Source organism: Streptomyces sp. DF42, from assembly GCF_058267695.1.
This window is the reverse complement of record NZ_CM177859.1, coordinates 1-56871: the sequence shown is the minus strand read 5'-3', so window position 1 is coordinate 56871 and position 56871 is coordinate 1. Positions and strand designations below refer to the sequence as shown.

Genomic DNA, 56871 nt, shown 5'->3' with positions numbered 1-56871 from the left:
CGCGAGTCAGGCCACGGATAGGTCCAGGGAGCGGACGGCATCGCCGTCGTAGTGGCCTTGGGAATACGGATTCGCGCTGCCGTAGGTGTCGTCGTCGGTCACGGTGGCCTGATCTTATGCCGCGAGTGTCTCGGGGCGTTCGAGGAGTTCGCCGCGTTCGAAGTGGGTTCCGGCCCTCACCAGGGCGACAAGGTGGGGTGCGTTGACGGCCCGCCATCGTGCCTGGGCGGCCGCGGCGCTTGGACATGGGGGTGCCTCAACCGATCTGGTCCGGCGCCGTGCCAAACCCTCGGGTTACGGTGGACGGCGGCTCAACCAGGAGGCGATGGCGATGGCGAACACAGCACAGGCAATAACTGCGCCCGAGTGGGTCCTGAAGTTCTTGGACGCCATCGACACACTTGAGTTCGGGGAGGGTTTCGCGCCGCTGACCGAGGACACCGACATGTTCTTCGGCACCGCACACATCCACGGCGTCGAGGCCATCAAGGCGTTCTTCGTCAAGATCGACGAGCCGTTGATCATCACCCATGAGGTCCTGGAGTTCTGGATCGCGGGCGACGGCGTCCGCCTCCTGCGCGGAGAAGCGACCATGGCCAAGAAGAGCGAACCGGAGCACGCGGTGCGCGCTCCGTTTGTGCACATCTTCTACCTCGCCGACGAGGAGCCAGTCCGCGTCCGTGAACTGCGCATCACCGCGGGCCCGCTGCAGACCGACACGGTGATGTAGCTCCTCGTGGCGCCAGGACCGGCCCGGGTGACAGCCCCGTGTGGCTCGGCCTGCGCATCCGGCGGCCGCGGCCCGGGGTCGGCCCTGACCGTGTGCGCGGCGGCAAGCTGTACTCCACCCATGCCAATCCGCCCACCTGCAGCGCCACGTCGCCTGAGACCGCAGGCGACGTGGACCCGCTCGCCCGATACGGGGGCCAGGTCTTCCGAGACAGGACAGCCGCCCCAACAAGGTGGTGCTCGATTGTGGGCGGGGTGTCGTGATCTTGGTACCGGCGGTCATTGCCTTTCAGCGGGCTGGCTTGTGAGCGATGGGATGCGCTCCACGATGATTGGGCGCATGATGACCGCGTGGATGACTGGCTGCGTGCCCGGAACGGTTGGACGATCCTCCTGATGTTCTGGGGGCTCACGCTGACGGGCGGGTTGCTCGGGGAAGTAACATCACGGATGTTCTTCGAGTCCCACCCCGTGTCTGTCATCTCGAACCTGCCTTGGCTGGTGGGCGGTTCGCTGTTTGTGGCCCTTAGCGGCACCGTTGGTGCTCTGCGGCGTCGGCGGCGGCAAGGCTGACGAGCATCGGTAGTGCCGGTTCCGGCAGTCGGGGATGTGGAGAAGGCCGCGCGAGTGGGTGTTGTTGTGACGCAATACCTGGCCCGCGCGGCCTTGCCCCATCGTATCTCCACTGGTCTCCAATGCCGTCGACTCGGCGCGCAGATCGCCGAGTTGGCCGACGGGTGGAGGGCTTCGGAAGAGGGGCCACTGCACGACCGCCGGGTCCACGACCGCCGGCGCGCGGCTGGAGCAGGGCCCCGTCCCCAATTGGTGTTCACCGACCGCGTGATCGCTGCTTTGGTCGTCCTCCGCTGCCAACTCCCACACGCGGCGCTGGCCGTGCTCTACGGCGTGGACCGCTGGACGATCACCCGGGCCGTCCGCGAGGTCCGCCCGCTGCTGGCTGCCCGTGGCTTCGCCGTGCCAGGCCGTCCCGATCTGCGGCTTCGCACGCCGGCGGATGTCTTCGCCCATGCGGCGGCTGAGGGCGTCGAGCTACGTCGGGACGGTACGGAGGTCCGGGTGCGTCGTCCGCGGGGGAGCAAGCCCGGCCGCCGCGCGTTCGTCTCGGGGAAGATGCGGCAGAGCACCAAGGAGACCACCGTCGTCACCGACGAGAAGGGCCGCACCTTGTGGGCCGGGGCGTTCCGGCCCGGTCGCATGCACGACCAGACGGCTGTGAAGACCGAGGGGATCTGTGAACTGTTCGAGCGGTACCCGCAGGTCAAGGCCAAGGTCGATGCGGGCTACCGGGGACTGGCCAAGCAGTTCCCCGACCAGGTCCAGGCCCCACTGCTCAAGCCGAGGAAGGACGCGCCGCCAGAAGACGTCGCAGCCTGGGACACGGCCCGCCATCAGCAGTCATCGGAGCGAATCTGCGTCGAGCACGCCAACGCCGAACATAAGCGGTGGCGGCCCCTCCAGCGGTACATCGGCCGCCGTGAGTACTTCGCCGAGAGCTACTCCGCCGTGGCCAGCCCGGTCTCCGACCGCGCGCCGAGAGGTGATCACCCACCAGTCAACCCGCCGGGCCGGCACGGCGCGACCTCAATCGAACACCACGTTGTAAGCGAAACGGTCACCCGCTCAGACGGCTGGGCACGCGACAACGGGACTCGTTTGACGACGGCTTCGGGAATCACGCGTGGTACGGCCCTTTGATCAATGTCGAGGGGTTCGGGAGTCGCACGGCCGTTGTTACGCCTGTGCGGAACGCGGTCTCGCGCTCGCGGTGATCGTGGGGAGAAACACCGGCGCCCAGGCTGAGGACCTTGGCTGGGAGCGACGCGCATGGTGAGACTGGCAGCCAGCGTCGGGCGCCGGGACAAGTGCCGGCCCGCCAGCCGGTAAAGGAGTTCACATGCATCTGGACAAGCGTGCGCCGGCTGTCATCTTCGTGGCCACCGCGGCCTTCTCTGCCCTCGGAGCGCAGGCCATGGCCGCCCCCATGCCATGGGAGACCAGCAAGACTCCCAACGCCGTCACCCATCACACCTCCACGGCGGCCGGCGGCACCGTCACCGTGCTGTGCGCCGCGGGCTGCTACCAGTAGGCGGCTGCACCCCAGCGCCCATGTCCGCTTCGACGTGCGGGTGACTCCCGAAGTCAAAAGTCGGCGATGCCTTCTACATCGCCGTGCTGGTCGCGGTGGGCGAGAAAGCGAAGCGGTCCGTTTGTGTGGGCTGACGCCCGGCGTCCCGGAAACCGGCCCGGTCGAAAGCGCGCACGGAAGACCTCATCCGGACCGCTCGTCGGCTGCCGCACCGGAATCGGTCAAGAAGGCCTGAGCGCCGATACGGCGGTGACGGTCACGGTGTCGTCGCACTCGGCGAACTGCCCGTCGTCCAGGGCCACCTGGTGCGCCCCGGACCCCGGCAGCCGGACGACCATGGTGGGATACACCACGGGCGCCGAACCGGACACGCAGTACCCGTCGCCCTCTCCCTGCACCTGCACGAACGTCAGCTTCACCCACGCCTTGCCGCCGGGGGTCACCTTCACAGGTGCCGCGGCTCCGGTCGGCTTGACGGCGAGCGGCACGTTCATCTCGGGAGAGCCGTTCCCGGCGCCGGCCACCGTGGGGTGCCCCTTGAGGACGCACGTCCGTGCCGACACGTTGGTGAACTCGACGACGGCCGCCCCGGTCCCTGTACCGGCCGGCCGTACGTCGGCCTGACGGGCGGTCGCCTTCAGACTGCCCGCGGAACAGGTCGCCGCCGAACCGCCCGGAGCGGGTGCGGAGGCGGAGGGCGTGGAGGAACCGGAGGCGGAGGGCGTGGAGGAACCGGAGGCGGAGCTGCCGGGTTTCGGGGCGCCGGGCGTGGAGGAGGAGGCCGTTGAGCTGACGGCCCCGGACGGGGTGACGCCGCCGTCTGCGGTGTCCGCGCCGCCCCCACCGGGCTGGCATCCCGCCACCGCCAGCGCCGCCGAAGCCACGACGACCGCCACCGCCGAACCGCGCATTCCGTTCACGTACCGCATGCTGTCCCCCGAGTCCCAGTTGTCCGGAGCACGGCTCCCCGCCGCCCTCGTCGAACCAGACAGAACCGTGGAGCCGGCAGTTCTCCCGCACTCCGACCTGTGACCCACCGGTGACGAAATCCGGCCACAACCACCGTGTCAACGCCCCGGACAGGCCAGCAGCCGCCCCCGACCAGAGCCCGGCGCCGGGGCGGGGAGCGGTCAAAGGGCCGTGCCGGCAGCCGTCCCGTTCGAAGGGCGGCCCGTACGGCTCGATGAGATCGCAGTTACAGGCGCCGCCCTCGTGCAACTCCTTGGCGCACAACCTCGTGGAAGGCGGCGTCTTCCTCGGCGTAGCGCACCGGGTCGTCCAGTGCCTCCCGTAGCGCGGTGACCTGCTCCTCGAGTCCGGCGAGTTCGAGGTCGGTGATGCGGCCGGCCGCGTCGGCGGCCATCTCGGCCTCCAGGGCGATCCGTACACTGACCAGCTGGTCGAGGATCGTCAGCGTCCGGTCGTGACGGACCTGGGCCTCCAGGACGACAGGGTCTAGAAGATTCCACTCCTGCGGCTCGCGCACCCGTGTGCCGCGCCCGGGCGCGGCCCTGACCAGCCCTTTTTCTTCGAGTACCTTCACCGACTCGCGCACGACGGTCCGACTGACGCCGAACTCCTCGCACAGCACCGCCTCGATGGGCAGCGCGGACTCCGGCGGATAGGCCCCGCCCACGATCCGGTCGACGAGATAGGTCACCACGGTGTCGCTGAGCCGGCCGGTCTGCCGTCGGGGAACGGCTCCCAGCGACCCCTCCGAGGGCTCAGGCGCCAGTCGTTGACGACTGGCCGGGGTACGGGGCACGTGCGGCTCCTTGTGGTCAGTAAATGCCACAGCATACATCTTGCGGATTATGTCATTCATATGATGAAGTTCGTCCGCCCCGGCGAAACGCCGGTGAAACACGGCCGAAGTCCACCGGATCGCGACCGAGATGGGACCAGGCACGGTGCGCATCACCGAAGGAGCCCTCGTGCTTTCACTCCGAAGAAAGATCCCATCACGCGGCCCCCGGCCGCGGATACGCGCCGCGGCCGCGGCGACGGCGCTCGTCGGCGCCCTGCTCTCCGCAGTCACGTCCGCCGGAACGGCGCAGGCGGCGACCATGACGACGCTCTACGCGGCGCCGAACGGCACGGGCACCGCCTGTTCTGCCAGCCAGCCGTGCTCCCTCACCCAGGCCAAGGCCAATGTGCAGGCCATCAACGGCTCCATGACGGGCGACATCACTGTCGTGCTCGCCGATGGCACCTACCGGCTGACGGCTCCGCTGACCTTCGCCTCCGCCGACTCCGGTACCGGCGGCCACACGGTGAACTGGAAAGCCGCGCTGGGCGCGCACCCCGTCATCACCGGAGCGCAAAAGGCCACCGGCTGGACCCTGCAGGACTCGGCGAAGAACATCTGGAAGGCCGACGTCGGGACCGGGTTCGACACCCGGCAGCTGTACGTCGATGGCGTCTTGGCGCAGCGGGCCCGCTCCACGGTCAACCGCTCGGACCTGACCGTGACCACGAGCGGCTACACGTTCACCAACAGCGCGCTGAGCTACCTCAACAGCCTTGCGAACCCCGGCCGGACCGAGATCCACAGCATCGCGTCCTGGACCGACCGCTACTCCCCGGTGTCCGGCATCAGCAACGGCACCATCACCATGACCCAGCCCGCATGGACCAACAACACCTTCGGCTGGGACACCCTGGAGCGCCCGCTCCGGTCCGGCCCGCTCTACATCGAGAACGCCTATGAGTTCCTCGACACCGCCGGCGAGTGGTACCTCGACACCAACACCGGCACCCTGTACTACAAGCCGCTGCCGGGGCAGAGCATGAGCACCGCGGACGTCGAGGTGCCGAAGCTGCAGTCGCTCATCGACGTCGGGGGAAGCTATGCCTCCCCCGCTACCCACATCACCTTCGCCGGGCTGCAGTTCTCGGGCACCAGCTGGCTGGGCCCGAGCGGCAGCAACGGCTACGCCGCCCAGCAGACCGGGACCTACCTGGCCGGCACCTGGTCCGCCCCGTCGGACCGGCTGACCTCCTGCAGTGCAGGCTGTAAATTGTTCGAGGCGACCCGCCCGCACTGGAACCAGATGCCGGCCGCCGTCCAGGTCTCGGCCGCCGACCACATCACCTTCACCGGCAACCGGTTCACCAACCTCGGGCAACTCGCCCTCGGCATCGGCCAGGACGCCAACGCGCACGCCACCGGCGTCGGACTCGGTGCCGACACCATCACCGCGACCGGGAACGTCTTCGCCCAGGACGCGGGCGGCGGCATCGTCGTCGGCGGTGTCCAGGCGGACGCGCACCACCCCAGCGACAGCCGGATGACCAACAACAACATCACCCTGAGCGACAACGTCATCCACGACGTGGCGATCGACTACCGGGACATGACGGGCCTCCTGGTCACCTACGTCAACGGCGCGAGCGTCTCGCACAACGAGGTGTACAACGTGCCCTACTCCGCCATCAACATCGGCTACGGCTGGGGTACCAACGACCCGGGCGGCAGCCCGGAATACGCGAACCGCGGCCTGTACGACTACCAGCCCGTCTACTCGACGCCCACCACGGCCCAGAACAACACCGTCACGGGCAACTACATCCACGACATCATGCAGCAGATGGCCGACGGCGGCTGCGTGTACACCCTGTCGGCCTCGCCCGGCAGCACCATCACGGGGAACTACTGCCTCAACACCAACAGGTACTACGGCCTCTACCACGACGAGGGCTCCCGGAACTTCACCAACACCAACAACGTCGTGCGCAACACCGGCCAGTGGCTCTTCGTCCACAACGGCTCAACCCACAAAACCGGCGCCCTGACCGCCACCGACAACTGGACGGACATCGACAACGCCAACATCAGCACCAACGACGGCTTTGGTGACACCGTCAGCGGCACGGTGACCGTCGCCAACGGTGTCTGGCCGTCGGGTGCGCAGACGGTCATGAACGCGGCCGGTCTGGAACCCGCGTACCAGTACCTCAAGTCCCCGGTGACCGCTCCCTACTCCACCTTCGCGGTGAACTCGCCGGCCACCTTCAGCCAGGCGAACGGCCAGTTCGCGATCACCGAAGCCGGGACCGACGTCTGGGGTGCCGGCGGACAGCACGACGACCAGTACGGGGCCGTCTACCAGAGCCAAGCGTTCACCAACGGCACCACCGTGACCACCAAGGTGAGCCAGTTGGACAACACCAACCCCTGGGCAAAAGCGGGCATCATGGTGCGCAACAGCATCGACGGTGCCGGCACCTCAGCGGGGTACGCGGTCATGGCCGTGACGCCCAGCAACGGAGTCGTTCTCGAATACGACTCCAACGGCGACGGATACCTCGACTCCGAGAAGAAGACCACGGGCATCAAGGCCCCCGTCTGGCTGCGGCTCACCCGCACGGGCACCCAGGTCAGCGGGTACTACTCCACCAACGGGACCACCTTCACCCAGGTCGGCACGGCGGTGAACCTGTCCGGGGCCAACACGACCGAGGACGCGGGCGTCTTCCACACCTCCCACAACGTCAACGTCCCGGGCACGGCCACCTTCGGCAACCTGAGCATCACCACGCCCCCGTTCGCCGGATACGCGAACATCCCGGCCATCCTCGACCAGCACCAGAGCCAGATCGCGATCACCGGCACCGGGGCCGACGTCTGGGGTGGTACGCCGCAGCACGACGACGAGTACGGGGCCGTCTACCAGAGCCAGTCGTTCAGCAGCGGCACCACCGCGACCGTCAAGGTGGACCAATTGGACAACACCAACCCCTGGGCGAAGACCGGGATCATGGTCCGCAACGACATGACGGCCCCGGGCAGTTCAGCGGGGTACGCGGTCCTGGCTGTGACGCCGAGCAACGGAGTCCTGCTCGAATACGACTCCAACGGCGACGGATACCTCGACTCCGAGGCGAAGACCACGGGCGTGAAGGCACCGGTCTGGTTGCGGCTCACCCGCACGGGCAGCCAGGTCAGCGGGTACTACTCCACCAACGGGACCACCTTCACCCAGGTCGGCTCGGCGGTGAACCTGTCCGGGGCCAACGCGACCGAGGACGCGGGCGTCTTCCACACCTCCCATGACAACAAGATCTCGGGTACGGCCAGCTTCAGCGGCCTGAGTATCACTCCGTAGCCAGTTCTCCATCAGACGGGCAGAGGGTGTTCAAGGTCATCTTGTGACGTAAGACTTGAACACCCTCTCGACCACACCGTACGTAAAGATCGACGACGACTTGGGAAGACCGCGACGGATGGGCAGACCACCCGTCCCGACCGACTCCGAACTGCTCTGTGCCGCGGTCGCCCAGTCGATACAGGCGTAGCGGCCAAGCACGACGGCGTCCTCCGGACCTGAGACAAGGGGTTCACGGGCCGAGCCTTCCAGACGCTACGGGGCGAGTACGGCATCACGACGCCGCGGCCGTCCCGCAAGGACGAGAAGGCCCGCTACGGCGAACCGATGGTTGAAAAGGTCCGGCAGCTGATCGAGTCCGTCAACGACACCCTTCAAGGGCCGGCCCCGACCCTACTTGCCAGTCACGCGCGAGAGGCAGACACCTAGGCGGTTTCGTTTGGATCATCGGGCGGACCAGAGGAAGATGCCTGCGATGTGGAGTCCGGTCAGGTAGATGGTGGCTGTCTTCTCGTAGCGGGTGGCGACGCCTCGCCACTGCTTGAGGCGCTTGATGCACCGCTCGACGGTGTTGCGCTGTTTGTAGGTCTCGCGGTCGAAGGCCGGTGGTCGGCCGCCTCGGCTGCCGCGTCGCAGTCGGTGGCCGCGTTGGTCCGCCGGGACAGGGATCACGGCACGGCTGCCGCGTCGGCGCAGGTGTTCGCGGATCGCGCGGGACGAACAGGCCTTGTCCGCCAGGACCACGTCCGGTCGGGTGCGCGGCCGGCCCCGTCGGCGGGGAACCCGCAGGGGCCGCATACCTGAACGTGCCTGAGCATCAATCCGGCCAGTGCCGCTCGGCTCGACCCCGCACGGAAGCGGGCACGAGCCGATAGGGACCGAGCCCCACCTGGTGAGAGTGCGGTTCACAGGGCCGAACAGTGGGTCTGCGGCGCGCTCATGGCCAGAGCACGGCATGTTGTCGGCGTACACGCTGATGTGGTCAGGCGCGTGCGGATGAGCATGCCCACGAGCAACGGCGTGTCGTAGCCGGGGCAATGGGGGAGTGCGGTTGACGCTTTGGCTGTGCGGTCGTCGGCCGGACGACCGGCATCAGGAGGTTGAGGCGCATGCTTGTTCTGGGCCGCTCGCAGGTCGAGGCCCTGCTCGACGTGGACTCGCTGATCGATGCCCTGGCCCCGGCGATGGCAGACCTCAGTGCGGGCCGCGCCTCGGTACCGGACCGCGTCGCCGCCCAGGTGCCCGAACGTGATGGATTCCTGGCGGCCATGCCGGGCTTCCTGCCGTCGGCCGGGGTGCTGATGACCAAGCTGGTGTCACTCTTCCCGCACAACGACGGGGCACGGTTGCCTACACATCAGGCGCTGATCGTGGCGTTCGATCCGGACACCGGCGAGCCCACTGCGCTGCTGGACGGTACGGCCATCACCGCAGCGCGCACCGGCGCCTGCTCCGCGTTGTCGGCGCGACTGCTGGCCCGCGAGGACGCGACCGTGCTGGCAGTGCTGGGCACCGGAGTGCAGGCCCGGTCCCACGCCCGCGCGATCTGTCGGGTCCGCCCGATCCAGCAGATCCGCGTCGCGGGCCGGGATCCGGCGAAAGCCGCTGTCCTGGCCGCGGAACTCTCAGCCGTACTGGAGGGCGAAGTCCAGGCCGTGTCCAGCTATGCTGCGGCGCTCGACGGCGCGGACATCGCCGCCGCGACGACGCACGCAGTCGAACCAGTGATCCGCCGTTCCTGGCTTACACCCGGAGTACACATCACGTCCGTGGGATACAACCCGGCCGGCCGCGAGATCGACGACGCCACGGTCACAACGGCGCTGGTGTGCGTCGAATCGCGCCAGGCCGTGCTTGCCCCGCTTCCTGCGGGCAGCAATGACCTGCTCATGCCGATTCGCGACGGCCTCATCACAGCCGATCACGTGCACGCCGAACTGGGCGAACTCATCGCCGGCAGCAGACCGGGGCGCACCACACCGGACCAGATCACCCTCTACAAGTCGGTCGGCGTGGCAGCGCAGGACGCCGCGGCCACGGCCCTGGTCGTCGCCTCCGCCCGCGAGCAGTCAATCGGGGAGGAGATCTCGCTGCGGTGATGCCACTAGAGATCCTTAACGGTGCGGGTTAGTCGTGTCGTGACGGGTGGCTTGGTTCGGCCAGGTCGAGGGCGCGTAGTGCGAGCCATTGGTCATGGGTGGCGCTGGGGGACCTCAGAAGCGAGCGTTTGAGCAGTGCTTCGCTACGTGTCAGGCGCTTGCGTACGGCGGATGCCGAGATGGACAGTGCGGTCGCAGTGGGGCCGATGCGTGCGTCGAGGCGCAGCCAGGCGGTGAGGGTCTCCGCGATGCATGCCGGGACGTCGGGCGCGGTGACGGGACGGAACTGCTGTTGGGCCCACGCCCCGACGCGGGGCAGCAACAGGAGCTCGTCCAAGGTGGGCAACGTCTCCCTTGCCCGTATGGCATCGCCCTCTGGCGGGTGCAGGATCTGTGCGGCGATGGTGCGCAGAGCGAGTGCCAGTGCGGCTTGGTCGGCGAGCCGATGCGGGTCTAAGCCGAGCAGTTCTTGGATGCATGTCAGGCGCGCGCTCAGGGTGTTGCGGTGAATATTCAGGTGGGCCGTCGCACGGGAGTGGAAGCTGAGCCATGACGCGGCGGTGGCCAGCAGTTCCGCGCTGTCGGGGTCCTGGGCCCGCCTGGCGCGGTGGGTACGGATCGGTGAGAGGAAGGCCTCGGCCCAGGTTGCCGCATCAGGCCCGATGGTCAGTGCCAGGTCGGGGCTGGCCGCGAACGAGGCCTGTCGTTCGGGGCGGCCGCGGGCTGCGGCGAGAGCGTGGAAGGCCTGAGCGTAGCCGGTGGCGGTTTCTCGCAGGGGCACGGCACTGCTCTCTCCGATCCAGCAGGCGGCCGCCAGCTCGGGGGGCCAGACCGGTGCCGGGGCGCCGTCACCGGGCACAAGCATGAAGAGGTGGTCGGCGTACACCGGGCACGGCACGATCCATGCGCCTTCGGCCACATCGGTGAGTTCCCTGACCAGTTGGCCGCGAATCTTCGGCGGGCCCTCGATGACGTACACCCGCACCATCGCGTGCAGAGCCGGGCGCAGCGCCCCCGCGATCTGGCGCGCGGCGGACGTATGGCCGTTCAGCAGCAAATGCAGGACTGCTTCGCGCGTCCCGGCTTCGGCGATCCTCAGCCGACGCTGCTTGCGCCGAGTGTGTTCCGCCAGCCAGCTCAGACTCAGCACGGATGTGGCATCCGCAAGCAGGAGCGGCAGTTCAGGTGGTGCCGGCCGGGGCACAACGGCAGCGAGAAGGGGCGCGGCGGCACCCCGCGATCCGTCGAGGGGAAGGACGATGCAGGTGAGTCCGTCCTGGTCGATGGCAACAGACCCCAGCCGCCGCTCAGTTAACTCGCGTGCACCGCGCAGCGCGAGACCATGCTCGGCGTCGCCGAGGGGAGCGTGGGCCGCAGTACCCGCAGAGTCCACCAGAAAGACGGTGGCGCCGGTGCGGGCCGCCAGCCAGCGAAGCACCGGCTTGGTGCCGCCCTTGCGGGCCGCACGCTGCATATCCAGCACGTCGTCGGCCCGTCGAATCCGTCCGACAGCCACCGTGTCCGCACGCAGATCACCGTGCATATCGCCCCCCGAGAGACTCGCAAGTCGGTTCGGTCGCAGAGTAAGCAGGCGCTGGCAGGGGCACAACAAGGCTCGCTGTGCAGACCGACAGCGGAGGAACGGCTTCACAGAACGAGGCGGACAACGGCTACGGCGGAGAAGAGTTCAGCACCTGGGCCCAGGACACCCTGGGCATCACGATCAAGGTCGTACCCCGTCAAAAGGCTTCGTTCTGCCGAAGAGGTGGGTGGTGGAACGAAGTAACTCGAGGACGATGCGGGCTCGACGCAACGCGTACGTCATCGAGGGACCGCACACGGTACGCAGGGCGGTCGCGGACACGTGGGCCAAGGCGGTCGACCGCGCGTGGATCGTGCAGTGCCATCCGCGCCACGTCGAGCAGCGCGGGCCGCAGCGCTCCCGCGACCTGGCGTGTGGTGGTCACCTGACCGTTCATCAGCAGGTGCAGGACGGCTTCCCGGATCCGCGCATCGGCGTCCGGGAGCCGGCGCTGCTGCTGCCGGGTGTACTCCAGATGCCAGCAGAGGCTCAGGCGGGATGCGGTATCCGCGAGCAGGACCGGCAGACCGGGTGGCATCGGCCGTGGCAGCACGGCCGCGAGAAAGGGCGCGGACGCCTGATGGGCCGTCGAAAGGAAGGACGACGCACGTGAGGTCTTGCTCGTCGATGGTCACGGACCTGAGCCCTCGCGCGGTGGCCTCCCGGATCCCGTGCAGTACGAGATCGTGCTCGGCCCTGCCGAGGGGCAGCGGGGCGGGGAGGCGACGGCGCCCGAGCGGTTCACCAGGAGGACAGCGGCCCCGGTACGGCTGGCCGGCCGGCGGAGCAGCAGCGCGGTCCCGCCCTTTCGGGCTGCACGCTGCATGTCCAGCACGTCGTCGGCCCGCCGAGCCCGTCCAACTGCCGCCGTGTCCGTCGGATCATGACCGTGCATGTCACTCCCCCGAGAGACTGCCGAATCCGTCGGCCGGAGGGTATCCGGAGCTCTGCCAAGCGGACAAAGGGGCTCGCTGTGCGGTCTGGCACCGGAAGGACCGCCTCACTGTGCAACCACGTCCTTCGCACCCCCTTCATCCGCCGTAGGTTCAGCAATGCCCCACCCGATGCCGGGCCGGGCATTGGAGGGGCGATCCGGCCGGACGTACCGGGCGTGGCACCGCATGTGTGCCCAGGCGAACCACCACTCGCCGTACTCCCATCACAGGATCTTGTCCGATACAGGGGGAAACGATGAAGAAGACCGTCAAGCTCAGTGCCGTGGCGGCGATGGCAGTGCTGGTCATGGTCGACGTGGGCATGGGGACGGCCCACGCGCGCCCGGGAAACTGGCAGCTTCACACACCCTTCGCGGGCAACATGTGCCTGGACGCCGCGTATGCGTCCGGCGACCCGCACCAGGATCCGTCGAAGGACGGTGACAAGGTGCAGATGTGGGTCTGCAACGACCAGGCGCAGCAGGGGTGGATCTTCCACCCTGTCAGCACGCCCAGTGGCGTACCCGCGTTCACCATCACCAACCAGCGCAGCGGTCTGTGCCTGGACATGGACATCAGTGGTGGCACCTACCACAACATCCCCAACGACTACAAAGGACACCGGGTCCAGCTGTGGCACTGCATCACCAACAACGGACACCCTGAGGCGAACCAGGTCTGGTACCAGCTCTCCGGTGACTACGACGGGTGGGCGCGACTGCAGAGCGGCTCCGACTCCGGCGGCACCTTCAACTTCATGGACGCCCAGAACTACGGCGGCACCGACCCGTCGCAGAAGGGGGACCCCGTGCTGGTCTGGGACTACTACTCCCCGACCTTCCCGGACGGACGACATGGGGACGCGCCCCAGAACTGGAACTGGACCTGACCACAACTACCCGGGGTTCAGTGCGCTGACCACGATTCGGGCGACTCGGCAGAGTAGCGACGGACGTTCGTTGCGGAGTTCCGCGAGGGGCCGTACGGATCGTCACCGAGACCGGCAAGACCGTGGTCGAGGTCGTAAAGGATCTGGGGATCAACGAGACCACGCTGGCTACACTACTGAGGTCTTCTGCCTAACGAGCTCGTGCATGGTTGGCGGTGAGACGTCGAGCTCGTGATCGTTGATCATGGTCATGTGGTGGGGAACGCAACTCGCGCAGTGATCATCAGCAATCGTCGGATCACGGGACTGACGGCCGATGTGATTGCTGAACTCGTCGCTGAGATCGGCCCGTTGTGGCACGCGCGCCATCAGGCCAGCACGTCATGAGTGGTGCCATGACGCAGACTCACCAGCGTGGCCAGCAGTCGGTCGACAAAGACGAACTTGTGCTTCGCCCCTGCTCCTACAGCCCGCCGCCGGGGCCGCGCCGTGAGCCGGCCCTGATGCTGCTGATGCCACAACGGCCCTACCTCAGCAATGAGTTCACCGATCACATCCCGCGACAGCCCGGTGACCCGGTACTCCGCCACGATCAACCCACGCGTCCCAGCCCCCACCATGCACCGTTCAACGAACCCCGGGATGGTGTCCCGCCGGGTGGTGTAGCCGATCAAGTCGCCGGAATCCGCAGGTCGGCGGCGGTGGCTCCGCACGACCGGGCGCTCAACTCGCCCCAGCAGGACGGCTCATGGACCGCTGGCTCGGCCGAGATCGGCTGGAGCCTCGTACCGGAACGCCCAACCCTTGATCCTCTACACCACGACGCGGGACGCGACCAACCCCGGAGCGCCGAGCCACGGCCAACCGTGCACGAGGTCGTTAGAGACAGGCTATTCCGGACTTGAGCTTGAAGGTGGCCCCAATCCCCGAGAGCGCTGCGTCTCTTAAGTAACAGCAGCGGCCTGGAAGTTCCCGTGATACTCAGCGCCGCGACCGCGACCTGGGCTACTGCGGTCCCAGTCGACGACGTAAGAAAACGGACGCGTCTGTCACGAAGCCAGTCACGGCTCCGTGCAGGGCACTGTCTCGGCCCGATGGGCCGAGACAGTGCCCTGGTGCGAGTCAGAGGATGCGCCACGCGACGGCGTACGGCTGGGTGAACTGGGTGATCCGAAAGGCACTGACGATGACTTCGGCCTCCCCGGCGGGGATCTCCCCCCAGTGCACTTGTTCGACGTTGTTGACGCGGTCGAACCCGGGATCCGTGCCCATGTTGCCGTGGCGTTCCTGACCCCCTGCGCGGACGATCAGGTCAAGGTCGTTTTGCAAGGCCGGGCCAGGGGGGTCCGTCCAGACGAGTGTGACCTTCAGGGTGCGGGGCGCGCCCTCGGGGATCGTAATGTTGAACCCACGCTCTTCTCCCTGGTCGAGCTCCTTGGCGTCGGTGAAGCCCGCCTGGCCGGCATCGGTCGGGAGGACGACGGCGCGCTGGAGGTTGACGATGCCGAAGCCCGAGCTGTTGTTGGGGGAGGGGCCCGCCTCGGAGGGGAGGTACTGGCCCTTGAGCTCATCGGCACCGTTAATCAGCATGGCCTTGATGAGCGCGGCACTGGGCTTCGGTGTGCCGTTCTTCACCAGCGTCTCGCGCAGCACCGCCACACAGCCGGCGACCAACGGGGTGGCCATGCTAGTGCCGCTGTCGAACATGAATGCGGGATCTGCGGAGACGCCAAAGAGACCGTCGTCGGACGCGATCCGTGAGCGCGTCGAAAGGATCGCCGTGCCGGGGGCGACCACGTCGGGCTTGAGTCGCCCCTCCTGGGTCGGGCCGCGGCTGCTGAAAGCCGCCATCCCAGCGGGGTTGTCCGCCATCCGGTCGCCGTGGATCGGTGGGGCGGGGTAGGAGAGCGGCCTCAGGGCGTCATAGGTGTGGGGGATCTGGGGGCGGTCGCCCTCGCTGGCGCCGACGGTGATGATGTTCTTGGCCCCGGTCTCCCCGCTGACGGCCCTCAGGTTGATACGACCATCACCGTCCCGGTCCGTACCGTCGTTGCCCGCGGCGAAGCAGATGACGAAGTCCTTGTTGTCCCAGACGAACTGATCGACCTCGCGTGCGCTCTTGTTGTACGGAAGGCCCGGGGTAATCGGGCCCCACGAGTTGGTGTGGATCCGTGCCCCGTCCTCCAGGAAGGGCTGCTCGAACAGGTGACGCAGGTTCCGCGGGATGCCGGACAGCGAACCATCCTCGGCCAGTGTGGACTGGAGGACCAGTCTCGCCTCGGGTGCCGTGCCGGTGATGGCTCCGCCCATCGAAGCGGACGTCCCGTCGCCGAGGACGGAGCCCGCTACGTGGGTGCCGTGCCCATCGGGGTCGTCCGTTCGCGCGGGGCTCTTACGCCCCAGGGCGATCAGGCGCTTGACCCGGCCGGTGAAGGCAGGGTGCACATTGGTGGTGGACCCCTTGTCGAACCCGGTGTCGGCGACACACACGATCTGGCCCTCGCCCCGGAACTTCGTGCCGTTGAGGGACACGTGGGCGTGCATCAGGTTCCCCGCGACGGTGTTGTACAGCACCCTCTCCGGGACTTCCTCGATCTCCCTCACCTCGTCGAGCTCGGCGAGCGCGGGCAGGTCCTCCTCACGGACCGTCACGCGTACCTTGTCGCCGTCGGGCTCGACGTCGCCGGGACTGACACCAGCTGCCGCCGCGAGCCGGTCCCGTAGCCTGTCCGAGCTCACCTCGACGTCCTGATGCAGGACGATGTCGATGGTCCGGGTCCGAGAACCCACCGCCTCCATGGGGTCGGACAGTACGGCGACCCCCGGGCGCAGCCGCTTCGACCGAAGCGACTGGGCGATCTTGAAGCCCTTGAAGTACACGTCCGCCCAGGCCACGAAGGGCAGGGCGCGCACGGCATCCAGATCTGCAGGTCGGAAGCCACACAGATAGGTGTCGTCCGGAATGTATTCGTGGATCACCACCCCGAGCGCCGTGAGTTCTTCCTTCTCCTCGGCTGTGGGCGGGTGTGTGGTCTGGACGAGTAGGTAGTTGGACGCGGAGGCGTCCTCAGACACCAGCGATGCGGTGGCCAGGTCATCGGCCTGGGCCTGCGGGTCCACCGTCACGCCGTTGATGGTGATGCGGGACATGCCGAACTCCCGGAGGGGGGTGGGAAAGGAGCGCACGGGCAGCGATGGCGCACCGGCACTGCCCATGCCGACCACATCGCCGAAGCCCATCTGGACGGTGGCACGCCGAGCTACGCAGGCCGCTTCCGTTTAGCCCACACGCTAGGCGTGGGGTCGGCGCCCGGCACCTGGAGCACCAGGGAAGGCCCCCATCTGGGCCCGATGTTGCTCCGAAGGGAGCGCTCTCGCCAACAGGTGGTTTCAGGCGCGCGTGTACTGGTTCGGCCTGTCCGCTGCGGCCCACTTTCCTACAGCTGAGGCCGCCTTGGCGGTGTCCCGATGGGCGACGGCTCCTCAGCCGGCACTTCCCTGAGGACAAAGTGGTCCTTCACTCGAATGCTCCTTTAGGCAGGCCGACAGCATGCGACTGGGCAGGAGATGCGGCAGCGTCACGACGGCATGGCCTCGTGCTGCAGCCCGGCGGTTTCAACTCTTCCTCACAGGGCTCCGGGGCCTCCTTGTGCCCTTGCTTCATGAAAGGCGAACGGTGGTCGGTGGTGCGGTTGTCGAGGGAGGGGCGCAGTTCGCCCTGTCATGGGGAGCGTTCGACCTGGGGCAGTACTTGGGGCTGGTGCTGATCGTGGCGGGAACGTTGCTCGGGGCTTGGTCGGGGCGGCATTGGTCGCGTCACTCCACGGTGCTGCTCGGAGCCGCGTCGGGCGTGCTGCTGGCAGTGGCCGGGATCGACATCGTGCCTCATGCGCTTCACGAGGCGAACGAGGCGGATCTATCCGGCTGGGTGGTCCTGGGCACCGTGCTGATGGCCTTCGCACTTGCCTCGGTGGGGCGCCTCATGCGCAGGCGGGGTGAGTCGAGACGTCTTGTGAGTGCCGGGACAGCGGTGGCTCTCGTGCTGCACCGGTTGGTGGAGGGCATGACGGTCGTCCTGCTGGCATCGGCTCCCGTAGTGGCCGCGCTGGTCGTGCACTCCGTCAGTGAAGGACTCGCGTTGACGGCGGTCCTCGACGCAGGAGGCAGACGGCGCCTGGCCCCGTGGCTGATCGCCGTCTGCCTGAGCCCGCTGGTAGGCGGCTGGATCACCGAGACGGCTCCGGTTCCGGAGTGGGTGCATGTGCTGCTGCTCGCAACGGTCGCGGGGGTGCTGCTGCGGGGTGCGAGCACGGCTCTATTGCTGGCCCAACGCCAACGGTTGAGCGGGGAGTTGGCAGGTCCGACCGTACTACTGGCGCTGGGGTCGGCTGCCATCATCACCATGACGGCCGTACTGGTGCTGCACTGACCGCAGCTCAGGATCGAGCGCCGCGGCATCCTCGCCATCGACGGAGTGGGCGCTCCCGAACGCCTTGCCGCATCAAGCCTGGCGCTTCACCGCCAGAAAGCTGGCCGTCTGTCCGGCCTTGGCCAGGGTGGGACCGCTCCCGTGATCCTCGGCGCGTAGTACCGTCCCTGCGAGGGTCATCCGCTGGCCGATGCCGAACTCCCAGTGACGCAGGACGATGCCGTCGTACTCGTAGTGGAAGTCCGCGATGGGGCTACCCGGCTGGCCCTTGCCGGTCAGGGTGAACACGAAGGGGGACGAACCCGATACCCGGCCGACCATATCCATGGCGACGGTGCCTTCTTCCGGTTCCTCCGAGAAGACCAGCTCACCGCTGACGGCGCCGTCCGGTTTGGCCGTGAGCCTGAGCTCCAGCTGCGCGAACCAAAGCTTGTTGAAGTCATCGACGGGCTCCGGCCGGTCCAGGAAACTCCGGTACGTGTACGTCCCGGTGAGATCTACTTCGTCCATTTTCGCCTCTCCCTAACAAGGGCGCATGCCGTGCGTGAGGGTGTCTCAACTGCCGAATGAGTGAGCTTTCCTCCTACGCCCGTATGACGTCCCGATGGTCATGCCTCCTGCACCAGCAACCGCGCGTTGATGGTGGGACTGCCTGCCTGTGCGAGCGGGAAGGCCGTGCCGATTTCCTCGGAGCGCCCCGGCACGTCGATACGGACGGACAGCGTCCGGTCTACGAGTTGCTCGTGTGCCATCCGGAAGTCGATGTTGACGGTGCCGTGCTGCGCGCACGTCTCACAGCGCCGCGGATCGTCCGGTTGGAAGAAGAAGCGCTTCGCGATCGGCTCGCCGTCGGCGAGCAGACTCACGACGAACGAACCCGGGATGTTCAGCCGGTCGATCCCCTTCACCCGCACCGAGACAGGGCTGGCGCTCCGGAACGCGAAGGTGCGGCCCACCTCGATGTTTCCGGTCAGGTTCTCCATCGCGCCCTCCGCAGGGCTGACGACGTCCAGGCGATCGTACGAGACGTCGGTTTGGATCGTCTGGTCGGCGGTCGCGCTGAACGGCGGCAGTGCGCCGTTCAGCGGATCCGTGGGCCAGTCGGGGTCCTGCCCCAGTGTGGTTCGGAATCGCGCGAGCGTGGTCGCGCCGACGCGGGTCTGCCAGCTCAGCCAGAGGCGGTCAATGTTGGCGTGGAAGAACCAGAACACCGGATCGAAGGACGCGACGAACTGGTTGACCATCGTCGGCCCGATCGATCCGTGGCCACCGTCGTGGGCCTGGATCGAGAAGTCCTGGTAGCCGTTCACATCGGACGCCCCCCACAGTGACTGCGTCAACGAGGTGGCGATGTCGTCCAGGACTCCGAAGTCCTGCACGTTCTGGGTGATGTCGGCGGGCAAGGAGCGTTCTGTCGTGTACGGGAAGAATCCGGTCCTGGGCGGCGTCGCGATGGCGCCGGGATCGGTAGGCAGGACGTACTCGTCGAAGGGCGGATGCTGCAGCCGGTCCGGCAGCTCGGTCGCGATGTCCCAGTAGGGGAGGGTCACCTCCTCACAACCCGGGACGGAGCGCAGCGCGTCCTCGAAGATGCGCAGGTACTGGCGGTGCCAGGGGTTGAAGCGGTTTTCGTGGTGCAAGCACCATTTCTCCGGGAGGCCGTGCTGCCCGGCCATGGCGAAGTAGCTGTCCGGAGCCCCCGGGTTGCGTGCCATCACGCCCGTGAACGCCGTCTTCAGCAGCTCGAACTCGGCATCGCTCAACGTCGTGACGTCCTTGCGGAGCCGGGTCGGGGGCGTCACGATCGGCGGTGGCTCGACCGGTGTCGCCGTACCGAGGGGAAAACCGTTGAGGACCCAGTTCCGGAAAGTCTGCGAGCGCTCGGCACTCCATTTCCCCTCCGCGTCCGGGGGCATGTGCGAGTTCGGCGGAGAGGTCTGTGCGTAGATCGCGAGCGCGTTTCTCTTCACCCCGTCGTAGGAGCCGAGATCGATTCCCATTGCAGCCATGTGTTCCACATCTTCGGGGCGGAAGAAGAAGCGGATATCCGCCAGGTAAGTTGGTGCTGCAACGACTTGGTCAACGATTGGACTGTTCTCGGTCGTGGTCATGTTTATTCCTCCTCTGGGCTCCGAACATGTGTTACTTTCGACCAGGAGTTGCACCTACAGTCGCCGAGAGTGCCGCATAGGCCATTCCGGGTATGTGATACGCCAAGTGCGTATACTGCTGTAACTGCTAGCCCAGGTATCCAGTAATTCGTTCACCCATGTGAAGATCCTGGATCTGGATCTGGCAAGTGGACGTGGTGGCGAGAACCCGGTTCGCCGTCACGAACGTGCTCATTGCCAGCGGCACTCCGTCGAGCAGCCCGTGTATGCCGACGTAGTGCGAAAGCCCGTTCAGGAAACCGGAGTTGAGGCGGCCCTCCTTCGTCCTTAGCCGCAGGCGGGACGTTGGCGCTCCGGGGGTTGATTCGTCGTCCCACGACGCGCCGTCGGGATTTCCCCACAGGTCGTTGTCACGCGCCTTGTGATCAACGATCTCGAGGACGAGTATGATGTCCTCGAATTCCACGGTCCGATAGGAATCCGGCGCTAGGATGTCGATGTACAGCTCCGCCGTGGCCTGCGGCGGTGGCAGCACCCTTTCGGTATAGGGCCGTAGTCCCATCGGTCCGACGAACAGGATCTCGAACCGGCATTCGGGATTGTCCTTGAAGTAGGTGCCCACGGGAAGCTCCATTCCATCCCGGTGCGCGGCGAAGGGCGGACCGGACAGGGGCGTTAAGTGGGAAGGCTTGACGCAGAGGGCCCGGCGGTGGCGCCGACGCTCACCTGGCGGTCGCCCTTCTGGGCTGCAACTCCATGCAAACACTGGTAGAGCTGTGTTGCCACTCGGAGAGCCGGCAGTCCAGATCTGACGACTCGTCATGCGGAAGAATCCTCAGCAGGCCCGTGTGTAGCCCTCTACCGTTACTGCGTTGCCACGACAAACACGTCCCCGCCGGCCAGCTGCTCGCACCGATCTACCCGTGCAACAAGCCGGGCCATGGCGTCGTCCTGCACGACAGCCTGATCGGTGGGCTGGGTGGCTGGCCCAAGAGCAAGCGACTAATCCTCCGAAAGGAACGGCCTCGCCTTGGCGCCGAGTTGAGGATTGCGGCCGCGGACGGCATGCGGATCACGTGCTTCGCGACCAACACTGCTGACCGGCAGATCGCCGAGCTCGAGCTCGGGCACCGGCTGCGGGCCCGCGCGGAGGACGGGATCCAGGCCACCGGGTCACCGGCCTGAGCAACTTGCACCGCGGGCCGTCGGCCTGCCCGCCACCAGCTCCGGAAAGCGAAGGGTCCACCGACTCCGTCGGACCCTCGCGAAAGATCGAGGTGGATTCCGGTGAAGTTCACCGCAACGCAAGGCTCCGGGCTGGCCTTGGTACCTGCGGACTGCGGGCCAGTCTCGACCGTCCGACGCGCTCATCTCAACTCGCAGTCGTAATCTGGATTCATGGACTGGCCATGCCCGGCCGGGTGCCGATCAATCGCTTGGGGACTGCCTTTTCGCCCGGCCGACCACCCTTGAAGAAGGGAGCCGGACGTCATGGAGAATCTCGTCACCAAGGTGAAGAAGAGTGTCACCAAGGTGAGGAAGAGCGTGGGCAATGCTCCGGTCTGGTGGACCACCATCACCTGCGCAGTAGTAGCGGCTCTCGGGCAAGGAGCTCTGTGGGCTGCCAACGCTTATGGCTGGGAGAAATCGATACCACCCCTCCAAGTCGTTGGCCTCGTGCTGGCAGTGGTGGCCGTTCTGTCTTACGGAGGATTCTACATTGCCTCGCACCGAGCACGAGTCGCGATTGCATCGAGCTTCTTGCTGACATTCTTGGTCATGTTGGCATTCCTGCTCACAGTGCCAGCGTTTGACAATGCCAGTCAGACGAACGAGCAGATGAGTGCCCAGACCTATGCTCACCAGTTGATGGGCGACTTCCGCAACATCGTGATGACGGTGATCATCGCGTACTTCGGGAGTGAGGCGGCGGTGGGTACGACCAAAGTTATCGCCTCGCGTAAGGCAACATCCCAAGAGGTCAAGGCCGTTCAGCGGGCAGACAGGGATCTCGTGCCTCGCTCGGAAAAGACATCGCAGCCATAGATTTCGAGTAGGCGTCAGTGTCGAACCATGACTCCTGACGCCTCCTCGGCTGCCTTGGTTGGCAATCGTCAGTGTGCAGCCTGGTACTTCTCGATGACGTCGCGCGACACCCGCCCGCGGGCACTGACTTCGATGCCCTGGCCCAGAGCCCACTCGCGCACCTTTACCGCGTCCGGCCCTGTTGTGGCCTTCCTCCCAGCACTGCGCCGAGCGCCGCCGACCGCCTTGCGGCCAACCTTCACGAAGGGCCCCAGGGCGTCCAGTAGCTGCTGGTAGCTGTCAGGGGGCGGCGTCGGGGGGAAACGCCCGGCGTCGAAGCCCAGTGTCGAAAGCCCTTCAAGGGGGAGCAAAGGCGTCTGGTCCCTGTTACGGCGAGGGCCGATGGCCAACGCTGCATTCACCGATCCCGACCACCTCGCCCCCACCCTCCGTCAAGGGCTCGCCCACATCCAGCGCCACCCGGAACTCATCGACGGCTGCCTCACCGAAACCGGCCTGCCGCTAAACCCCCGAAGCTAATTCGACAAGGTCAGTAGTTCCACCACGTTACTGGGCGTATTCGGGCGATCCGACAAGGGCGAGGTGCCGTAGCTGTCGTCGCGCGCCCTCCGGCGATGTCCCCTCCCCGCGCGGCCGCCGTCGACCCGGTCCCCTCCGCCGCCCGGCCCCGCTCACCGCGCCGGTTCGTGACCGCCGCCCTACGCTCGGGGCATGCAACGCCGCCCGATGCACATGTCTGCCGAGGCCCAGGACGCTCTGCGCACCGCGCTGGAGGAACTCCGCGCGGAGCTGAAGGTCCCCCTGAGCTTCCCCAAGCGCGTACTCAAAGCGGCCGACAAGGCCGCGGGTGAGGCACGCTTGCCCGACAAGGACGCCACCCACCTGCCGTTCTTCACGATCGATCCGCCGACGTCGAAGGACCTCGACCAGGCCATGCACCTGGAACGGCGGCCCGGTCGCGGCTACCGCGTGTACTACGCCATCGCGGACGTGGCGACCTTCGTCAGGGCGGGCAGCCCTCTGGACATCGAGGCGCACGACAGGATCGAAACGCTGTACTTCCCCGACCTCAAGGTGCCCCTGCACCCGCCCGTCCTCTCCGAGGGCGCAGCCAGCCTGCTGCCGAACAAGGACCGCCCCGCCCTGTTGTGGCAGCACGACCTCGACGCCCACGGCAATCTGACCGACTCGTCCGTGAGCCGGGCGATGATCCGAAGTCGGGCCCAGCTCGACTACGCCGGCGCCCAGCAGGCCATCGAGAACGGCACGGCGGAGGAGTCCCTCGCCCTGCTGCGCGAGATCGGCGAGCTGCGGGAGGCCGTCGAAATCGCGCGCGGCGGCATCTCGGTGAATCTGCCGGACCAGGAGGTCACCGTCGAGGACGGATCGTTCCGGCTGCGCTACGTGGCGACGCTGCCGGTCGAGGGCTGGAACGAGCAGATCTCCCTCATGACCGGGATGTCCGCGGCGCAGATCATGCTCGACACGGGTACCGGCATCCTGCGGACCCAGAAGGAGCAGGCCGATCAGAACGTGATCAAGCGCCTGCACGACATCGCGAAGGCCCTGGGCATCGTCTGGCAGCCCGGCATCTCGTACGCCACGCTGGTCCGCAAGCTCGATCCCCAGAACCAGCAGCACATGGCCTTCCTCACCGAGGCCACGAGCACGATGCTCAAGGCGGAGTACACCGTCTTCCGCGACAACCAGAAGCCGGCGTACACGATGCACGCAGCGATCGCGGCCCCGTACACCCATTGCACGGCTCCGCTGCGTCGCCTGGTCGACCGGTACACCGGTGAGCTGTGCGTGATGGCGTGCGCGGACAAGGCCCCGCCGAACTGGGTGCTCGACGCCCTGTCCTGCATCCCGTGCGACACGGCACGGGGGAAGGGCGGCCTGGCGGACCGGCAGACCGTGGACCTGGCCGAGGCCGCGGTGCTCAAGGACCGCGTGGGCGAGGTGTTCGACGCCGCGGTCATCGACACCGACGCGGAGCGGGGCAGGCCGCGCGAGGGCAAAGTGTTCCTGGCCGACCCCGCCGTGCTGGCCAAGGTCGTCTCGACCAATGGCCTGGATCTCCAGCTCGGATCCAGCATCAGGGCCAGGCTCAAGCAGGCGGACCCCGCCGCGGACGAGGACAAGGTCCTCTTCACCGTGCCCTAGATGATCAATTCAAGGGGGTGCCTGCGGAGGGTGTGGGGTGGGCGGTCAGGCGTCGGGGTCGACTTCGGGGTGCGTGAACCGCACGGGCTTGCCCAGCGACCGGGCGTAGGCGATTTCGGTCCGGGTGCTGTCTCCGATGTAGTCGCCGACTACGAGCACCTCATCAGCGAGCCGGATCTTCGCCCCGTGCAGATCGTCGAGTCGAACCTTCAGCGCCTCGGCCTCGACAGGATTGGACGAAAGTTCGTGCGGCGCCTTCATGTCACAGGCCGGTTTGACGACAATCTTTCCGGCTTTGGTCTCCCGCAGATCGGCCTCGGTCATCTCGGTCATGAAACGGGTGGAGCCGCAGATCACGACGATACGCGGGAGGCTCAGCTGCCTCTTCGCGTCGGCGAGTTTCTCCTCGGGGGTGAGTGGTTGCAGGTATGACACTGGTTCCTCCTGGTGGTGTGGTCCAAGGGGTGTCTGTGAAGACGAGAACGCCTTTTGGAATAGATCATCTAAAGCGTTGTCCCGTAAATGATCTATGAGTGGCTTCGGGCATGGTCGGCTGCTGTGCGGCGGGCGGTCTATCCGGCGAGGGCGAGGTTGTGCCTGTGTGCGATGCCGAGCATGGCGTGGTGGACACCGTCGCCTTTGAGGCGGCAGTCGCGGAGGATCTTCCAGGTCTTCATGCGGGCGAAGACGTGCTCGACACGGGCGCGGACCTGTTTGTGGGACTTGTTGTGGGCCTGCTTCCACCCGGGCAACTCCTCGCCCGTGCGGCGCCGGTGGGGCATTACGAGCCCAGTGCCCGGAGAGCCTCCGTCGGCGATGGTCATCGTGGTGCCGACGGCGGCCCTCGCGCCGGATTCCTCCCATGCCTTGCAGTCGTTGCGGTTGCCGGGCAAGGGCCGGCCGACCACCACGACGAGGCGGGTGTCGGCGTCGACGACGACCTGGTGGCTGGTGGAGTACCGGTAGTTCTTCGACTGCTCGGCCACGGTGTGATCGCGGGTGGGCACCAGGGTGCCGTCCACGATGAGCACGGTGCCCTTCGCGAACCGCTTGCGGGGCTGGAGGGCGAGCATCGGCCCGAGATGATCGATGATCCGGTCCGCCGCCGACTTGGAAACCCCGAAGGCGGGGCCAGTTGGCGCATGGTCAGGTTCGTCCGCCAGTAGGCCGCGACCAGCAGCGCCCGGTCCTCCAGCGGCAGGCTCCATGGCCGACCCCTGCGGACTGCGTCTGCACCCTCGCGCCGCAGACCTGTCACCAGCTTCCCGAACTGGCGCGGACTCAGCCCGGTGAACGGAGCTATCCAGGACAGCTCCGACGACGTGATCACACCAGCCACAACGAGATCATCCCACTGTGCCCGTGCCTGCTCAGACGCCTCAGAGTCATCCTTCGCCGATCCATCTCGTGATCAAGCCGTACCATCCCCGCCATGACAATCGATGTCCTCGCCGAGGACCTCCAGCCCGGCGACCTCCTAGAGCTCTCCACAGAATTGGGCACTCAGATCATCCGGTTGACTCATGTGGAGCGGCGCACGCAAGGCATCAAGTTCATGGGTCGCAATCACCAGGGGGTCCTCTACTCCAGCGGCATGAAGTACGGGGAGTCGGCGCGGTGCGTCCAGCCGTAGACCGTCGCGTGGACTGCCGATGGCAGTTACGGGACAGCCCTCAGGTAGGCCGAGGATTTTCGCAGGTCAGAGAATTTCGTCGGTAGCGCCTGCAGTGAGCTGTCCAGAAGCCCAAAGGAGTGCTGCCTTCCCTGCTTCCTATCCGTGGGCACGGCCTCTCACACGAGGTGTCTGCGAAGGCGGCCTGAAGGGCGAGTGGTTGAGGCGGAGTTGTACGTCCTGGAACGCTCCTGATTCCCTAGCGGGCGCTGGCTGCTGGCGCGTACCGTGACAGCAGGACCTGCCTGGAGGTGGCGATGAGCGCTCAGCCCGACCACACGCCCGTCCAGCCAGCGCCGGTCGCGCCGACCGCGGCCGCGCAGCTGCTCGCCCAACTCCGGGTCAGCACCCGCGCCGCTACGTGGGTGCCAGCGTTTGAGCAGGACTGGTCGCGGGCGCTGGAGGACTCCCGGCACTCCTACAGCCTCAGCTCGCTGCATGACGTCGTACGAGCCTGGCAGGCCCGCCTCGAGGCCGCGCCTGCCGTGACAGAGTTCCTGGCCTCCGGCCGGGACGACTCCGACGGCGTCGACCTGGCCGACGCGCTCAATGGCCGCCGGTGAGCGGTACGCCCTGGCCCGTGCGTCTCTCACCGAAGGCACTGGCCGTCCTGGAAGATTTGCCCGAACACGCCCGGGCGATGCTGCGCGACGTGATGGACATTGCCGGCCGCGACCCGTGGTCCTTCCCGCCCTTCGACAGCCCGCGACCCCGAAGGCGAGGACATCCGCGCGGCCGCGGTCGGACAGCTCACCGTCGTCTTGCGAGACACCGAGACGGCGCTGCTCCGCGAATGGCTCCAGCAGCTGGCAGGCTGAACCGGGCCGCCTGCTCCGCAGGCGGTGGCCGTTCAGTCACAGGGGCCGGCTGCAAGGCCCTCCAGCAGTTGGCTGCCCTTCGCCACGAGCCAGATCATCCAGCCGTACGCACATCACGGCAGAGTTCAAAAACACTGAGCTCTTTCCAACCTCGCGGTGGGACAAGGCAGTTGATGTGACGGAACAACAGAACTCCTGGTAGACGGGTTGTCGACCAGGAACAACTTTCTCCGCCTGGAGCCTCGCTGTGGTTATCTATCCGTCCGGGCTGGACCTGTCCACATCCATGCTGCGGCTGCTGCGCCGCGAACTGGCCTCCCGACGACGCCGGATCGGAACCCGCTGGCGGCGGCTGACCTGTGGTCGCCAGGCCCTGATGAGCCTGGCCCACCTACGCTGCGGACACACATTCGCCCAGCTCGCGGCTGGCTCTGAAGTCGGACTGGCTACCGCCCACCGCTAGGTCACCGAGGCCGTGGACGTACTGGCTGCTCTCGCTCCCACTCTGCAGCAGGCCATGACCAGCGCCGCCGCCAAAGCGTTCGTCATCCTGGACGGCACACTGCTGCCCATCGATCGCGTCGCCGCCGACCGACCGTTCTACTCAGGCAAGCACAAGAAGCACGGCATGAACGTCCAGGTCCTCACCGACCCGTTCGGAAAACTGATCTGGGCCTCACCGGCCCTGCCCGGTGCGGTCCACGACATCAGGGCTGCCCGGGCCCACGGCCCACTGGACGCGCTCGGCACGACCGGCGTCATCTGCTGGGCGGACAAGGCGTACCAAGGCGCCGCTCATGTTGTTCGCGTTCCCTACCGCCGCCGCAGGGACAAGCTCTCCGCAGGCCAGAAGGCCGTCAATCGCGCTCACGCAAAGATCCGCGCGCTCGGCGAGCAAGCCATGGCGACCCTCAAGACCTGGCGGCTCCTGCGCAAGCTCCGGTGCAGCACCACCCGCATCACCGACCTGGTCAAGGCCGTCCTCACCTTGCAGCTGACCGCCCCAGCCTGAGGATGCAAGATCCTCACTGATCCGCGTTGCTCAACCGACCGGTCCCGTCGCCACGAGCACGTACTACCGGTTCGAGCAGCGACAACGTCCGCTCCTCCGCGTCGAGGGCGACGCGGATGCCGACCGGCATCGGCAGATTCGGGCCTGCGTGCCCGACCTCGACGTTGCCCAGGATGGGTATGTCGCGGTCCCCGAGGACGTCGAGGACGATCTCAGCCAGGGTCGGGGAGCCGTCCGGTGAGTCGAGCCCGTCGATCGCCTCCGGAACTCCCACGACCATGCCGGCGATCCGATCGAGGATGCCGCTGTGCCGCAGTATCTGCAGGTAGCTCCACACGTACGATGCCTGGCCGCCCGCCTCCTCCCAGAACAGCACCGCGCCGTCGAAGCATTCGAGCGGCAGCGCGAAAGGCGTCGCCTGCGCCAGCACGATGCGGTTGATGACTCCGCCGATCAGCGGACCTTCGGCCCGCCCGGCACGCCAGCATTCCCACGACGGACTGGCAGGCAGCGCACCGATCGGCTCCGTGTCGGTCAGCAGCGTCGCGTACAGCTTCCCCAGCTCCGTCCGGCGGGCCGCGGATGCTCTTTGCCAGTGCCCGCCGAGACCGGGCGTGGCCAGGTCGGCATGGAATCCGACCAGGCCCGTGCGCGCGTAGAGCACCAGGTGCAGCAGGGAGATGTCGCTGTAGCCGAGGATCGGTTTGGGGTCGGCCCTGATCGCGTCGAAGTCGATCAGGTCGAGGTATCCGAATACTGTCTGGCCACCATCGTGCGCGACGATCGCGCGCACCTCGGGGTCACGCAGGAGACTGTTGAACTCCTTGGCGATCTCGTGCGGCCGCGCCGCGCTCCACCAGCGGTGCCGTCCAGCTTCGAGGAGCGGCGCGAGACGCACACGGAATCCCATCCGTTCGATCTCGGCCACGGCCCGTGCGAGATCGGGCGCGTATCTGGCATCGAGCGGCCCGGACAGCGCCGCGACGACGACAAGGTCTCCGGGCACGAGGGCCCGAGGCCGCAGCAGTTGGGAGGGCTGGGGCAGTGCGGTGAGAGTCACCGAGGAAGTATCCCGGCGCCTGCAACGACGTGCGACACATTTACCGATCGGCTCCCTCCTCAGGTTGGAAAGGGCTCACTCACTCCGTGTCCACGCCCCTGACCACAGCCGCGCCCGCCGGTTGGCCACCTGCCTCGCCGTCCGCTACAGAACGTCACAGATGACCGGTTCTGACACAGCTTCTGAAACAGCTCAGAGTAAGTGCCCGCGGTTCACCGCGGTCGTTGCTTGATCGGGCATGCTTGCGGCGGCTTTGCCCGATAGAGCCTGGTGTCTGATTTAGGTCGGAGGCGCCATTTGGCAGAATGTGACGCATACCCATTCATCGTTCCTCCACCGCCACCTGCAGCACCCCTCCTCGAAGGGTGGCTCGCCAGGATTGCTGTCCCGGTCGACGTACCTGGTGACAATCTCACCGTCCCGAACGATTGACACCCCAACCTGGCGATCAAGGTCAACTCCCATGGCCTCAACTACCCCACTGATATACCCGATGGAGTAGTTCTTTGAGACATCTGGATACCTATCGAAAACTGCCTGGATGTCATTGAAAAAGTCGGTGTCGTGAGTTGGTCCAATCTTCGGCTTCGTCGTCATGGATGCTCCAAGTCGTTGGTGGTTTCCTGACCCTGCACGACGCGCAGATGCCGCCTGCTGAGCAGTACCCCACCATGATCAGACCAGTTGATTGTTACCGCCACTGGAGTGGAGTGGAGTGGAGCGGGCGAGGCGACAGCAGCTCGCCTAGTCATTCCGCTCGATTCCGCGCGAGGCAACAGGGGCGGCTTCGGCCAGCGCGCCCACGCGATCCTCACCCACGAACTCCACGAAACTCCCGATCACCCTGCCCTCAAAGCCCGCGCAGACGTTGTGACCTTTCTGCGCGACCGACTGGGTTTCACCGCACCCGCACCGGGCGCCCCGTAGCGGGGAGCCTGCCGAACTGCAGCGAGCCCATCTGCCGAACAGGGTCTTCGCCTCGGCCACGCGTCGGTTCACACACGCTGCCGTCCGAGATTCTCAGAACCCACGCGCTTCCAACCGGTCCAAGTCGGACCAGGATCCGAGTACGTGGCTGTCGCCGTACGAGCCGTACCGCTGCCAGTACGTCCCCGACTGGGTCGCCGACAAGACCCGCTACCGGCTTGCCGTCGACCAGGCCGAACAAGCCGCACTCTCCGAGGCACTCAGCCGTTGCCCGAACGAGCCGATTACGGTCACACTCGCCCGGTAACGGCGCACCCGGTCCAGGCAGGACCGCGGCAGCGAAAGGCCCCGGCAGGACGGGGGAGACCTGCCGGGGCCGTAACGCGGTGACGTGCGAAGGGCGGTCGCCTCTCGGCGGAAGGCTCCCATGGGGCTTCAGCCGGACGATCGTCCCCATGGGCTGTGGTTGAGGCCCGGGGACACTGCCCCCTCCGCGGTCACATACTGATGAACCATCAATCACCCCTGGATGTTCCCCTGTTGGGGCCATGCGCCGTGTGAACCAGGACACCTCCGCGGTCGCCCGGCGCCCGGCTCGCGCCGGCCGGGCGGATGCCGTCCTGCAGCAGGGTGGTGAGGTGGTGCAGTGATCTGCAGGCGTCCGAGCAGTACCGGCGTGGCCGACCGGTGTCCGAAGCGGGTGGCAGTGGCCCACCGCACAAGTCGCGCACCGCCTGGAAACCGATCGGGTTCAGCGCGAGCCGGTAGCCCTGGAACCGGGCGACGATCCCCGGGTCGCGCTCGAACACGTCGGCCTCGATCCCGGCACCACGCAGACCCTGCGCGAGAGCCAGACCTCCCAGACCGGCTCCGACCACGGAAACTCGCATCACATACCTCCGGAACATTGAGACGAACTTAGTTCGTTACGGCGATCTAAGTTCTACTCATCGAACTTAGATCGTGCCAAGGTATAGTGACCTCATGCCCGCCGATCCCCGCCAACGCCGCATGGCTCGCCACGCCCAACCCGCGGCGGAGGCCGCCGCGTCGGCGCCACGCAAGAAGCCGATCACCGTCGAACGGATCACCGACGCCGCCCTGGAAGTCGTCGCCATCCAGGGATACGACGCGCTGACCATCCGCCGGGTCGCCGCCGTGCTCGGCACCGGGCCGTCGTCGCTGTACGCGCACATCGTCAACAAGGACGACATCGACGATCTGCTGATCGGCAGGCTCTACGTCGGGGTCGTACTCCCCGAACCGGACCCGGCTGCCTGGCGGGAGCAACTGCTCGGGGTGTACACGCAGATCCGTGACCTGTACCTGAAGTACCCCGGCGTCTCGCGCGCCGTGCTGGCCATGGTGCCGACCAACCTGGAAACGCTGCGGGTCGGCGAAGGAATCCTGGCGATCATGCTCGCGGGCGGCCTCGAACCGAGGACGGCCGGATGGGCCCGCGACGCGCTGTCCCTCTACGTCAGCGCCTACGCACAGGAGCAGTCGCTGGTCCAGCGACGGCGCCAACACCCGGATCAGGAATGGGTGCTCAGCGACGAGGAGTTGCTGGACCGCTTCACCGCACTGCCTGCCGAGAAATTCCCGCAGACCCGACGCCATGCCGCCGAGCTGATCTCCGGCACCGGACACGACCGCTTCGAGTTCGCCCTCGGCCTGCTCATGAACAATCTGCGGCCCGCATCCGGTTGACCTGCGGCGCGCTAGTCACGTGGCGCCAAGACAAGCCGCTGATCCGGCCCGCTCACGACACCAAGATCATGCCATGGCCCCTTTTGGCCTCACCTTGGCTGGACCCCAAACAACCTCAGAGTCCGCGTTGTCGTCTCTTCGAGTTGGCGGACGTCCTCGCCACCGCCTACGACACCGGTTCGCGCCTGTGACGTACTGGCCGCTGGCGTGTGGCACGTTTCGCTCGTATTCCGGTCCCACCCCTACCGGGCGAGCACCTTGCGGGCCGAGCTCAGCAGGGCGGCGTCGTGTGCCTGACTGGTCAACACCCTTGATGTGCCCACCAACAGGTCTTCGACGATCTCACGCGGCGCGACGCACGGCATAGTGCCGTCCATTCGCTCGATCCAGCGATAGCACCACACCTGTTGAGCACGCTTTCGTCTCCCGCATTGCCGCTGAGCTGCAGCTATCTCTGCGGGGACTCGTTGTGCCACAGTTCTCCCCCAGAGAAGGCAACGCGACGCCCGCGGCATCACCGAACTCACTCAGCTGCGGGCCCTGGCGTACTACGGGCTCTCCATCGCGGCCGCCGTCGCGCCGAACCGGCTGCTCGCTGCCATGGCTGCCGCCCTCACCCCGCCCGGCAGACGCACCGTCATCGAGGACTCCTCCGAGGCGATCGAGGCGTTCCTGCGCCCCCGCCCCGTTCGCGAATTGCCCGGCATCGGCACCCGAACCGCTGCCGCCCTCGCCGACTACGGCCTGCACACCGTCGGCGACATCGCCGACGTCCCCCAGCTCACCCTCCAGCGCCTGCTCGGTGCCCGCGCCGGCCGCGCCCTCCACAAACGCGCTCACGGCCGTGATACCCAGGTCGTCGACCCCGCCCTGGAGCAAAAACTCATGGCGCTGCCCGCCATCGAGCAGATGCTCTGTGTTCGAGACCCACACACCCAGTTTGACAGTCACCGGCTCCGCCTCGCCGTCGACCGCGATCTCTTCGCTGTGGCCCGTTGGCACCGGCCGGTCCGCGCCTTCTGTGGAGGACATACGCCGTCAGGACTGTGATCGCCACCGGTGCCGCCCACGATCGGCGGTCACGTCAGCGCACCAGACGTGCTTCGCGCAGCCGGATGGTGGTTGCAGAGCCAACCGCTTCGAACCGAATCTCGGCGGTCGCGGCACGACGGTTTGTGTCCAGCGGGAGTACCTGGGAGATTTCCTTGCCCTCGGGATGCGACAAGGGCGTAAGTGTGCCCAGCACATGGCCGTCGACCAGCACACGGGTCGATCCGGCACTTCGGTCCGAGAGGTGGGTCACCTGCAGGCCGGTGGCGGTGCCGTCCGGGTCTGTCAGGCGGTAGGACCACCATCCGGTGGCGGCCCGCCACGTCAGCCCGTCGGTGAGGCCCGACCACGTGTCCTGCCCCTCGAACCGGTGGTCGCTTTCGGGCTGTTGCTGGCCGGCGGCAACGGCGTCAACGGTTCGGTCGTGCAGCGCGAGTGCCGCCTCGTCGGCTGCGCGCAGCTCCGCCCGCCGCTCGTGGAGCCGGTCCGGTTCCGCCAGGGGGAAGTAAAGGTGGTAGCGGGAGTCGTGGATGCCGGCGAACGGGACGAGGATGACGGACTCACCCGGTCGCGCGTCCACGTGCTCCAGGGCGAACGCCAGCCGGTCCGGGGCGAGTCGACGTACGCCGTCCGCCGGATCGGAGCTGCTCGGGGTAAGTACGACGGGCAGGTGCTCCAGGGGGCGCAGCGGGCCGCCGGCGACATGCCCCATCCGGGAGTCGTCGGCGAAGAGCCCGACCAGGTCGTTGCGGTCGCCCTCGGCCGCGAGGACGCTGGGTCCGAAGCGGAACGACACCCACGGCGAGCGGTCGGGGAGCAGTTCGGCGCTGATGCGCGGGCGAAGACGCACGGTGATCGTGTCCCCCTCACGCCACGGCCGTTCCAGACGCATGTATGTCAGGGGGTGTCCGCCCGCTCCGCGGCGCGTCGTGAGCGGGGCCGGCCCACCATCGTGTGGCGCGCCGTTGATACGGACGTGCGGCGTCCCCTCGTGCCAGCTGGGGACGCGTATGTGGATCGCCACAGGGGTGGCGGGAGCCCCGCGTACCACGAGTCTCACTTCGTCGTCGTAGGGGGCCGTCCCGGTCTGCTCGAGCACCAGGTTCTGTTCGGGCAGGCTCAGTCGGGAGGCGATGAAGAGGTTGACGAACAGGTCGCCGCCCTCGGCGGTGTACACCAACTCGCCATACTTCGCGTGGTTCTCCAGCCCGGTGCCGACGCAGCACCAGAAGCAGTTGTGGGGCGTCGACACCACGCGGTAGTGGCCCGGTCGCACCGGTGTGAAATACACCAGCCCGCCCTTTGGATGCAGGGACGAAAGGATGTGGTTGACCGTCGCACGCTCGTAGTGGTCGAGCACCTCGGCGTCCGGCCGTTCGAGGAACAGCGCGCGGCTCAACTTGAGCATGTTGTAGGTGTTGCAGGTCTCGGGGCCCTCCGGCGACTCCAGCGCGGAGCTGAAGTCGTCGCGGGGGTGCAGGTGCTCGCGCACGGAGTTGCCGCCGAAGGAGAACGTCCGGTGCCGGGTCATGGTCTGCCAGAAGAACCGTGCGGCGTCCCGCAGGCCGTGGTCGCCGCCGACCTCGCCGAGCCGCTGGTATCCGACGACCTTGGCGATCTGGGTGTTGGCGTGCATCCCGTCGAGGACGTCGCGGTGCTCCCGCAACGGGCGGAGCAGGGACCGGTCGAGGAAGCGCCGTGCCAGGGCGGCGTAGCGGTCCGTGCCGGTGACGTCGGCGAGGTCCGCCAGAACTTCGCACATCCCACCGAACTCCGTGCGGAGCATGGCCTCGTGGGTGTCGTCGTCCATCCCCGCCGCCACCTGGTCCCACCAGTCGGCAAGTCGTCGGACGGCGATCAGGGCCAGGTCCGAACCGGCGTGCCGGTGGGCGTCCAGCAGGCCGGCGAAGAGCTTGTGCAGGTTGTACCACGGCACCCAAGCACCACCGAGCTCGAACGAGCCCCGCTCCACCTGCCCCGCGGCCACCCGCTGCCACAGCCGGACGCCGTCGGGAATGCCCCCGACGTAGCCGGTGCCCAGGGCGTCCTGGCACTCGACGACGCCCTGAACCAGACGTTCGACCATGGCTCTTGGCCGGGGATCGTCCGTCACCGCGCTCATGAGGGCGGCACCCGACAGCGCGTGCCCGACGGTGTGGCCGTCGAGACCCGAGTTCTCCCAGTTGCCGTAGGACTCGGCGACCGGCGCTAGACCGGCCTCGCGCCGCAAGGGCGCGAGGAGCCGGTCGGTGTCGAGGGACAGCAGGTAGTCGAGAGCGGTGGCCTGTGCGTCCAGGAACGGGCCGGGGAGAAGACGTACCGCGCTGCGGGGGAGTGACTGCATGGATGGTGCTCGTTTCCTTCGTTCGAAGCGTGCGGGCCTGCAGTGGAGAGGATCGCGACCGATCGTGCGTGGTCAGGAATCGCTTTCTCGACCACCGTAAGCACTCAACAGCCGGTCGCACTCCGCCTGAGTGAGGGGAGCACCGAACCGTGCTTGGCCTGAGGGGGCAGCCGGTAGCTCGTCGAGGGGGTCCACTTGCCGGAGTCGAGATCGGTCGTCTCGAACGGGACGTAGTTGCGCCCCCCGAACTCGTCGATGAACATGTACCACTTCTCCTCCGTGTTCGACTTGAACACGGCCGGGCCCTCACCACGGCGGATGTCCCCCTCGCCGATGCAGTCGGCCACGAAGTCGTATGTGGTGGAGGCCAGTTCGCGGGACTTCTCGGCGATGATGAGCTTCGCGGTGGGCACGGAAGGTGTCTGGTCCCGCTCGTCCTTGGTGTAGCGGTAGTACACCCCATTGTGCTTGATCACGGCCGAGTCGATCACGGCATGCCCCGGATCGTGCCAGAGGGCGGGCTCGCTGAAGGTGCGGAAGTCCTTGGTGGTGGCGTACAGCATCCTGTTGTACGTCGTGCCCGTGTGATCGGGGTCGTCCTCCGCGTAGAGCTTCGAGGCCCGGAAGACGACGTATGCGCCGAGTTCGTCCGCGTAGCAGGCCTTCGGTGCCCAGGTGTTGCCGGCGGTGTCGGGGGACACCTTGACGGGGCGCTGACCAGTCCAGTTCAGCAGGTCGGAGGAGCCCCAGACCACGATCGACTTGATGCCGGTGCGCTGGGCTCTGTCCCAGGTGAGCTGCACCTGGTCCTCGGCGTCGCCGGAGGTCCGCAGATCCGTTGCGATCAGGTGGAACCTGTCGCCGTCGGGGGAGCGGATCACGAAGGGGTCGCGTACTCCTCCAGTGCCGAGGCTGGAGGGAGGAATTGTCAAGACTTGTGGATGAGGAATGGTGCCTGATGGCAGGCGAAGGGACTTGAGTCTCCAGTAGAGGGAGACACAAAGGTGGGGGGCATGGACGGCGACACGCTCTACTCGATCGGCGAGCTCGCTCGCCGGACCGGTCTCACGGTCAAGACCATCCGGTTCTACTCTGATCGCGGAATCGTGGCGCCGACGGACCGCAGCCCGGCCGGCTACCGCCTGTACAACATCGACGCCGTCGCACGCCTGGACCTTGTGCGGACCCTGCGTGAGCTGGGACTGGACCTTCCCACGATCCGCAAGGTCGTGGACCGCGAGCTTTCGCTTCCCGAGGTCGCCGCGGCGCACGCCGAAGCACTGGCAGTGCAGATCCGCGTCCTGCGCCTGCGGCGCGCGGTGCTGACGGCGGTGGCCGAGCGCGGGTCCACACCTGAGGAGACGGAACTCATGCACCGGCTGGCCCAGCTTTCCGAGGATGAACGCAGACGTCTGATCGGCGATTTCCTCGACGCCGTCTTCGGCGGTCTTGAGGCCGCCCCCGCATTCGCGGGGGTCATGCGCTCGATGACCCCCGAGTTGCCCGACAACCCGGAGGCGGAGCAGGTCCAGGCGTGGGTGGAGCTGGCCGAAATGTCCCTGGACCCGGGTTTCCGCGCCGTCGTGCGGCGGATGGCCGAGGACCAGGCAGCCGAGCAGGCTCGAAGCGACACGATGGGCCCGCGCCGCGACATTGCCGCAGTCGTCCGTGACCAGGTCGGCCCGGCCCTGACCGCAGGTATCGACCCGGCCTCACCCCAGGCCGATCCGATCGTCGCGGAGTTCACGGCGTACTACGCGCACCTCCTCGGCCGCCCCAATGACGTCGAGCTTCGCCGCCGGCTGGCGACTCGGCTGGCGAGCGTGAACGACCCACGCAGGGAGCGATACCTCCAGCTGCTCGCAGTGGTCAACGGCTGGCCGGCCCCGGAGAGTCTGGCTCCATTGTTCGATTGGTCCGTCCAGGCTCTGCGCGTCCGGACACGGCAATGACGGGGCGGTCGCAAGGCGGCATGGGCCGGACGCGGCTGGCGTCGGGTGAAATCGCCGCCGCATATCATCGGTTGATGAGTGCCCCGGTCGTACTTCAGGTGGCCGCGTCGCCGGTCTCTCCCGCGCTCGTTCTTCGCCCCTGGCGCATGGAGGACGTTGCCGCATTGGTCGAGGTGAGCCGGGATCCCGCACTGGGCCAGTGGGCGAGTTCTGTCGTGCATAACGATGCCGAGGGGACGCGCTGGGTGCAGGCTCAGCAGCGGGGCTGGGCAGCGGGGGACCGGTTCGGCTTCGCCGTCCTTGAGGCACAACCCGGTTCAGTTCGCGAACAGTTGGTGGGCAACGTGGTCCTCAAGGAAGTCACCTCCGGCAAACCGGCGGCCGAAGTGGGCTACTGGACCGCGGCGCACGCTCGCGGGCGGGGAGTGGCCTCCCGAGCTCTGGAGGCGCTCACCAGCTGGGCCTTCGAGACCTTCGAAACCGACGGGCTGGAGCGTCTCGAACTCCTGCACCAGGTGGACAACCTGGCATCGTGCCGGGTTGCGCAGAAGAGCCGCTACGACTTCGACACCATCCTGCCAGCGGCGCCGCCCTCCTTCCCCTGCGATGGCCACCTGCACATACGTAGGCGCACGAGCGCCTGAGATCCCCGCGTCTTCTGAGGATCGGCTGAGGCTGCTCAAGCCGAGAGGGTCTCGGGGCGTTCGACGAGGTGGCCGCGTTCGAAGCGGGCCCCGGCGCGGACCTGGGCGACGAGGTGCGGTGCGTTCACAGCCCGCCAGCGGGCCTGGGCGGACTCGACCAGCTTGAAAACCATCGCCAGCCCGGCGGCCCGACTGCCGGCACCCTTGGTCACCTTCGTCCGCAGCCGCACGGTGGCGAACGTCGACTCGATGGGATTCGTGGTGCGCAGGTGGATCCAGTGCTCGGCGGGGAAGTCGTAGAACCCCAGCAGCTCGTCCTCATCGTCCACGATCTTCTTGACCGCCTTGGGGTACTTCGCGTTGTACTGCTTGGCGAATATGGCGACGGCATTGCGGGCCTGCTCCTTGTTCTCGGCGTTGTAGATGTCCTGGACCACGGCCGACCCGGGGTCCCTCGAACCGGGCCAGCCGCCCACCGATCCACCGAACGCCGCGTAGTCGCCTCGCCGCAGGCGAGGCGACTACGCGGTTTCGTTTGGATCATCGGGCGGACCAGAGTGAGATGCCTGCGATGTGGAGTCCTGCCAGGTAGATGGTGGCTGTCTTCTCGTAGCGGGTGGCGACGCCTCGCCATTGCTTGAGGCGGTTGATGCACCGCTCGACGGTGTTGCGCTGTTTGTAGGTCTCGCGGTCGAAGGCCGGCGGCCTGCCTCCCCGGCTGCCCCGTCGCAGCCGGTGGCCTCGCTGGTCCTCCGGGACCGGGATCACCACTCGGATGCCGCGCTTGCGCAGGCGTTCTCGGATCGCGCGGGACGAATAGGCCTTGTCCGCAAGGACCACGTCCGGCCTGGTGCGGGGTCGTCCTCGCGGTCGGGGACGCGCAGGCGGGCCATGACGTCCGCGAAGGCGGGCGCATCCCCGGCCTGCCCGGCGGTCAGATGGAAGGCCAGCGGCCGACAGCGGTCGTCGGCGGCAAGGTGGATCTTCGTGGTCAGTCCGCCGCGGGACCGACCGATGGCGTGGTCGTCGGGTTCGCCTGCTGGGCCCCATTTTTTACGGGCCCCAGCCGCGTGCTGGTGAGCGCGCACGATCGTGGAATCCACCGAGACAGCCCAGTTGAGGTCCTCCTCGGCGTCGGCCTGGGCCATCAGCGCGGTGAACACCCGCCCCCAGGTGCCGTCGACGGCCCACATCCGCAGCCGGTTTAGACGCCCCGCCAGTTGCCGTACTTCTCCGGCAGATGCACCCACTGGGTGCCGATCTGGAACTTGAAGGCGATCGCGTCGATCACCTCCCGGTGATCACGCCACCGACCGCCCCGCTTGGGCGTCCGGTCCGGGAGCAAGGGTTCGATCCGCGCCCACTGCGCATCACTCAACGGGCGGACGGCTTGGTCTCTGGGACGATGTGAAAGTGACCAGGGAGGATCTCTGCGCGGCGCTGGCCGAGCAGATGAGAGCGTTTCAGTCCGTGTACTCGCAGCTCGCGACGCAAGACCTCGACGACGCGGAGGCCCGCGGCAGGCTTGCCCAGCTGCTGCGCACCGTGGGAGGTGAGTTTGTGGCAGTCGCGGACAGAGTGGGCAACATCGCCGAGCCCTGGCTCACTGATGCCGGTGGCGTGCTCCCAGTGACACCTCGCCGACAGGGGGATCGCCCCACCTTCACGCCACCCCCGGTCCGCTCTGAGGCCGAACAGTTCTGCACTCGTGACGCCGACTCGGATCAGCCTGTACGGACCGGCGCGGCGGCCTCCTCCACGACATCAATGAAACAACGAATCGTTGTTTCATTGCCTACGTGCGGTACGGTGACGGTATGCCACGTGATTCCCGTCAGCAGGCCCGTGACCGGCTGTCTGCACTGGCCCCCGCTTCCGGGGGCAGGCAGGAGGCGACGGCTGCGCGTCGTATCGAGCAGGATGCATCGCTCGTGGGGCGGCTGCTGGCGGCCGCCGACGAGCAGAACGACCACGGGCGGGAGCCGGGCGTGATCCCGGACGACGTAGGCGCCGCACTAGGCCTGTTCGAGGACATGCGCGAGCAGTTGGACCGGCTGGAGACCCAGGTGGTCATCGAGGCCCGGCGCCGGGGCATGGACTGGCGGCAGATCGCCGCCCATCAGGGCCTGAACTCCTCCCAAGCCGCCTCGCAGCGCTATCAGCGGCTGATGACGCGGCTCGAAGAGATCCGCCAGGGCGTCCGGTGAGCGAGGAAGAACCGCAGATGACAAACCAGCCACCGCAGTTGTTCCTCGCGATCGACTCGCTCCTGGCCGCCGTCGACGACGGCACCGTGCTGCCCACCCCGGCCGAGCGGGTACGGCTGCGCGAGGCAGCCGGCCTCACCCAGGCTGCCGTCGCCCAGGCACTGGGCGTACGGGTACCGAGCATCACCGCCTGGGAAGCCGGCCGCGCCGAACCCAGAGGCGAGCGCCTGGAGGCCTACCGCCGTCTCCTCGAGGGCCTCGCCCACCGCTACCCCGCCCCCGCAACACCCTCCGGCCGCGAAGGCTCTGACCGGCAACTGGCTTCTCAGCCTCCTGCAGCCGCACCATCGGGGGCGCCTTCGGGCGCCACGCCACCCCCACTTCCGGAGGCCTTCTCCGCCCCGGCCCAGCCCGACGCCGAGGCCGAGTCTGCCGCGCCGGCGGAAGCGCCCACCGTCCCGCTCACCTCGCAACGACCGGTCGCGCGCCCGGCGACATCTCACCGTTCGGGCCGCACGCGTGCGCTGCCAAGCATCGGCACCGATCCGCGATTCCCGCACGGTCCGCTCGCCGTGCTGGACGGCGACGGGTCCGCGTACGGCGTCGGCGGCATCGTGCTGGACTGCCCGGCGACCACCATCCCGGAGCTGGTGGAGTGGACGCTGCGCGAGTCCGGTCTCGGCGCGCCGAAGCTCAACCGCTACGGCAAGGACTCCGACCCGCTGATCGTGCTCACCGCCGCGGCCGCCGTGAAGCTCGGGCTGCCCGAGCGCCTGGAAGGCCACGAGCAGCGCCGCTCCCTGCGCCTGCCCGAGGACCACCCGGTGGTCAAGCAGGTGGCGAAGGCGAAGTGGCAGCTGACGCAGCGCGGGTTCGGCCCGTGGGCCAGGGTGTACCGCAAGGCGCAGGGGCGCGAGCGGCAGTGCGTGCAGCTCGCGATCCTGTCCTGGGACGCGCTCGATGAGCGGTCCTGGCCCGGCGTCGCGGACATGGAGCCGGCCGACATCGCCCGCGTCCTGGGTGTGTACGCGACCCGGGTCATCACTCCGCGCGGCTCCACCGCGGTCTGCGGCCTGGAGCTGATGACGGCGCTGCGCCCGCCGACGAAGGCCGTGCAGGACCTGGAGACCGGTAACTGGGTATCTGGCCACAACGCCGGCAGCTTGGGGACGGAGCCGATGGACCCGGCGCCCCCGGAAGCCACCCCGGAGCACCCCGTCGTCGTCAATTCCGGCTGGAGTGGCGGGTTCCTCAACGAAGAGGCGTACCAGTGGGTGCGCTCGGTGGACTTGCTCAGTGACGAGGAGTGCATGCTGTTCTTCGCGGTCGGCCTGGACTTGAACACGGCGTTCCTCGCCGCCGCGGCCCGCCTGGTCGTCGGCCTGTCCGCCCCGGATCACTTCCGCGCCCCGACGTTCAACCCGAAGATCCCCGGCTCGTGGCTGGTCGACTTGTCCCACATTGAGCTGGACCCGCGCCTGCCCAGCCCGTTCACCCCGGACGGCACCCGGCCGACAGGCCCCGCCTGGTACCAGACGCACACCGTCGCCTACGCCCAGGAGCTCGGCCACAACGTCCAGCCGGTCGAGGCGTACCTGCGCCGGGAGACCGGCGCGTACCTGGACCCGTGGCACGACCGTCTCAAGACCGCGTACGTCGACACCCTTGCCGACCTCGGTGTCACCCGGGACCTGGACGAGCGGGCCTTCCTCGTCGCGATGGAGCAGCACAAGCAGGTCGACCCGGCGATGGCCGCCGTGCTCGCTGCCATCAAGGCGACCGTGAAGGGCGGCGTGGGCAAGCTGCGGGAGCGCCCGCAGGGCAAGTCCTACAAGGAGGGCGAGCGGTGGCCGGCCCTTCAGCGGCCGACTTGGCGCCCCGACATCCGCGCCGCCGTCATCAGCAAGGCGCGGGTCAACATGCACCGCAAGCTCAACAACATGGCGAAGATGACCGGCCTGTACCCCCTCGCCGTGCTGTCCGACTGCGTCGTCTACCCCTCGCCGGGGGAGAGCCCGCTGGACTTCCTGCCGTACGCCGCGTCCGGGAAGCCGCAGCCCGGAGGGTTCCGCCTCGGGCCCACGCCGGGCCTGGCGAAGCTGGAGGGCGTCCAGTCGGTGCTGTGGGCGGTCGACCTGATGGAGAAGGGCCTCAACCCGGCCCGCCACATCAAGGGCGGCGACGCCGTCCTGGACGAAGGGGAGTAGGGCCGTGGGGGAGATCGAGGACGCGATCGAGCGCGCCGACCGTGAGGCGTTCACCCATGAGCCGCCCAAGACCCTCAAGGGCCAGATCGGCTACCTGATCAAGCAGCTCAAGTCGACCCGCGCCGTCGCTCAGGAGCTCGGAGTGAGCCAGCGGTCGGTGGAGCGCTACCGCAAGGGCGAACGCAAGCACCCGCCCAAGGCAATCGCCGACAAGATCGATGCGGCGGTGCGGTCCCGGTGGCAACCCCTGGTCCGCAAGCGGCGCCAGAAGCAGGCAGCCACGGCCACCGGCATCACGGTGGAGACCCGCGCCCAGTTCGGCTACACCGCGCCGATCGGGACCACCGACGACGGCCGCTTCCGCCGGCTGACCGTCCACCTCCCTCCGGAGTACGCGCGCCGCCTGTTCGACGCCCGCAAGCAGGGTGCCAGCGACCAGCAGATGCGTGACATCGTCGCTGAAGGATTGCAGGAGGTGTATTTCAAGGACGGCGGAAGCCGTGCCAACAACCTCGAAGTAAGCCTCAATAGCATTGACTACTTCGACGTCTCGTTCTAGGAGCTACGACGAACGCCCGAGGGATTAACCGACCGGCAATGGAAGTGGATACTGCTCCGGCACCCGTCGCGGCAGCAGCTGTGGCTGTACTACCCGGCAGCCCGTGTGGGGGACTTCGAGGTGCTGCGGGTATGCGACCGGACGGGCTGGGATGCGGCGGTGCTGTCCTGGCACACCTGCTCAGGGTGCCGCCGCGGCCACATCGCGAAGATCTCCATCGCGGACCGCTGGCAGCGTAAGGGCCTGGGACGGCGCCTGGTCCTGCGCGCGATGCGCGGCGCGCAGGGCTGGTGCCCAGGCCACGACAGGGGGCGGCCACAGTCGGTATGGCCGCAGGCTCGCCGCCGCTGGGTGCTGTTGGGCTTGTGGCGGGGTAAGCGCCCATTGTGTGCTGGTAGTTGAGGGGCGGCTGGCCGGTTTGGAAGGGATCGTCATCCTGGGAGGATGGTGTGTGCCGGCGGGACTTGAGGGGCCGGGGAGGCGAGTGCGGGGGCTCGAGGAATGAAGTACTGGCGGCGCGGGCTGTGGGTGGGGGCGGTTATCGCCACGGGTGCCATCGCTGCGGTGACCGTACGCGGCGGGAGCCTTGGATCAGCGGAGCCGCTGTTGTCGATCCTGGGTTTCTTCGTGTCCCTCGTGGGCCTCCTGTACAGCACCGCACGGATCGTGCCGGCGCCTTCGCCCGACGAGCAGATCGGCCGCTCGGCCGATGCGCTTGCCGCGGCCATACGCGAACAATGGCAGGCCGAGTGGCGACTGCGGCGGCTGCAGGATCCTGAACCCCTCCCCGTGTGCTGGGGTCCCGCCCCCGCGTGGCTGTCTGATGTCGACGACGCCATCGGCTGGCCCCGGGGCCCTGGGCGTCCCGACCTGAGCGGTCAACTCCCCCAGATAGCCCAGCTCTTCCGCTCTGTACCGTCCCGCCGCCTGGTCATCCTCGGCGCGCCGGGCAGCGGCAAGAGCGTTCTCGCCGTCCGCTTCACTCTCGACCTGCTCGAGATCCGCGAGTCCGGCGACCCCGTTCCCGTCGTCCTGCAGGCGTCCACCTGGCAGCCCGATCGGCAGGACCTCTACGAGTGGTTGGCGGACAGCCTCATCACTGCGTACCCGCGTGTGTTTGCTGAGGGCACATCAGGGAGTGCGGCCCTGGCCAGAGACCTTGTCGCGGCCGGCCGGATCCTTCCCGTGGTCGACGGACTCGACGAGATACCCGTGCCGCTGCGGGCCAAAGCCGTCTGGCGTTTCAACACCGAGCTGGATGCGGGTTTTCCCCTCCTGCTGACCTGTCGTGGCGACGTGTACGCCGAGGCCGTGGAGGCCGGCGACGTGCTCACGTCGGCCGCGGTGGTCGAACTCCAGCCGCTCGGCTTCGAGGAGACGGCCGGGTTCCTGGTCCGCACGGCCCGCCCGGCACGCGGTCTGAGCGGCGAACGCACCACGGCCTGGGACCCGGTGCTCGAGCAGGTCCGCCGCGATCCCGACGCACCGGCGTCCCGCTGCTTGCGGGAGGTGTTGGGCTTGCCCCTGATGGTGGCCATGGCCCGGAGCGTGTACGGCGACACCGGCGCCGACCCCGCACAACTGCTGCACCGGCCCGACCTCGCCACACCGGCCGCCCTGGAACGGCACTTGCTTGACGCGTTCGTGCCCGCGTCATTTCGCACATCGGCCCGCTGGGACGCTGACGAGGCTGTGCACTGGTTGCGGTTCCTAGCTCGCCATCTTCAGCGGCGCGGTACGCGGGACATCGCCTGGTGGGAGCTGCACACCGCCCTGCCGAGGCTGCTGCGCCCGGTAGCGCCGCTGCTGATGCTCGGACTCGTCGCCGAAGTGGCTTGTCTGATCGTGTGGTGGGTGGGGGAGAGCGCGGGGCCGCCGGTGGCGGGGGCCGCCGTTGTCGCCGGCCTGTGTGCCGGGCATGCGGCACTGTCCCGGGACGGCTTCGGGCCGCGACACACACTGCTGTTGGCGCTGGCCTGCGTTGCTCCGCTCGGCGTGATCGCCGGAGCCTTCCGGCCGCTGACCCAAGGCCTGTACGAGCGTGCTCCGTTCCTCGGCCTGAACGAAGTCCTTGGCTGGCTGGTCGTGGGCGCCCTCTACGGCGTTTCGGTGGCCACGGCCCTGACGGCCATCGGTGTCACCGCCACACCCATACCCGCCACGATGTCCTTTCCATTCCTGGGCGGCAGGCGCTACGGACGCTGGGCATGGAAGGCAGTGGGCGCCCTGGTGGTCGCTGGTTTCGCGTTCTGCCTCGGCTACTTCTACGTCTGGGACACCTCCGAAGGGACCGCGCTGCTCGCCTGCGTCGCGCTCGGCGCGGCCGTCGGGGCGTACGTCGTGCGGGGCGAGGGCGCCGCTCACGACCGGCCCCATCGCTGGCGCGGCAGGCGCGGGAGGGCTCGCTCCTTGCGCAGATTCGGCGGAGCCCTTGTCCAAGGTCTCAGCGCGGGAGTGCTCGCGGGAGCCGTACTCGGCCTGGGCTTCGCGGTGGCCGAGGGCATCCCGGCCGCAGGGCGGGCCGTCGCGCGCGCCGACTTCCCGTTCAAGGCCGCCGTCCACCGATCGCCCGGTGGCGGCCGCTATGTGGTGGCCGACGATGGCACCCGGTACGGCGTGCGTGCCGACGGAACCAGGTACATCAAGCGGGCGGCCCCCTTCAACGGCGGCGTGATCGAGGACCCCGGCGGCGGCGCGGACTTCGTCGTGGCGGAAGGCGAGGGAGCAAGTGGTCCCTGTGCCGACTGGGGGCAGTGCCATCGCCTCCGGGCGGCCCTGGAGGTTTCGGTGGACTACCCGGCCTCTTCCCTGGTCGTACGGTTGCCCGACGGCCGCTTCGCCATGTGGATGTCCTCGGAACAGTGGTTCCGAGGCAGCGAGCTGGCCTGGATGACCCGACAGGACGCGGGTGACCTGCTCGGCTCTGCACTGTCGTTCGGGATCCTCGGCGGCCTTGGGCTCGGCGTGGTGGCCGGGTTTGCCGCAGGCCTGCATCGGTGGCTCGGCGTGCCGGCCGACATCGCCCGTACCCCTAGCCCGCTGACCAGTCTGCGCACGGACCGCGACACGGGGCTCGTCCGTGCTTTTCTGACCACGGTTGCCAGCTTCTTCTGCGCGCTCTTCGTCGGCCCGTTGGCCGGTTCGAATCTCACCATGGTGATCGTGTTGCTGCCAACCGGCCTGCTCGCCCTCACCCTTTCCGCCTGGGGTCGCCTCTTCACTACCCGCCTCTGGCTCTGCCCGACAGACCGCCTTCCCTGGCGTCTGATGGCCTTCCTCACTGAGGCACACGAACGCGGCGTGCTGCGTCAGGTCGGCGCCGTCTACCAGTTCCGGCACGCCCACCTGCAGGAGCGCTTCGCATCGGCCGTGGCGGACCATGAGGACGAGGACAGGAGCGCTGCACCGCCCACGAACGCTTGATCGCCTTCGCCAACCACCACATCTACAACGATGCTCTCGTCACCTTCCCCGGCGCCACCCAGACCGGCCCCTACGCCTGGAGAGCGTCGACGCCAACGCCCGCCCCGGCCACCACGGCTCCTCTGATGAGGGAGTCAGCCAGGTCGTCGACCTCGCCCTGGCCCACGCCACCGACGTACCCCACCTCAACCTCGGCGTCATCACCATGGGCCAGCGCCTCGCCGACCGCATCGACCTCGCCCTGCGCCAGGCCCTCCAAGACCACCGGACCTGCAGGCCTTCTTCAGCCCGATCAAGGCCCCGGCCATCGCCGCCCTCGAGGCCGTTCTGTACGAGGGCACCGGGAAGTCCCACCTGCTGATCGCGCTCGGAACCGAGGCCGCGATGGCCGGCTACCGAGTGAAGTACGTCCTGGCCACCAAGCTGGTCAACGAGCTGGTCGAGGCCGCCGACGAGAAGGTCCTGACCAAGACGATCGCCCGCTACGGACGCGTCGATCTCCTCGCGATCGACGAACTCGGATACATGGAACTCGACAAACGCGGCGCCGAGTTACTATTCCAAGTTCTCACCGAACGGGAGGAAAAGAACAGCGTCGCCATCGCCTCCAACGAAAGTTTTGGAGGGTGGACAAAAACGTTTACCGACCCCCGGCTCTGCGCAGCCATTGTCGACCGGCTCACCTTCGGCGGGAACATCATCGAGACCGGCACCGACTCCTTCCGCCTCGCCCAGACCCGGGCCAGGGCTGAGCAGGCGCACAACGGCTGACCACAGCGGCCTGAACCGCCCGAAGGCTGATCATTGTCGCCGAGGAATGATGATCAGTATGTTCGTCTCACCGAAGGTTGGGACTGCGGGCCTCAGGGGGTTTGATGCTGGACACGCTGGTGACAACAGCTGCTGGTGCGCTTTCCGCCACAGCAGGTGTGCTGGTCGGCGGTATCGTCACGCGCCGCGCTCAAGATCGTCAGTGGACCCGTGATCAGCAACTTGCCGCCTACCAGGAGCTGTTTAGTCACTACGCCAAGTTCACGATGGAACTCAGGCGGGCGCATGGTGACCGACGCGGGTGGGACTACGACTGGGGCGAGTGGAGCGCGGCCTTGATACGCGTAAGCCTGGTCGCTCCCACAGAAGTTGCGACGGAAGTCGACAATTTCAGCCGTGCTATCAACTCCTTCCTGGACCAGGTGGAGCGAGGCGAACGCACCCCACTGCGTGACCCGCTGAGTCCGGAGGAGTTCGAACAGGCCAGACAGGCATCCGCCCAAGCGCAGGTGAAGCTGGTCAACGTCATACGACGTTCGCTGAGCAAGGATCACAAGGGGCTGCCCTTTGGGATCGGCGGGTAAGGCAACGACCCCAGCATGCCGGGGTGCTTGTTGATGTGCGGATTCCCTGTTGGCCGCTGCCAGGTGCTGCCAAAACTCACCAACATTTCTAACCCCACTGATGGCGAAGTGGTGTCGAGACTCACCGACATGCGCTGTCAGCCGACATCGACAAGGCCAGCGGCGGCTCGCCCCGGCAGTCGCCCCCGCCCCCCAGAACAGTCCGCTCCCAGGCCGCGTCCACGTCGTCCAGGACGGCGACGCCCACCCGACGCAGGCCCTGCTCATGACCGACGCCGAAGCCGCCGACTGGCTCACCGCCACGGCGGCCGGGGAGATCTGACTCGCGTCCGGACACACCACGGGCACCGGGGAGTGAAGGCATCCTCGGGGCCCGGTGTATGGAGTCGTGCTGTTCAACGACAGCGCGACACACCGGCGTCACGCCTCGGGCTGTGAAGGCTCCACCTGGCGCAGGCAGTACACACACCTGGACCCGGAGTCGACGCGGCCCATGCACCGCCGGCAGTCCCCGCGTTCACGCACCGGCCCCCGGCCGTCCGCGCAGCCTGGGCAGGTCATCACCGGCTGCTGGAAGCCGAAGCTGACCACCCACCCCTCGCCTTGCGCGGCGTCACGCGCCAGCTGCGAGACCTCGGAGGCAAAGCGTGCGTCTTCGTCGTCGCCGGTCTCCACCGCCAGGTAGACAGCGAAGCAGTCGTCGGTGTCGCACACGACAGCCACTCCTGTAGGCATTCGATCCCCTCTCAAGCCGCCACTGCCCAACAAGACCATCTTGCTGAGGGGAACGTCCTCGCACGGGCGTCCCCGCAAAAGCCGGGTCCGCGTGACTCGAATTCGAGTCGGATCGTTCGAATCGGACGGGAGGAAGCGAACCCAGCGGGTGGGCAACGCCGCAAGTGCCGCGGCCGCCAGCCTCGAGCTGCCCGGCTACAGCCTGAGCTGAAGCAGCAGCACTTGGCCTCCCGCTCGCGTACCCCCGCGTAGCCTGCTCGGGAGCACGGGCCGTGACGGGGCGCCTGGTTCGGCTCCACACGCTGCGGGGAGCGGGAAGCCGGACATGGCGAACAACGGGCAGACGGACACGGCCGTACTGGTGGCGATGCTCAGCGAGCGCGCCGCCGTGAACGTCCGGCTGGCCCTGGTCGCGGACAAACAGCAGTGGCAACTGCACCATGGCCAGGTCACCTTGGACGACGACACCCCGGTGACGGAGCGGGCCTGGCGCTGCAGCACGGCGAGCTTCCTGGAACTGCGCCTGCCCGGCCCGACGGTCGCCGCGCTGCTGCAGGGCGACGAACAGGGCATCCACGGTCTCCACGTCGTCGCCCCCGGCCCGCCGCCCTCCAGCGCCTCCACCTCTCGGCTACGCGGCCAGCACGAATGGGACCGGGTGACCACGCCGTGGCCGCGCACCGAGTGGACCATCAACCGAGACGCCAACACGCTCCAGCTTGACCACGATCTGCAGATCGTGGGCCTGCCCGAGAAGCCGACCGTCGACAAGCAGGAACTCCAGGTCGTCGGCATGATCCGGGACAGCGTGGAACCAGCGCCGCCGTACGAGTCACGCGTGATCGACCACGACGGCAAGAAGGTCCTCGCGATCGAGGTCTCCGGCGGGGGCCAGATGTACGCCTATCGCGACCGTGACTCACAGCGTCCGGAGTTTTACGTCCGCGTCGGCCCGAACACGGTGCCCGCACGCCACCATGAGATCGCCGCCGGATTCCGGCAGGGTCCGACCGCCACCACGTTCTGAGAGCCGCCGCACCGGCGACGGCACACATCCCACCCGGTGGGGCCGGCCTCGCACTCACCAGTCGTCGGGGGCGCTGCCCACCCATGCGATGGGCTGACCGTCGCTGTTTTGCCCCCGCCCCCAGCGCGGTTCCTCCAGTGAGGTACGCCACATTCAGAAAAATGACGTCACGATGCGCTATCCGGCCGCCCGGCCGCCCGGTTTCGCCGAATGTGGTCACATGAGTGTTTTATGGAAACTCCCCGCTGTTCAGGCGGGAAGACAGCACGGAACCGGCCGCCCGGCCGGGTAACGCTGTGCTGATGGCAGCCCCAACGCAGCATTTTCAAACGGCCCGTGGGGGGCACTGACGCCGTGTAAGTTGAAGGCTGCTTCCTCAAGAAGATCCTTCGGTAGGGATCGCCCTGGCGGGTCTTCCGGCCGGGGGTCCGACAGCAAGGTGTCGGTCCCACCGTCCCGAGGGGGATTCAATGGGGAAGCACGCAAGGCCAAGGCCGGTGAGCTGGAAGAGGATGCGGAGACGCATCCGACTCTGGATGGCGCCGGTGTCGGCCACTGCGTTCTGGCTGGGGCAGATGGTCCACACATGGGCCTGGCCTCACAGCTGACGCCGCCCCCAGCTCAATCTCGCTGAGCTGGGAACGGCGTCTGAATATGCGGGGCCTCTGCCGTTGCTGCGGCGGGGGCCCCGTTTTCTAGTTGCAGACTTGATTGAAAACAAAGCCTGCAACTAAGTCTGCGACCCCACCCTAACGCACCCATAGATGCATGAGGGTGGGGTTTCACACCCTCTCAGTGCGATCGCACCTGCGATCGCAGATGACCGGTATCCATGAGGACAACACCGATTCAGCGCCGCTACGCCGCCCACTCCAGCCCGAGGTCGGCCAGCGCCTGGAGCTTGTCGGCGGTGAGCTTCCCGCGCCTCAACTTCGTGTTCGAGAGAAACACCCCCAGCTTCACCTCGGTCCCATCAGGCAAAACCTCGATGTGAGAACGGCTGACAGGCCCCACAGAGCCCTCTCGCTCCCAGGGGCCGCTACGCCCCGCTCGAAGGCCCCAAAGGCCGCCTTGGGGGCCTTGGCGGGCGCTTCCTGCTCCGGCGGCAGGGGCACGACGCCGATGGCCTCCAGGAGCTCACGCTGCCCGTCCATGAGGCCCTGCCAGACGGCGTGTTGGCGGTTCTTCGCGAGAAACCGCCCGACGTCCATCCCGTGCACGGTCCCACCGGGCAGGACGTCGGCCTGGCCCTCATCGCGCACCAGCTCCCGCAGCGCGGCGTAGTGCCGCTGCCAGTCCACCGGCCAATCCGGGTTCCAGTGCGGGTCTACGGCCTCCAGCGCGGCCTTCCACTCCTGGTGGCCGTCCAGCGCACCCGCGCGGCGCAAATTGCTCGACCACTGCCCCACCGGCCTGTCCAGGGCTGTTGCCGACCTTGGAGCACAAAGGGTCCAGTGATCCTCGTAGTACGCCTTCGCGGCCTCCAGGTTCTCCTGGAAGCGCTCGTCAGCGACGCTCCAGACCATGCCGAGCTTCTCCAGCCGCCGGGCGCGCTGTCGTCGCCCAGTTTTTATGCGTTGTTGCTGTGGCTGTGAGCTGGGGTTTCTCAACTCTTCTGGGCGATGTTCGTGGCGTTTGGGGCATGCGTGGAGTGTGGGGCCGGGCGGGTGGGGTCTGTCTGACCTCTGTGTATGTGGCTGTGCCCAGGTTGATCGAGCAACACAGTTGTCGCCAGCGAAACCGACCGTCCGCTACCCAGACGACGCAACCACACCCACACGGCACGCCTGGAGAAGCTGAGAGCCCGTCTCCACGCCGCTGCATGCCTCATCCCCGGCCTGACCGCCCATCAGGCCAAGGGTCGGGAGTGGGACGCCGTCGGCGTGTGCCTCACCGGCCCGGAGCGCGAAACCCTGCGACAAGGCCTCAGCTCCGACGGCGAAGACCACCGCAAGCTCTACGTGGCCCTCACCCGCGCCAAGCGATTGACCACCGCCGTCTACGGCGACGCACCGTGATGGTCTCCTTTGCAGGCAGCGCCCGACGGCCTTGCCGCGGCCGTCGGGCGCTGGTGCACGTGCTTTCGCTGCCAAGCATGCTTTTCGTTGTCGCAGCTGTGCCGCCACGCGGTGGGAAGGATGCAGGCCCCGAGCGGACAATTCGGTTGCGGAGGCCCTCCAACGTCGTCGGTCTTAAGACGCCTGGCCCGCCGCGCCGCCCGCCAAACAGCCCAACGTCACAGCCGCCCGCTGACCGTGCACGAGCTGAGTAAACTCGCAGCCGACCACAGCCTGCGCGTGGTCGCCGACGAAGTGCACCTCCTCGACGTCGTCATGGAGGCCCTGGACCAGGTCCAGCAGGCGCTGTCGGGCCCCAACGGAATGGCCATCCTGCTGTGGAACCGCGCTGCCGCGGCGGGCGATGCCGCGATGTGGCCGATGTGGGAGGAGGACTTCAGCGATCTCGTCATGGGCTTGCTGAAGATTCGACTCGGCGGGCAGCGCGTCATCCTCAACCGCGAAGTCCAAGTCGACCGCCCCGGCACCGGAGGAGGGCGCACCGACATCCACATCCAGGCAGCAGACCCCTCCCACCACACCGAACCCTTCACCGTGATCATCGAATCCAAGGGCTGCTGGAATCAGGAACTGCCTACGGCACTCTCCGATCAGCTGGTAGCCCGCTACCTGCGCCGACCCCGCACCGCAGGGATCTTCCTGGTCGGCTTCTTCGACTGCGACCAGTGGAGCTCATCGGCAAGGCGGCGCTGCTCACCCCGCCACACACGGCAGCAAATCACGTACGAGCAAGAGCAACTGGCCGCCCAGCACGACGTCGCGGTCCGCGCCAAAATCCTCGACTGCAGCCCCTCGGCGTCCAGACAGACTGAACAGACAGGCAGCACGGCCAGTGGAAAAGCACCGCTTCGTCACCGGTTGACTTCGAGGGTCGTCAGGACGAGCAGAGCGGGGCCCGTACCGGTCCTCTCATCGCCAGTGAGGAAGGCCAGCGCCTCTACTCCTCCCTCGGCCGGCGCCACAAAGCCGGCGTCCTGACCGCCCGGGGGCCGGTGGTCCCTTCCGGCCGGTGGGACTGCCGCACGCCAGCCGATCCCCCTTACGCACGGCGCCCTCCGGGCGAGAAGACGGGCGCCGAGGCGACCTCAGTGAACGCCACGGCCTGCGTCGCTCGCCTGGCCGACCCGCACCCTTTGCAGGGGAGACGTCGGCGGGGTCTTCTGCTCGTGCCGCAGTGACGGCCTCATGACTGGCTCTCGTTGCCGTGCGACAGCCGGTCGATCGCACGGACTGTGGCGTCGCGGGCTTTCGCCACCCGGTCCAGCTCCGCGCGGTGCTCTGCGATCGCGGCCTGTTCGTAGGCCGACTCGACCGCGAACCAGACTCCTACGAGGTTGGTACGCGCCTTGCAGGCGACGTCCGCCCGCGCCTGGGCGATCTCGCTGCGGGACGGGGTCGCGCCGTTCGACGAGGGCACCTCGTCCATGGGGGTGGTCATTCTGAAGCCCCGGGTGTTCATGCACGCCGACCATACCGAGAAGACCTTCGTGACCCGGGCGTCGGACATGGACCGTTCGAAGCCGTCGGCCTTGATGCTGGTGACCATTCCGTCCGTATCGGTGCCTGGCCCCTGCGAAGCCCCGGCGCCGAGCAGCCGCTCGGCCTCGCCCAGGCATCCGCCCCTGGGGACCGGCCGGCCACGGTACGAGGTCAGGGGCGTGCCCGAGCTGTCCACCCCCGTGAGGACACTTTGGGCCGCCGCTGAGAGGGACGGAGGCTTCGCCGCCTTCGCCGCCTTCGCCGCCTTCGCCGCCTTCGCCGCCTTCGCCGCCTTCGCGGCGGTGGCCCCGGAGGGCTCGGGGGCGGGGGTGTGGTAACCCCAGGTCCGGGCTTCCGCGGCGTCGGTGAGCCCGTACCGCCGGTACAGCACGGTGTACGCGTCCAGCGCCTCTCGCTCCGCCGCCGAACCTGCCGGCAGGCGAGCAGCCGCAGGGTACGGCACGGACAACCTCCGCACGCACGCCCGTACGGCCGCGTCGTCCATCTCGTCGTATTCCAGGGCCTGCCGCGGGCTCAACATGTAGCGTTCCACGGGCAGATGAAGGTGCTCCACCCCGACGATCCGCGGAATCGCGCCCACCGCGGGTGGTGCAGCCTGATGGGACGGCTGGGCCGATCGGAACGAGCAGGCGCTCAGGGCCGCTAGCACCAGCGCGCCGCCGGCGAGTGCGACGCGTCGTGGTAGCCGTCGACGCGGTGTGCGTCGTACACGCTGTGCTGGTCGTGCGGAGGCGGGTGCGGAGACGTACGCCATGGCCATCGCTTTCTCGGCAATCGGGCACGCTGTGCCCCGCCCACCGGCGAGGCACCGCGTACTCACGGGTCTGCTCGGCTCAGTGACCGAGACCGGGGCAGCGGGTGTGGTCCGAGATGGCGATGGACGCCTCGTTGTTCCGCATCCAGCTCGTGAGGTTCCCGCCCTTGTGGGGTGACAGCCAGTTGGAGTCCCCGCGGTAGTTCGTCGAGTACCAGATGCCCACGTTGCACACCGTGCCGTTCTGAGCGGAAGCGGCGTTGTTGCGGACCTTCTGGCCGTAGCCGGCCCCGCTGCCGCCGAACCTCTTCGTTCCCAGGTCGCCGACCTTGTACAACGTCGTCCGGTACGCGGCGTTCTTGGCGTTGGGGGAGTAGTACAGGCAGAGGTCGTAACGGCTCCTGACGTCGCAGTCGGACCTGCTGTTCCAACTGGAGATGTTCGCGCTGCGGGCCTCCGCGTGTCCGGCCAGGGCGCCCAGCGCCAGCGCAGCCGTGGCCAAGAGCACTCCGGCACGGGCCGGCGTCGGCTTGATGATCGTCATGTTCGTTCTCTCCCGGTGTCTGTGTGACCACAACAGGTGCGGTGCGGCCCCCAAGCCCCCCGGCCAGGCGGAAGACGGATTCCGTCAGCCGCAATCAGGAGACATGGAGGGCGTGGGGCCGCCAGGTGCTGCCGCCGTGCAGGCCGGCCGGCACCTGCAACCGGTCTAGTACGTCATCGTTGTCCGGTGCCGGTGAGCGGGCACCGGACAACAGCGGCCGGACAACGACGGCTCAGACACGCAGGTCAGGAGAGCGGGCCCGGTGCGCTGCCACTGCAGGGCACATCAGCAGGGCTGGTCCAGCGACGGTTCGGGCATGTACCGGTGCCACTGCCGTGCGCTGACAGCGCCGGTCGAGGCGCACAGGTGGCGGATCGCCTGGCTGACGTCGAGGTTCCACAGCCGCACGGTGTGGTCGTCGCTCGCACTCGCCAGAGTGTGGCCGTCAGGGCTGAACGCCACGTCGTCGATCGGCCCGGTGTGGCCGACGAGAGCGGTGCCCAGCTGGGACGGGTGCTCCGGGTCGATGACGTTCCACAGGACGACGGTGTGGTCGTCGCTGCTGCTGGCCAGAGTGCGGCCGTCCGGGCTGAAGGCGACCCCGTACACGAAGCTTGTGTGACCGAGCAGGGGCTCGGCCAGTGCCAGCGGCCGCGCGGGGGCGGTGACGTTCCACAGCCGTACCGTGTGGTCGACGTTGGCGGTGGCCAGGGTCCGGCCGTCGGGGCTGAACGCCACGCCGTACGCACCGCCGCTTCGGGCGGCGAGGGGTTGGCCCAGCGGGACAGGCCGGTAAGGGTGGGTCACGTCCCACAAGCGGGTGGTGTCGTCCGCGGAGGCCGTGGCCAGCACGTGCCCCTGCGGACGGAAGGCCAGGGCAGTGACCGCTCCTTTGTGCGCGGCGAGCGGCTCACCGATGCCGGTCGCGTGCGCCGGACGGGAGACGTCCCACAAGCGGACCTGCTGGTCGCTCAGGCCGGCGCTCGCCAGCGTCCGGCCGTCCGGGCTGAAGGCGACCGAGCTGATCTCGCCCCGGTGGCCGGTGAGCGGACCGCCCAGAAGCTTGGCGCGCGCGGGATCGCGCACGTCCCACAGCCGGATGGTGCCGTCCCGGCTGGCGCTGGCCAGGATTGCCCCGCTGGGGCTGAACGCCAGTTTCCGTACGGCGTTGCGGTGGCCGGTCAGAGGGCGGCCGAGAGGTGTGGGCCGTGACGGGTCGGTGACGTCCCACAATCGGACGGTACTGTCGGTGCTGCCGCTGGCCATGATGTGCCGCACCGGGCTGAACGCTACGGTGTTGACGTAACTCGGGTCCGGGACGACGGTGTTCGGGAGCTTCCAGAGCCTGACGGTGTGGTCGGCGCCAGCCGAGGCGAGGCTGTGCCCGTCCGGGCTGAACGCCAGCCAGTAGACGTATTCGGTATGACCGGTGAGGGGTTGCCCGAGCGGGACGGGTGCGGAGGGGTCCGTGACGTTCCACAGGCGGACGGTGTGATCAGCTCCGGCGGTGGCCATGACCCGTCCGTCCGGGCTGAAGGCGACCGCGTAGACCGTGTCGTCGTGTGCGGCCAGGGGTTTTCCGAGCGGGACGGGTGCGGTCGGGTCGGCGACGTTCCACAGGTGGACGGTGCGGTCGTTGCCCGTGCCTGCCAGGAGACGGCCGTCGGGGCTGAAGGCGACGGAGTACACGGTGTCCTGGAAGCCGGTGAGCCGCCCCAGACGTTGCGGTTTGGCGGGGTCGGTGACGTTCCACAGCCGAATGGTGTGATCGTGACCGGCGCTGGCGAGCGTGTGCCCGTCGGGGCTGAACGCGGCCGAGGCGACGGCACCGTGGTCGTGTCCCTTGAGGGGGCGTCCGAGCCGCCGCGGGTGCGCCGGGTCGGCGACGTTCCACAGCCGGACCGTGCCGTCGTCGCTCGCGCTGGCGAGGGTGTGTCCGTCCCGGCTGAAGCCCACGGAGAAGACGTAGCTGCTGTGACCGGTCAGCGGCGCTCCCCAGGCAGCAGGGTGTGCGGGGTGGGTGACGTTCCACAGCCGCACCGTGTGGTCGCGTCCCGCGGACGCCAGGGTGCGGCCGTCGGGGCTGAAGGCGAGCCAGTAGACCCACTTGCTGTGGCTGTCGACGGGGCGGCCGACCGGTACCGGGTCGGTCGGGTCCGCGACGTTCCACAGCCGGATCCGCCCGTCCGCGCCCCCGGCGGCGAGGGTGCGGTGGTCGGGGCTGAACGCGACCGCGAACACGGTGCCGCTTCCGGCGGTCAGGAGCCTGGACACCGGGGCGCCGGCGGCGCTGATCAGGTCGGTCTGCAGCTCGGGCCGCGGGCGGATGCGGTAGGCGGCGATGTCCAGTTGGGCGGCGAGCGAGGGGTCGGTCTGCCGTAACTGGCTGGCCTTGGTCTGCACCTCCCCGGCGATGGCGTTGTTGCGTTCGGCCTGGGCGGTCGCGCTCTTCTTGAGCGCTACTCCGGCGGCCACGGACGCGACGAGGGCCAGCACGCACACGGCGGCGATTCCGGCGCGGCGTAGACGTGCCGCGCGGCCCGCGTGCCGGACGGACGCGGCGAGGAACTCCTCCACCCGGGGGCCGGCGGCCGGACCCTCGCCACGGGTGGCGGCCCATTGCCGCGCCGCGGCCAGCACGCCGCCCCGGTACAAGGCACCGGGGTCGCGGCCCTGCCGCTGCCAGACGGCGGCCGCCTCGGTGATCTGCTGGTGCATGAGCAGACCTGCCCGGTCCTCGTCGATCCACCCACGCAACCTGGGCCAGGCGTGCAGCAGCGCCTCGTGAGTGATTTCGGCGCTGTCCCTGTCCAAGGTGACCAGCCGCGCCTGGGCGAGAAGGTCCAGCACGGCGCCGGTGTCCGGGCCGAGGTCCTCGCGCGACACGGGCCGTTTGGAGTCGTCGGTTCCGTCGCCGAGGGACACCATCCGCAGCAGCACGGAGCGGGTGAGCCGCCGCTGCTCGGCCGTCATCTGCTCGTACAGGGCCTCAGCGGTGTTGGCCAGGGCGTGCGGGATGCCGCCCGCGGCCTCGTAGCCACTGAGGGTGAGCGTGTTGCCGCGCCGGCGCAGCCAGGTCTCTCGCATGGCGT

45 protein-coding genes and 12 pseudogenes are annotated in these 56871 nt (G+C 67.9%); 30 read left to right on the top strand and 27 right to left on the bottom strand.

Annotation, left to right across the window (positions count from 1 at the left end):
• Positions 1 to 114: 114 nt before the first annotated feature.
• Positions 115 to 279: pseudogene (locus ACYUED_RS00285) on the bottom strand (IS256 family transposase); the annotation flags it as partial.
• Between the two features lie 52 nt (positions 280 to 331).
• Between ACYUED_RS00285 and ACYUED_RS00280 the strand changes: the two are divergent.
• The 4 genes and pseudogenes from ACYUED_RS00280 to ACYUED_RS00265 all read left to right on the top strand — a co-directional run bounded on the left by ACYUED_RS00280 (position 332) and on the right by ACYUED_RS00265 (position 2836).
• A complete protein-coding gene (locus ACYUED_RS00280; RefSeq protein ID WP_491290309.1) occupies positions 332 to 730 on the top strand; it encodes a nuclear transport factor 2-like protein in 399 nt (132 codons plus the stop codon).
• 350 nt (positions 731 to 1080) lie between these two features.
• Positions 1081 to 1302, top strand: a complete 222-nt coding sequence (locus ACYUED_RS00275; RefSeq protein WP_491290308.1) for a hypothetical protein — start codon at positions 1081 to 1083, stop codon at positions 1300 to 1302.
• Positions 1303 to 1368: 66 nt separating this feature from the next.
• Positions 1369 to 2277, top strand: a pseudogene (locus tag ACYUED_RS00270) (transposase); the annotation flags it as partial.
• Between the two features lie 367 nt (positions 2278 to 2644).
• Positions 2645 to 2836, top strand: a complete 192-nt coding sequence (locus ACYUED_RS00265; RefSeq protein WP_491290307.1) for a hypothetical protein — start codon at positions 2645 to 2647, stop codon at positions 2834 to 2836.
• A 221-nt stretch (positions 2837 to 3057) separates the two neighbouring features.
• On the opposite strand, the gene ACYUED_RS00260 is transcribed toward ACYUED_RS00265, so the two are convergent.
• Positions 3058 to 3765 (bottom strand): DUF4232 domain-containing protein, encoded by a 708-nt coding sequence (locus ACYUED_RS00260; protein ID WP_491290306.1) that lies wholly within the window; start codon positions 3763 to 3765, stop codon positions 3058 to 3060.
• Between the two features lie 266 nt (positions 3766 to 4031).
• Positions 4032 to 4601 carry a FadR/GntR family transcriptional regulator gene (locus tag ACYUED_RS00255; RefSeq protein ID WP_491290305.1) on the bottom strand — a complete coding sequence of 190 codons (570 nt, stop codon included), beginning with the start codon at positions 4599 to 4601 and terminating at the stop codon, positions 4032 to 4034.
• A 169-nt stretch (positions 4602 to 4770) separates the two neighbouring features.
• On the opposite strand from ACYUED_RS00255, the gene ACYUED_RS00250 reads away from it, so the two are divergent.
• Both ACYUED_RS00250 and ACYUED_RS00245 read left to right on the top strand, forming a co-directional pair.
• Positions 4771 to 7944 carry a right-handed parallel beta-helix repeat-containing protein gene (locus ACYUED_RS00250; protein ID WP_491290304.1) on the top strand — a complete coding sequence of 1058 codons (3174 nt, stop codon included), beginning with the start codon at positions 4771 to 4773 and terminating at the stop codon, positions 7942 to 7944.
• Positions 7945 to 7999: 55 nt separating this feature from the next.
• A pseudogene (locus ACYUED_RS00245) lies at positions 8000 to 8125 on the top strand (IS982 family transposase); the annotation flags it as partial.
• A 263-nt stretch (positions 8126 to 8388) separates the two neighbouring features.
• On the opposite strand, the pseudogene ACYUED_RS00240 reads toward ACYUED_RS00245, so the two are convergent.
• A pseudogene (locus ACYUED_RS00240) lies at positions 8389 to 8742 on the bottom strand (transposase); the annotation flags it as partial.
• 311 nt (positions 8743 to 9053) lie between these two features.
• On the opposite strand from ACYUED_RS00240, the gene ACYUED_RS00235 reads away from it, so the two are divergent.
• Positions 9054 to 10043 (top strand): ornithine cyclodeaminase family protein, encoded by a 990-nt coding sequence (locus ACYUED_RS00235; RefSeq protein WP_491290303.1) that lies wholly within the window; start codon positions 9054 to 9056, stop codon positions 10041 to 10043.
• Between the two features lie 28 nt (positions 10044 to 10071).
• On the opposite strand, the gene ACYUED_RS00230 is transcribed toward ACYUED_RS00235, so the two are convergent.
• Positions 10072 to 11586 carry a helix-turn-helix domain-containing protein gene (locus ACYUED_RS00230; protein ID WP_491290302.1) on the bottom strand — a complete coding sequence of 505 codons (1515 nt, stop codon included), beginning with the start codon at positions 11584 to 11586 and terminating at the stop codon, positions 10072 to 10074.
• Positions 11587 to 11839: 253 nt separating this feature from the next.
• On the opposite strand from ACYUED_RS00230, the gene ACYUED_RS00225 reads away from it, so the two are divergent.
• Both ACYUED_RS00225 and ACYUED_RS00220 read left to right on the top strand, forming a co-directional pair.
• Entirely contained in the window at positions 11840 to 12238 is a 399-nt protein-coding gene (locus ACYUED_RS00225) for a hypothetical protein (protein WP_491290301.1), read from the top strand.
• A 578-nt stretch (positions 12239 to 12816) separates the two neighbouring features.
• A complete protein-coding gene (locus tag ACYUED_RS00220; RefSeq protein WP_491290300.1) occupies positions 12817 to 13449 on the top strand; it encodes an RICIN domain-containing protein in 633 nt (210 codons plus the stop codon).
• 368 nt (positions 13450 to 13817) lie between these two features.
• Here ACYUED_RS00220 and ACYUED_RS00215 read toward each other — a convergent pair whose 3' ends face one another.
• On the bottom strand, positions 13818 to 14123 hold the full coding sequence (locus ACYUED_RS00215; RefSeq protein ID WP_491290299.1) for a hypothetical protein: 306 nt from the start codon (positions 14121 to 14123) through the stop codon (positions 13818 to 13820).
• Positions 14124 to 14571: 448 nt separating this feature from the next.
• Entirely contained in the window at positions 14572 to 16599 is a 2028-nt protein-coding gene (locus ACYUED_RS00210; protein ID WP_491290298.1) for a S8 family serine peptidase, read from the bottom strand.
• Positions 16600 to 17125: 526 nt separating this feature from the next.
• Here ACYUED_RS00210 and ACYUED_RS00205 point away from each other — a divergent pair.
• A complete protein-coding gene (locus tag ACYUED_RS00205) occupies positions 17126 to 17878 on the top strand; it encodes a ZIP family metal transporter (RefSeq protein ID WP_491290297.1) in 753 nt (250 codons plus the stop codon).
• A 72-nt stretch (positions 17879 to 17950) separates the two neighbouring features.
• Here the strand turns inward: ACYUED_RS00205 and ACYUED_RS00200 are convergent, their stop codons facing one another.
• The 3 genes from ACYUED_RS00200 to ACYUED_RS00190 all read right to left on the bottom strand — a co-directional run bounded on the left by ACYUED_RS00200 (position 17951) and on the right by ACYUED_RS00190 (position 20611).
• The gene (locus ACYUED_RS00200) at positions 17951 to 18388 is read right to left on the bottom strand and encodes a hypothetical protein (RefSeq protein ID WP_491290296.1); all 438 of its coding nucleotides are present in this window, start codon (positions 18386 to 18388) and stop codon (positions 17951 to 17953) included.
• 98 nt (positions 18389 to 18486) lie between these two features.
• Entirely contained in the window at positions 18487 to 19989 is a 1503-nt protein-coding gene (locus ACYUED_RS00195) for a tyrosinase family protein (RefSeq protein WP_491290295.1), read from the bottom strand.
• A gap of 127 nt (positions 19990 to 20116) precedes the next feature.
• Entirely contained in the window at positions 20117 to 20611 is a 495-nt protein-coding gene (locus ACYUED_RS00190) for a hypothetical protein (protein ID WP_491290294.1), read from the bottom strand.
• A gap of 353 nt (positions 20612 to 20964) precedes the next feature.
• Here ACYUED_RS00190 and ACYUED_RS00185 point away from each other — a divergent pair.
• A pseudogene (locus ACYUED_RS00185) lies at positions 20965 to 21182 on the top strand (IS1380 family transposase); the annotation flags it as partial.
• Between the two features lie 298 nt (positions 21183 to 21480).
• The gene (locus tag ACYUED_RS00180; protein ID WP_491294855.1) at positions 21481 to 22035 is read left to right on the top strand and encodes a hypothetical protein; all 555 of its coding nucleotides are present in this window, start codon (positions 21481 to 21483) and stop codon (positions 22033 to 22035) included.
• A 68-nt stretch (positions 22036 to 22103) separates the two neighbouring features.
• On the opposite strand, the gene ACYUED_RS00175 is transcribed toward ACYUED_RS00180, so the two are convergent.
• The gene (locus tag ACYUED_RS00175; protein WP_491294753.1) at positions 22104 to 22277 is read right to left on the bottom strand and encodes an Lsr2 family DNA-binding protein; all 174 of its coding nucleotides are present in this window, start codon (positions 22275 to 22277) and stop codon (positions 22104 to 22106) included.
• A gap of 106 nt (positions 22278 to 22383) precedes the next feature.
• Between ACYUED_RS00175 and ACYUED_RS00170 the strand changes: the two are divergent.
• Positions 22384 to 22554, top strand: a pseudogene (locus ACYUED_RS00170) (IS630 family transposase); the annotation flags it as partial.
• Between the two features lie 192 nt (positions 22555 to 22746).
• The gene (locus tag ACYUED_RS00165; RefSeq protein ID WP_491290293.1) at positions 22747 to 24201 is read left to right on the top strand and encodes an RNB domain-containing ribonuclease; all 1455 of its coding nucleotides are present in this window, start codon (positions 22747 to 22749) and stop codon (positions 24199 to 24201) included.
• 45 nt (positions 24202 to 24246) lie between these two features.
• Here ACYUED_RS00165 and ACYUED_RS00160 read toward each other — a convergent pair whose 3' ends face one another.
• Both ACYUED_RS00160 and ACYUED_RS00155 read right to left on the bottom strand, forming a co-directional pair.
• On the bottom strand, positions 24247 to 24636 hold the full coding sequence (locus ACYUED_RS00160) for a hypothetical protein (protein WP_491290292.1): 390 nt from the start codon (positions 24634 to 24636) through the stop codon (positions 24247 to 24249).
• Between the two features lie 137 nt (positions 24637 to 24773).
• A pseudogene (locus ACYUED_RS00155) lies at positions 24774 to 25540 on the bottom strand (transposase).
• A gap of 93 nt (positions 25541 to 25633) precedes the next feature.
• Here ACYUED_RS00155 and ACYUED_RS00150 point away from each other — a divergent pair.
• The 3 genes and pseudogenes from ACYUED_RS00150 (at position 25634) to ACYUED_RS00140 (ending at position 27703) form a co-directional block, all read left to right on the top strand.
• Positions 25634 to 25834 (top strand): hypothetical protein, encoded by a 201-nt coding sequence (locus ACYUED_RS00150; RefSeq protein ID WP_491290291.1) that lies wholly within the window; start codon positions 25634 to 25636, stop codon positions 25832 to 25834.
• A 296-nt stretch (positions 25835 to 26130) separates the two neighbouring features.
• Positions 26131 to 26436, top strand: coding sequence for a DUF6247 family protein (locus ACYUED_RS00145; protein WP_491290290.1), 306 nt, complete (start codon positions 26131 to 26133; stop codon positions 26434 to 26436).
• 502 nt (positions 26437 to 26938) lie between these two features.
• Positions 26939 to 27703, top strand: a pseudogene (locus ACYUED_RS00140) (transposase family protein).
• Between the two features lie 13 nt (positions 27704 to 27716).
• Here ACYUED_RS00140 and ACYUED_RS00135 read toward each other — a convergent pair.
• The 3 genes from ACYUED_RS00135 to ACYUED_RS00125 all read right to left on the bottom strand — a co-directional run bounded on the left by ACYUED_RS00135 (position 27717) and on the right by ACYUED_RS00125 (position 30580).
• Positions 27717 to 28763 carry a S66 peptidase family protein gene (locus ACYUED_RS00135; protein WP_491290289.1) on the bottom strand — a complete coding sequence of 349 codons (1047 nt, stop codon included), beginning with the start codon at positions 28761 to 28763 and terminating at the stop codon, positions 27717 to 27719.
• 279 nt (positions 28764 to 29042) lie between these two features.
• Entirely contained in the window at positions 29043 to 29360 is a 318-nt protein-coding gene (locus ACYUED_RS00130) for a hypothetical protein (protein WP_491290288.1), read from the bottom strand.
• Between the two features lie 845 nt (positions 29361 to 30205).
• On the bottom strand, positions 30206 to 30580 hold the full coding sequence (locus ACYUED_RS00125; RefSeq protein ID WP_491290287.1) for an NAD(P)-binding protein: 375 nt from the start codon (positions 30578 to 30580) through the stop codon (positions 30206 to 30208).
• A 94-nt stretch (positions 30581 to 30674) separates the two neighbouring features.
• Between ACYUED_RS00125 and ACYUED_RS00120 the strand changes: the two genes are divergently transcribed.
• Entirely contained in the window at positions 30675 to 31400 is a 726-nt protein-coding gene (locus tag ACYUED_RS00120; protein WP_491290286.1) for a TetR/AcrR family transcriptional regulator, read from the top strand.
• Positions 31401 to 31642: 242 nt separating this feature from the next.
• Here the strand turns inward: ACYUED_RS00120 and ACYUED_RS00115 are convergent, their stop codons facing one another.
• The gene (locus ACYUED_RS00115) at positions 31643 to 31765 is read right to left on the bottom strand and encodes a hypothetical protein (RefSeq protein WP_491290285.1); all 123 of its coding nucleotides are present in this window, start codon (positions 31763 to 31765) and stop codon (positions 31643 to 31645) included.
• A 235-nt stretch (positions 31766 to 32000) separates the two neighbouring features.
• Between ACYUED_RS00115 and ACYUED_RS00110 the strand changes: the two genes are divergently transcribed.
• The gene (locus tag ACYUED_RS00110) at positions 32001 to 32450 is read left to right on the top strand and encodes a DNA polymerase thumb domain-containing protein (RefSeq protein WP_491290284.1); all 450 of its coding nucleotides are present in this window, start codon (positions 32001 to 32003) and stop codon (positions 32448 to 32450) included.
• A 34-nt stretch (positions 32451 to 32484) separates the two neighbouring features.
• Here the strand turns inward: ACYUED_RS00110 and ACYUED_RS00105 are convergent, their stop codons facing one another.
• Together ACYUED_RS00105 and ACYUED_RS00100 are read right to left on the bottom strand one after the other, a co-directional pair.
• Positions 32485 to 34794, bottom strand: a complete 2310-nt coding sequence (locus tag ACYUED_RS00105; RefSeq protein WP_491290283.1) for a beta-L-arabinofuranosidase domain-containing protein — start codon at positions 34792 to 34794, stop codon at positions 32485 to 32487.
• Positions 34795 to 34890: 96 nt separating this feature from the next.
• Positions 34891 to 35711: pseudogene (locus ACYUED_RS00100) on the bottom strand (glycoside hydrolase family 43 protein); the annotation flags it as partial.
• A gap of 96 nt (positions 35712 to 35807) precedes the next feature.
• Here ACYUED_RS00100 and ACYUED_RS00095 point away from each other — a divergent pair.
• Positions 35808 to 36746 carry a MerR family transcriptional regulator gene (locus ACYUED_RS00095; RefSeq protein ID WP_491290282.1) on the top strand — a complete coding sequence of 313 codons (939 nt, stop codon included), beginning with the start codon at positions 35808 to 35810 and terminating at the stop codon, positions 36744 to 36746.
• A gap of 74 nt (positions 36747 to 36820) precedes the next feature.
• A complete protein-coding gene (locus ACYUED_RS00090; RefSeq protein WP_491290281.1) occupies positions 36821 to 37390 on the top strand; it encodes a GNAT family N-acetyltransferase in 570 nt (189 codons plus the stop codon).
• Between the two features lie 35 nt (positions 37391 to 37425).
• Here ACYUED_RS00090 and ACYUED_RS00085 read toward each other — a convergent pair.
• A pseudogene (locus tag ACYUED_RS00085) lies at positions 37426 to 37854 on the bottom strand (transposase); the annotation flags it as partial.
• A gap of 76 nt (positions 37855 to 37930) precedes the next feature.
• Positions 37931 to 38768: pseudogene (locus ACYUED_RS00080) on the bottom strand (IS5 family transposase).
• Between the two features lie 439 nt (positions 38769 to 39207).
• On the opposite strand from ACYUED_RS00080, the gene ACYUED_RS00075 reads away from it, so the two are divergent.
• The 4 genes from ACYUED_RS00075 (at position 39208) to ACYUED_RS00060 (ending at position 45786) form a co-directional block, all read left to right on the top strand.
• Positions 39208 to 39597: a hypothetical protein gene (locus ACYUED_RS00075; protein WP_491290280.1), complete on the top strand. Its 390-nt coding sequence runs from the start codon at positions 39208 to 39210 to the stop codon at positions 39595 to 39597.
• Between the two features lie 17 nt (positions 39598 to 39614).
• Positions 39615 to 41804: a telomere-associated protein Tap gene (gene tap / locus ACYUED_RS00070; RefSeq protein WP_491290279.1), complete on the top strand. Its 2190-nt coding sequence runs from the start codon at positions 39615 to 39617 to the stop codon at positions 41802 to 41804.
• Positions 41805 to 41808: 4 nt separating this feature from the next.
• Positions 41809 to 42363 (top strand): telomere-protecting terminal protein Tpg, encoded by a 555-nt coding sequence (tpg, locus tag ACYUED_RS00065; RefSeq protein WP_491290267.1) that lies wholly within the window; start codon positions 41809 to 41811, stop codon positions 42361 to 42363.
• 606 nt (positions 42364 to 42969) lie between these two features.
• Positions 42970 to 45786: an NACHT domain-containing protein gene (locus ACYUED_RS00060; RefSeq protein WP_491290268.1), complete on the top strand. Its 2817-nt coding sequence runs from the start codon at positions 42970 to 42972 to the stop codon at positions 45784 to 45786.
• 70 nt (positions 45787 to 45856) lie between these two features.
• Here ACYUED_RS00060 and ACYUED_RS00055 read toward each other — a convergent pair whose 3' ends face one another.
• A complete protein-coding gene (locus tag ACYUED_RS00055) occupies positions 45857 to 46051 on the bottom strand; it encodes a hypothetical protein (protein ID WP_491290269.1) in 195 nt (64 codons plus the stop codon).
• A gap of 71 nt (positions 46052 to 46122) precedes the next feature.
• Here ACYUED_RS00055 and ACYUED_RS00050 point away from each other — a divergent pair.
• Positions 46123 to 46557 (top strand): annotated as a pseudogene (locus tag ACYUED_RS00050) (ATP-binding protein); the annotation flags it as partial.
• A 104-nt stretch (positions 46558 to 46661) separates the two neighbouring features.
• Positions 46662 to 47141, top strand: a complete 480-nt coding sequence (locus ACYUED_RS00045; RefSeq protein ID WP_491290270.1) for a hypothetical protein — start codon at positions 46662 to 46664, stop codon at positions 47139 to 47141.
• 420 nt (positions 47142 to 47561) lie between these two features.
• On the opposite strand, the gene ACYUED_RS00040 is transcribed toward ACYUED_RS00045, so the two are convergent.
• Positions 47562 to 47855 (bottom strand): hypothetical protein, encoded by a 294-nt coding sequence (locus ACYUED_RS00040; protein WP_491290271.1) that lies wholly within the window; start codon positions 47853 to 47855, stop codon positions 47562 to 47564.
• 346 nt (positions 47856 to 48201) lie between these two features.
• On the opposite strand from ACYUED_RS00040, the gene ACYUED_RS00035 reads away from it, so the two are divergent.
• Positions 48202 to 48903, top strand: coding sequence for an AlbA family DNA-binding domain-containing protein (locus tag ACYUED_RS00035; protein WP_491290272.1), 702 nt, complete (start codon positions 48202 to 48204; stop codon positions 48901 to 48903).
• A gap of 959 nt (positions 48904 to 49862) precedes the next feature.
• On the opposite strand, the gene ACYUED_RS00030 is transcribed toward ACYUED_RS00035, so the two are convergent.
• On the bottom strand, positions 49863 to 50429 hold the full coding sequence (locus tag ACYUED_RS00030) for a helicase associated domain-containing protein (protein WP_491290273.1): 567 nt from the start codon (positions 50427 to 50429) through the stop codon (positions 49863 to 49865).
• A gap of 261 nt (positions 50430 to 50690) precedes the next feature.
• Between ACYUED_RS00030 and ACYUED_RS00025 the strand changes: the two genes are divergently transcribed.
• A complete protein-coding gene (locus tag ACYUED_RS00025) occupies positions 50691 to 50921 on the top strand; it encodes a 3'-5' exonuclease (protein ID WP_491294750.1) in 231 nt (76 codons plus the stop codon).
• A 279-nt stretch (positions 50922 to 51200) separates the two neighbouring features.
• Positions 51201 to 51959, top strand: a complete 759-nt coding sequence (locus ACYUED_RS00020) for a hypothetical protein (protein WP_491290274.1) — start codon at positions 51201 to 51203, stop codon at positions 51957 to 51959.
• A 205-nt stretch (positions 51960 to 52164) separates the two neighbouring features.
• On the opposite strand, the gene ACYUED_RS00015 is transcribed toward ACYUED_RS00020, so the two are convergent.
• The 3 genes from ACYUED_RS00015 to ACYUED_RS00005 all read right to left on the bottom strand — a co-directional run bounded on the left by ACYUED_RS00015 (position 52165) and on the right by ACYUED_RS00005 (position 56866).
• Positions 52165 to 53001 carry a hypothetical protein gene (locus tag ACYUED_RS00015; protein WP_491290275.1) on the bottom strand — a complete coding sequence of 279 codons (837 nt, stop codon included), beginning with the start codon at positions 52999 to 53001 and terminating at the stop codon, positions 52165 to 52167.
• Positions 53002 to 53314: 313 nt separating this feature from the next.
• Positions 53315 to 53779 (bottom strand): hypothetical protein, encoded by a 465-nt coding sequence (locus tag ACYUED_RS00010; protein WP_491290276.1) that lies wholly within the window; start codon positions 53777 to 53779, stop codon positions 53315 to 53317.
• A 285-nt stretch (positions 53780 to 54064) separates the two neighbouring features.
• On the bottom strand, positions 54065 to 56866 hold the full coding sequence (locus tag ACYUED_RS00005) for a WD40 repeat domain-containing protein (RefSeq protein WP_491290278.1): 2802 nt from the start codon (positions 56864 to 56866) through the stop codon (positions 54065 to 54067).
• Between the last annotated feature and the right edge of the window lie 5 nt (positions 56867 to 56871).

What these genes read in the sequence shown, in the direction of transcription:
- ACYUED_RS00280 (WP_491290309.1), top strand. Translation starts at nt 332, where the DNA reads ATGGCGAACACAGCACAGGCAATAACTGCGCCCGAGTGGGTCCTGAAG.
- ACYUED_RS00265 (WP_491290307.1), top strand. Translation starts at nt 2,645, where the DNA reads ATGCATCTGGACAAGCGTGCGCCGGCTGTCATCTTCGTGGCCACCGCG.
- ACYUED_RS00260 (WP_491290306.1), bottom strand. Translation starts at nt 3,765, where the DNA reads ATGCGGTACGTGAACGGAATGCGCGGTTCGGCGGTGGCGGTCGTCGTG.
- ACYUED_RS00235 (WP_491290303.1), top strand. Translation starts at nt 9,054, where the DNA reads ATGCTTGTTCTGGGCCGCTCGCAGGTCGAGGCCCTGCTCGACGTGGAC.
- ACYUED_RS00230 (WP_491290302.1), bottom strand. Translation starts at nt 11,586, where the DNA reads ATGCACGGTGATCTGCGTGCGGACACGGTGGCTGTCGGACGGATTCGA.
- ACYUED_RS00225 (WP_491290301.1), top strand. Translation starts at nt 11,840, where the DNA reads ATGCGGGCTCGACGCAACGCGTACGTCATCGAGGGACCGCACACGGTA.
- ACYUED_RS00220 (WP_491290300.1), top strand. Translation starts at nt 12,817, where the DNA reads ATGAAGAAGACCGTCAAGCTCAGTGCCGTGGCGGCGATGGCAGTGCTG.
- ACYUED_RS00210 (WP_491290298.1), bottom strand. Translation starts at nt 16,599, where the DNA reads ATGTCCCGCATCACCATCAACGGCGTGACGGTGGACCCGCAGGCCCAG.
- ACYUED_RS00200 (WP_491290296.1), bottom strand. Translation starts at nt 18,388, where the DNA reads ATGGACGAAGTAGATCTCACCGGGACGTACACGTACCGGAGTTTCCTG.
- ACYUED_RS00195 (WP_491290295.1), bottom strand. Translation starts at nt 19,989, where the DNA reads ATGACCACGACCGAGAACAGTCCAATCGTTGACCAAGTCGTTGCAGCA.
- ACYUED_RS00180 (WP_491294855.1), top strand. Translation starts at nt 21,481, where the DNA reads ATGGAGAATCTCGTCACCAAGGTGAAGAAGAGTGTCACCAAGGTGAGG.
- ACYUED_RS00165 (WP_491290293.1), top strand. Translation starts at nt 22,747, where the DNA reads ATGCAACGCCGCCCGATGCACATGTCTGCCGAGGCCCAGGACGCTCTG.
- ACYUED_RS00150 (WP_491290291.1), top strand. Translation starts at nt 25,634, where the DNA reads ATGACAATCGATGTCCTCGCCGAGGACCTCCAGCCCGGCGACCTCCTA.
- ACYUED_RS00145 (WP_491290290.1), top strand. Translation starts at nt 26,131, where the DNA reads ATGAGCGCTCAGCCCGACCACACGCCCGTCCAGCCAGCGCCGGTCGCG.
- ACYUED_RS00130 (WP_491290288.1), bottom strand. Translation starts at nt 29,360, where the DNA reads ATGACGACGAAGCCGAAGATTGGACCAACTCACGACACCGACTTTTTC.
- ACYUED_RS00125 (WP_491290287.1), bottom strand. Translation starts at nt 30,580, where the DNA reads ATGCGAGTTTCCGTGGTCGGAGCCGGTCTGGGAGGTCTGGCTCTCGCG.
- ACYUED_RS00120 (WP_491290286.1), top strand. Translation starts at nt 30,675, where the DNA reads ATGCCCGCCGATCCCCGCCAACGCCGCATGGCTCGCCACGCCCAACCC.
- ACYUED_RS00115 (WP_491290285.1), bottom strand. Translation starts at nt 31,765, where the DNA reads ATGCCGTGCGTCGCGCCGCGTGAGATCGTCGAAGACCTGTTGGTGGGC.
- ACYUED_RS00110 (WP_491290284.1), top strand. Translation starts at nt 32,001, where the DNA reads ATGGCTGCCGCCCTCACCCCGCCCGGCAGACGCACCGTCATCGAGGAC.
- ACYUED_RS00105 (WP_491290283.1), bottom strand. Translation starts at nt 34,794, where the DNA reads ATGCAGTCACTCCCCCGCAGCGCGGTACGTCTTCTCCCCGGCCCGTTC.
- ACYUED_RS00095 (WP_491290282.1), top strand. Translation starts at nt 35,808, where the DNA reads ATGGACGGCGACACGCTCTACTCGATCGGCGAGCTCGCTCGCCGGACC.
- ACYUED_RS00090 (WP_491290281.1), top strand. Translation starts at nt 36,821, where the DNA reads ATGAGTGCCCCGGTCGTACTTCAGGTGGCCGCGTCGCCGGTCTCTCCC.
- ACYUED_RS00075 (WP_491290280.1), top strand. Translation starts at nt 39,208, where the DNA reads ATGCCACGTGATTCCCGTCAGCAGGCCCGTGACCGGCTGTCTGCACTG.
- tap (WP_491290279.1), top strand. Translation starts at nt 39,615, where the DNA reads ATGACAAACCAGCCACCGCAGTTGTTCCTCGCGATCGACTCGCTCCTG.
- ACYUED_RS00045 (WP_491290270.1), top strand. Translation starts at nt 46,662, where the DNA reads ATGCTGGACACGCTGGTGACAACAGCTGCTGGTGCGCTTTCCGCCACA.
- ACYUED_RS00035 (WP_491290272.1), top strand. Translation starts at nt 48,202, where the DNA reads ATGGCGAACAACGGGCAGACGGACACGGCCGTACTGGTGGCGATGCTC.
- ACYUED_RS00030 (WP_491290273.1), bottom strand. Translation starts at nt 50,429, where the DNA reads ATGGTCTGGAGCGTCGCTGACGAGCGCTTCCAGGAGAACCTGGAGGCC.
- ACYUED_RS00015 (WP_491290275.1), bottom strand. Translation starts at nt 53,001, where the DNA reads ATGTTGAGCCCGCGGCAGGCCCTGGAATACGACGAGATGGACGACGCG.
- ACYUED_RS00010 (WP_491290276.1), bottom strand. Translation starts at nt 53,779, where the DNA reads ATGACGATCATCAAGCCGACGCCGGCCCGTGCCGGAGTGCTCTTGGCC.
- ACYUED_RS00005 (WP_491290278.1), bottom strand. Translation starts at nt 56,866, where the DNA reads ATGCGAGAGACCTGGCTGCGCCGGCGCGGCAACACGCTCACCCTCAGT.